This window comes from Bacillus sp. AC266, assembly GCF_979253805.1.
In genome coordinates this window covers 1-56,247 of sequence record NZ_CEEDEC010000012.1, presented here as the reverse complement: position 1 = coordinate 56,247, position 56,247 = coordinate 1, and the positions used below count along the sequence as shown (strand labels likewise).

Sequence of the window (56,247 nt, the reverse complement as noted above, 5' to 3'; positions counted from 1 at the left end):
CCATTATTCTTATATTTCTAATTAAATTGTAACAATGACAATTTCAAAAAGCTAGCCATGTTAATGTATAAATTCCTTAAAGAGATTTATATTAAAAAAAGAGAACTTTGCTGAAAGGAGCTCCAACTTATGAAACGGATGCTGCTCGTTTTGATTTCTTCTTTTCTATTTATAGCACTAGCGGCATGTGCACAAGAAAAAGAAGCAAAATCCGAACTTGATTATGATCAAACAAAAAAAATGATTGTTGATATTTTAAAAACCGATCAAGGAAAAAAAGCGATCCAAGATGTATTAACTGATGAAAAAATGAAACAAGCACTCATACTAGATGAAACAGTAGTAAAGAAAACGATTGAAGATGCACTGGTATCTGAAAAAGGGCAACAATTCTGGGAAAAGCTCTTTAAAGACCCTGAGTTCTCATCGAAATTTGCTAAAAGTATGGGAAAAGAACAAACAAACTTAATGAAAACTTTACTAAAAGATCCTGAATACCAATCAGGTGTTATAGAGATTATGAAAAATCCTGAAGTAGAGAAAATTATGTTACAAACAATGAAGAGTAAAGAATATCGTCAATATTTACAGCAAGTACTAACTGAAACTGCCGAAAGTCCTCTCTTCCAAGCTAAGATGATTGACATCATTAGTAAAGGTGTACAAAAAGCCGAAAAAGGTGGGTCTGATAAGAAAGGCGCAGGTGGTGAAGGCGGTTCTCAAGATGGGAACAAAGAACAATAATAAAAATTATAGCACTGAGTGGACAATGTATATATTGTCCACTCATTACTACTTTAGTTTTGCGCGACAGCTGTTTTATCAATAACTGTCTCAGCTATCGTACGATAAATGAGACCCGTTGTATGTGTATCTTCATATACTGATGGCGCAAAGTCCTCTTTATTCCAATCAGGTTGTTGAAGTGGAATTCGGCCAAGTATATCCGTTTGGAGTTCCGTAGCCAATTTATCTCCTCCACCTCTTCCAAACACATACTCTTTTTCACCAGTTGCTTTACTTTCAAAATACGCCATATTTTCAACAACACCAAGAATACTATGTTCTGTACGTAAAGCCATGGCTCCAGCGCGCGCTGCTACAAATGCCGCTGTTGGATGCGGCGTTGTTACAATAATCTCTTTACAAGCCGGCAACATCGAATGTACATCTAAAGCAACATCACCCGTACCTGGCGGTAGGTCCAATACTAAGTAATCTAAATCACCCCACTCTACTTCTGTGAAAAAGTGATTTAACATTTTCCCAAGCATCGGTCCTCTCCAAATAACAGGTGCGTTATCTTCTACAAAGAATCCCATTGAGATTACTTTCACGCCTAGACGCTCCACTGGTATTATCTTATCACCTCTTACGATTGGACGTTTTTCTATACCCATCATATCCGGTACACTAAAACCGTAAATATCCGCGTCAATGATACCAACCTTTTTGCCTAAACGAGCTAAAGCAATTGCAAGGTTAACAGAAACAGTTGATTTCCCTACTCCACCTTTTCCACTTGCCACTGCTAAAAATGTTGTATTTGAGTTCGGTGATAATAAGGATTCACTTTTCTCTTCCTCTTGCGGTGGTGCAAACTGAGCTAATTCCTCTTCTGTAAATTCTGCAAAACGAAGTCCAACTGTTGTTGCTCCAAGTTCTTTTACTAACTTTACAATTCCAGACTGCAACTGCATTTGTTCCGCTGTACCCGTCTTTACAATTGCAATTTTAACACTTACATGTTCCTTCTCAGGTTTGACTGTCACCTCTTTAATTGCATTTGTTTCTTTTAACGTTTTATGTATAAACGGATCTACAATCCCTTCCAATGCTTCCACTACCTGCTCTTTTGTTACCATAATTAGCCCAGCCCCCTGTATGAAAAATAACGTATTGTTAATTAAATTTATCTCTCTTTATTTTTGAAATAAATGCGTTTACATTTCCAGTATAACATATTTTCGGAAAACTTCGTTAACGAGAGAAACTCGAAAAAATCCTCCTTATTCTGGAGGATTTCCTTTTTCCGTAAAATAACGTAATATACCACGATATATTGCAGCAGCTACTTTTTGTTGGTATTTCTCCGAATTTAACATATATCTTTCATTCACATTCGATAAAAAGCCAGCCTCAATTAAAGCACCTGGTGTTTTGGCATACTTCAATAAATACACGTGAGGAATTGTTTTAGCAGAACGATTCGTATTTTCTAAGCTTGTTCTCAATTCAGCTTGTATAAATTTCGCAGCCCGTTCATTTTCAATAGAAGAACGATAGTAGAACGTTTGTGCGCCCTTAGATCCACTACTAGTTAGGGCATTTAAATGAATACTCGCAAAAAAGTCTACATCAGGCTTATTAATGATCTCAACACGCTTTTTTAAATCCTCTGCTTTACGTCTACTATATGACTTTGTATCTTTATTAGCTAAATCATAATCTCCTTCACGCGTTAAAATAACTAAAGCACCTTGTTCTTGTAAATAATCTTGTACCTTTTTTGTAATCTCAAGTGTAATATCTTTTTCTACAATATCCTTTCCACCAACAGCCCCTCCGTCTGGTCCACCATGCCCAGCATCTAGTACAATCACTTTCCCTGATAAGGGTAAATTCCAAGCTCGCCACGATTTTGTAATTTGAAATTCTTGTTTAACTAAAAAAAACAAAACAACCGCAGCGAGCGCAAAAGAGATAATTCGAATTCTCTTCATACCTTTCCTCCTCCAGCTAGTCCCTCTAATTACTTATATGGGACAAGAGGAAAGTTTATGCTTGTCTTAGTGTAGCTTTAATCGATATCTTCTTTCGCCTTTTTCATAGCCTTCCTGCCACCACAAGCCGATAAACTGCTGGCAAGATTCAAAAAGCAATTCCTCGTCTTGCAACTTAATTTCACGTATAGTCATACTCGTTAAAAATTGAAATAACGTTTCAGTTAATTGTTGTTCTTCTTCTAAAGCCCTATATTTTACATCAAAGAATGATTCGCCATGATAACCAAATTTACTGTATCTCGCTCCTAATAAATAAGATTCTATCCCTAGTTCAATGCAATAATCTTCATACTGACGATGAAGTTCTTGCATCTGAAAGGCATCACGAATATTTAAACGCAATGTTTTTAATGATAATTCTCGCAGCATCTTCCGCTCGTATTTTAACTGCTTTTCTTTTTGTTTTTCTTGTAAGCTGACAATGACATTCATAGTACTTATAAACCTCCCTAATACGTATTAGTCTAAACTTCTAAAGAAGAAGCATACGTAGGACGGTAGCACTAAAATATTCCAAGCTAAAAAAATTACAAAAGAAGAATTAAACATAAAAAAACCCCAACCAAAATGGTTGGGGTTTGTAGTTCGCAAAAATTAACGTTTTGAGAACTGAGGTGCACGACGTGCGCCTTTAAGACCGTATTTTTTACGCTCTTTCATACGTGCGTCACGAGTTAATAGACCCGCACGTTTTAATGTTAGACGGTATTCTGGATCAGCTTTTAATAAAGCGCGAGAAATACCGTGACGAATAGCACCAGCTTGACCAGTGTATCCACCACCATTTACGTTTACAAGTACATTGTAGTTACCTAAAGTTTCTGTTGCAACTAGAGGTTGTTTCACTACTTCACGTAATGCAGCAAATGGGATATAGTTTTCAAAATCACGACCGTTAATAATAACGCGTCCTTCGCCTGGAACTAGGCGTACGCGCGCTACTGAACTCTTACGACGTCCAGTGCCATAGTATTGAACCTGTGCCAAAGTAAGCCCTCCTTTAATTAATTATCCGCGAAGTTCGTAAACTTCTGGTTGTTGTGCTTGGTGTGGATGCTCTGCTCCAGCATACACGTTTAATTTCTTAGACACTTGACGTCCTAAACGTCCTTTTGGAAGCATGCCTTTAATTGCAAGCTCTAACATTTGTACAGGGTAGTTTGTACGCATTTCTAGAGCTGTTCTTTGCTTAAGTCCACCTGGGTGGTTAGTGTGACGGTAGTAAATTTTATCGTTTAATTTATTACCTGTTAAATGAATTTTCTCAGCGTTAATAATAATTACATGATCACCCGTGTCAACGTGTGGTGTAAATGTTGGTTTGTGTTTACCACGTAAAATGGATGCTACTTCAGTAGATAGGCGACCTAAAGTTTGACCTTCAGCATCAACCACATACCATTTACGCTCAACTTCGTTAGCTTTTGCCATAAAAGTCGTACGCATGTGTTTCCCTCCTCGTTATCTTTTCCATAGAAAAAATCTATTGTTTATCTTAAACACGATTTCCTTCCGGGGCTAATCGTGGTTTTAGAAACAATACCATATGTTATGATATACTTTTGAGTTTCTAATGTCAAGCAAATGTTACACCAGGATTAGTTGTTATAGTTTACCTGCCATAAGTAAAGTCCATGACCTGGAGCCATCTTTCCAGCAAACTGGCGATTTTGTTTCGCTAAAATCTCTGGAATACTATCCGGATCAAGCTTTCCTTGACCTACGCTAAGTAACGTACCAACAATAATTCTGACCATATTATATAAAAATCCATTACCTACAAAGCGAAAAATTAATTCATCGTCTTGCTCAATTAATTCGATTTCATAAATTGTTCGCACTTTATCTTTTTTGTCAGTTTTTGCCGAACAAAAAGAAGTAAAGTCATGCGTTCCAATAAAATAAGGAATCGCTTTTCTTATAGAGTTTATTTCGAGCGGATATTGATATTGATATACGTAATTTCTACGGAATACATCCGCAGTCTTTGATAATAATACACGATAGCGATATTCTTTTTTCTCGACACCGTAACGTGCATGAAATTCTTCTGTTTTCTTCTCTACCTGCCTGATAATAATATCATCCGGCAACATTGTATTTAAAGCATTACTCCATTGCCACTCTTCAAGAGACAAAGGTGTATCAAAGTGTATCACTTGTCCTTTGGCGTGAACGGTAGAATCCGTTCTGCCTGATGCCTGCACACGAACAAGTTCTCCTTTATGCAACTTCTGCAATGCTTTCTCTATTTCTTGTTGAACAGTCCGATGCTGTGGTTGAATTTGGTAACCACAAAAATGAATGCCATCATATGCAACTGTACATTTTATTCTTTCCATTTCTCTATTCTCCATTACGACCGCACCCATGCCAAAATACAAGCTAAACAAAGTAAGCTTACAATTGTTACTGTATCACTTATTTTCCAGCGTAGTTGCCTAAATTTAGTACGTCCTTCGCCACTTTTATATCCACGAGATTCCATCGCAATCGCTAAGTCCTCTGCACGCTTAAAAGCACTAATAAATAATGGAACGAGTAGTGAGATAATAGCTTTCATCCTATCTTTTATCGGTCCCCCGGCGAAATCAATGCCACGTGACGCTTGTGCTTTCATAATTTTACTCGTTTCATCCATTAATGTCGGGATAAAACGTAGTGAAATTGACATCATTAATGCGATTTCATGAACAGGAACTTTTATACGCTTGAACGGCTTTAATAACGTCTCCAACCCATCTGTAATTTCAATAGGTGTCGTCGTTAACGTTAATAATGTCGTCATTAAAATAATAACGAAGAATCGTATAGAAATGTATATCCCTTGCTCTAATCCTTTTTCATGTATCGAAAACCAACCAAGCTGGAATAGTACTTCCCCTTCTTTATTTGTAAAAATATGCAGGAAAAATGTAAAAAGAAAAATCCACAGAATTGGTTTTAAGCCCGAAAGTACATAACGAATCGGCACTTTTGCAAAAAATAAAGCAATGAGTGCATATAAAAATAAAAATCCATATGAAATCGCATTATTTGCTAAGAAAACAACAAATACATATAAAAAGACAATCAACAGCTTCGTACGAGGATCAAGTTGATGAATGAGTGACTGACCTGGAATATATCTCCCAATAATCAACTGCTGCATGATTCATGACCACCTTTTCGTAAAACCTGTACAACTTCATGAGTAAGATCCTCTAAAGATAAGGTAGCCTTCGAAATTGAAATACCAAACTTCTCTTCAATTGCACGTTTATACTTTAAAGACATTGGAAGATCCACACCGATTTGTTCTAATTCATCAGCATATGAAAATACTTCCTCTGCTCTTCCTTGCAAAAAGACCGTTCCTTTATGCATGACCACTATTTGATCTGCATACTTAGCGGCATCCTCCATATTATGGGTAACAAGAATGACTGTAAGCCCCTGTTCCTTATGCAAATTGTAAAACATCTCCATGAGCTCGTGCTGTCCTTTTGGATCAAGCCCTGCTGTAGGTTCATCTAATACAAGCACTTCGGGTTCCATCGCTAGTACGCCTGCTATTGCAACACGCCTCATTTGCCCACCGCTTAATTCAAACGGAGAACGTGCTAATAACTCTATGTCCAATCCAACAAGCTGGATTGCATCTTTCGCCTTTTGTTTTGCCTCTTCTTCAGATACACCAAAATTAGTCGGTCCAAAACAAATATCCTTTTCAACTGTTTCTTCAAATAGTTGATGTTCTGGAAACTGAAAGACAACCCCTACTTTTTTTCGTAGCGGCTTAAGCTTTTTCTCTTTCTTCCCTGGTGAAATTAAATGTTCACCAATTTGAACCGTACCATTTGTCGGCTGCAATAAACCATTTAAATGTTGAATCATCGTCGACTTACCTGAACCAGTATGACCGATAATGGCATAATAGCCCCCACTTGGAAACGACACGTCTACATCATAAAGTGCGCGTCTTTCAAATGGAGTTTTATATTGATAACGATGTTCTACTTTTTGGAATGTAATCTCCAAAGTTCGTTCACCAAGCTTTCCATTGTAAGATGCGTATTTTGCAAGTGAATTTCATTTCTTTTTAATAATTCTGCTATTTTCACCGAAAAAGGTACATCTAATCCAATCTCTTGGAGCATATGAGAGGATTTGAAAATTTGCTCTGGAGTACCTTCCTCTAATATTTCTCCCTTGTTCAAAATAATAATACGGTCTGACTGTGCCGCTTCTTCTAAATCGTGCGTAATCGATAACACCGTAATACCCTTTTGATCAACAAGTTGTCTGACCGTTTCTACTACTTCACGTCTCCCCTGAGGGTCTAACATTGAAGTTGCTTCATCTAGTATTAAAATAGATGGTTGAAGTGCTAAAACACCTGCTATTGCGACTCGCTGCTTTTGTCCACCAGATAACGAATGGGGTTCTTCATTTAAAAAATCTTCCATACGGACAAGTTGCAGAGCTTGTTCTAGTCTTTCTATCATCTGCTCCCTTGGCATTCCGATGTTCTCTAGGCCGAATACAACGTCATCTTGTACTGTCGTTCCAACAAATTGATTATCTGGATTTTGAAATACCATGCCAATTTGCTTTCGAACATCCCATACTGTTTCCTCTGATAAAATCATTGTATCATTTAAAGTAATTTTCCCTGATTCCGGTAAAAATAAGCCATTCAATAATTTTGCAAGTGTAGACTTCCCTGAACCATTTTGTCCAATAACAGATACCCATTCTCCTTCATATAAGGAAAACGAAACATCTTTTAATGCATAAGAGGCTGCCCCAGGATATTGAAATGATATATTTTCTGTCCGAAGTTTCTCTTTTTTCAATACAAGGCACCCTTTCTTTCGTCAAGTTAGCCTATTTTTATACTTAAAAAAAAAGGGCCATGACCAGTTACTTGAAAAGAACTGTCCTGCCCTTTTAATCATCATTATACTAACTCGATAATTACCATTGGTGCTGCGTCTCCGCGACGTGGACCAATTTTTGCAATACGAGTGTATCCGCCTTGGCGCTCAGCATAGCGTGGAGCTACATCAGCGAATAATTTTTGAAGTGCATCTTGACCAGTCTCAGCGTTAGCAACCTCATTACGGATGAAAGCTGCTGCTTGACGACGAGCATGAAGATCTCCGCGTTTACCTAAAGTGATCATTTTTTCCACTACAGAACGAAGTTCTTTTGCACGAGTTTCTGTCGTTTGGATGCGCTCGTTGATAATTAAATCAGTAGCTAAATCACGTAACATAGCTTTACGTTGCGCACTTGTACGGCCTAATTTTCTGTATGCCATTCGTAGTTCCCTCCTTTGTTGATGGGTTTAAATCCTCAGTCGTCTTTACGTAAACCTAAACCTAATTCCTCAAGTTTATGTTTAACTTCTTCTAAGGATTTACGTCCTAAGTTACGAACTTTCATCATATCTTCTTCTGTTTTGTTCGCAAGCTCTTGTACAGTATTAATTCCTGCACGTTTTAGGCAATTATAAGAACGAACAGAAAGATCTAGTTCTTCGATAGTCATCTCAAGAACTTTTTCTTTTTGATCTTCTTCCTTCTCGACCATAATCTCAGCATTTTGTGCTTCGTCAGTTAAACCAACAAAGATATTTAAATGCTCAGTTAAGATTTTGGCACCTAAAGAGATAGCTTCTTTTGGCCCGATGCTTCCATCCGTCCATACATCAAGCGTAAGCTTATCATAATTAGCCACTTGTCCGACACGTGTCTTTTCCACTTGGTAAGTCACACGTGATACTGGAGTATAAATAGAATCAATAGGAATTACTCCTATTGGTTGATCTTCGCTTTTATTTGCATCAGCTGGCGTATACCCACGGCCACGCTTTGCAGTTAAACGCATGCGGAAATGCGCATTTTTTGCTAACGTCGCAATGTGTAAATCTGGATTTAAGATTTCAACATCACTATCGTGAGTAATATCAGCAGCTGTGACAATACCTTCGCCCTGTACATCGATTTCCAACGTCTTCTCTTCATCAGAGTAGATTTTAAGAGCTAACTTTTTCAAGTTTAAGATCATCGTCGTAACGTCTTCTACTACGCCCTCAACTGTTGAAAATTCGTGTAAAACGCCATCGATTTGGATAGCAGTTACAGCGGCACCAGGGAGTGAGGATAAAAGAATACGACGTAAGGAGTTACCCAAAGTAGTACCATATCCACGCTCAAGCGGTTCAATCACGAATTTGCCATACTTAGCATCTTCGTTAAGTTCAACCGTTTCGATTTTCGGTTTTTCGATTTCAATCATTAACTAAACCCTCCTTCAAAACGTCGAAACCCCGGTTAAACAAAGGAAGAACCTCTGTTTAACCGAAAGTCCCCCTTAGGCAGTTCCCGATTGTGCACAACAAGCGATGTTTCTGTACGAAATTTCTCGATAATGCATCATATCCATTATAGACAAAAGGGAAAATTCTATACAGAAAAATTACACACGACGACGTTTTGGTGGACGACATCCATTATGAGGAACTGGAGTAACATCTCTAATTGCTGTTACTTCTAGACCTGCCGCTTGAAGAGCACGAATTGCAGCTTCACGACCAGCACCAGGACCTTTAACAGTAACCTCTAAAGTTTTTAAACCATGCTCCATTGCAACTTTAGAAGCAGCTTCAGCAGCCATTTGCGCAGCGAATGGAGTAGATTTACGAGATCCACGGAAACCAAGTGCACCAGCACTAGACCAAGAAAGTGCGTTACCATGAGTATCTGTAAGTGTTACGATTGTGTTGTTGAAAGTAGAACGAATATGAGCTATACCAGCTTCAATATTCTTTTTCACACGTTTTTTACGAGTGTTTGTTTTACGTGCCATTGTTAGTTCAACCTCCTTTACTTATTATTTCTTTTTATTTGCTACTGTACGACGTGGACCTTTACGTGTACGAGCATTGTTTTTAGAGTTTTGACCACGAACTGGTAAACCACGACGGTGACGAAGACCACGGTAAGAACCGATCTCCATTAGACGTTTAATGTTAAGAGATACTTCACGACGAAGGTCTCCCTCAACTTTAATACGATCGATGATATCACGGATACGTCCTAATTCATCTTCCGATAAATCACGAACTCGTGTTTCCGAAGAAATACCAGCTTCTGTAAGAATTTTTTCAGCAGTTGTGCGACCAATGCCGAATACGTAAGTTAAAGAAATAACAACGCGCTTGTCACGAGGAATATCTACACCTGCGATACGTGCCATTTTGAATGCACCTCCTTCTGATTAACCTTGTTTTTGTTTATGTTTAGGGTTTTCACAAATAACCATTACTTTTCCACGTCTACGAATAACTTTACATTTTTCGCAGATTGGTTTAACTGACGGTCTTACTTTCATGTCTCGAACCTCCTTAAAGATTACGGAGTGCTATATTATTTAAAACGGTACGTAATACGACCACGATTTAAATCGTACGGAGATAATTCTACCGTAACTTTGTCTCCTGGTAAAATACGAATGAAGTTCATACGGATTTTACCAGAAACGTGAGCCAATACGACATGCCCATTCTCTAATTCTACTTTGAACATAGCATTTGGCAACGTTTCAAGAACGGTACCTTCGACTTCAATTACATCATCTTTAGCCATTCAATAGTTCTCCCTTCTTCAAATCAGTAACATTTTACACTGCTCTGAAATCCCGGAGAGCCAGCTACTTATAAAGTGGTAAGGATTTCGTATCCTGCTTCTGTAAGAGCAATCGTGTGCTCAAAATGGGCACACCATTTACCATCTACCGTTACCACTGTCCAGTCATCAGATAGTGTTTTTACATATCGTCTTCCTTGATTCACCATCGGCTCAACACAGATGACCATTCCCGGCTTTAATCTAGGGCCTCTATTTGGTGGACCATAGTGCGGGATTTGAGGGTCCTCATGTAAGTCTTGCCCGATTCCGTGACCAACATACTCCCTAACGATCGAGAACCCATTCTCTTCAGCATGCGTTTGAACCGCATGCGAGATATTTGATAATCTTTCGCCTGGTTTTACTTGTTCTAGACCAAGATACAACGATTTTTCTGTGACATCAAGTAGCTTTTGAACAGATTCAGAAATGTTTCCAACTGGATACGTCCATGCAGAATCACCATGGTACCCATTGTATTTCGCACCAATATCGATACTGATGATATCGCCCTCTTCGAGCTTACGCTTCCCTGGAATCCCGTGTACAAGCTCTTCATTTACAGAAGCACAAATGCTCCCCGGAAATCCGTTGTATCCTTTAAAAGATGGCGTAGCACCATATTTTCGAATCGTCTTTTCCGCTATTTGATCGAGCTCTTTCGTTGTAATTCCTGGAGTAATATGTTGTTTCAACTCTTGATGAGTTAAAGCAACGATCCTGCCAGCTTCTCGCATGATTTCTATCTCGCGAGGAGTTTTGCAGATGATCATTACGCTAAGTCTCCGATGAGAACATCGATATCAGCAAATACTTTATTGATATCTTGCTCACCATTAATGCTTTGTAAGTAGCCAAGCTCCTCGTAGAAATCAAGCAAAGGTTTTGTTTGCTTAATATTTACATCTAAACGATTTGCTACAGTTTCTTCATTGTCATCAGAGCGTTGATATAATTCGCCACCACATTTATCGCACACATCAGCTTTTGCTGGCGGATTGAATTCTAAGTGGTAAGTCGCACCGCATTCTTTACAAATGCGACGGCCTGTAAGGCGTTTCAATAACAACCCTGAATCCACATTAATGTTTAAAACATAGTCGATTTTTTTGCCAAGATCTTTCATAATCTCTTCAAGAGCTGATGCTTGTGCAACAGTTCGTGGGAAACCATCTAATAAGAAGCCTTTAATACAGTCTTCTTGGCTTAAACGTTCACGAACAATTCCAATTGTAACTTCATCTGGAACAAGTGCACCTTTATCAATAAAAGATTTTGCTTGTAAACCAAGTTCAGTTTCAGCCTTCATAGCTGCACGGAACATATCTCCTGTTGAGATGTGAGGGATGTTATACTTGGCAATAATCTGTTCGGCTTGTGTACCTTTACCAGCACCAGGAAGCCCCATTAAAATCAAGTTCATCCTTGTTCCCCCTCAGTACATGAGCATGTAGGGAAGACAGTTCTTCCCACTTACTCACTGCTTGATAAACCCTTTGTAATGGCGTTTTACCAATTGGCTTTCTAGCTGCTTCATTGTTTCTAAAGCAACGCCGACAACGATTAACATACTCGTTCCACCAATCTGTGCAGATGGAGGAAGATTTCCCAATTTCGTAAAGATAACTGGTAAGATTGCAATCGCTGCTAGGAAAATTGATCCCACAAAGGTCAAACGATACAAGATTTTTGTTAGATATTGTTCTGTATTCTTACCCGGACGAATACCTGGAACATATCCACCTTGTTTGTTTAGATTCTCTGACATTTGCTCTGGATTAACCTGAACAAATGCATAGAAATATGTGAAGGCTACAATGAGCGCAACATATATGATCATTCCCACTGGGTGAGAATAGTTAAAGTTTGCAATAATCCACTGCGACACATCATGTTTCGGGAAGAACTGTGCAATAGTTGGAGGCGTAATTAAGAATGAAACAGCAAAAATGACTGGAATAACACCCGCACTATTTACCTTAAGTGGTAAATGAGTGTTTTGTGCTCCAGCATGATTCCCATTCCCTCCTGTTACACGCTTCGCGTATTGAATTGGGATCTTTCTAACAGCCTGTTGAATGAAAATAACACCAACAATAACCGCTAGCACAGCTAGTAAAATCAATGCAACTTTAACGATACTCATGAACAATTGATCTCCGATATTTTGAAACTGTTGTTGATACACTTGAGATATAACACTTGGGATCGCTGCGGCAATACCGCCAAAGATAAGAATGGAAATACCATTACCTACACCTTTAGCTGTAATCTGTTCACCTAACCACATTAAAAATGCAGTACCAGCAGTCAGTACCGTAGCAATGTATAAATAAGTGCTCCAACCTGGATTCAAAATTAATTGCCCACCTACCATACCGTTAAAACCGATTGACATACCAAACCCCTGAATAAACGCAAGAACAATTGTAAAGTAACGCGTGAATTGCGTTAGTTTACGACGGCCCATTTCGCCTTGCTTCGACCATTCCGAAAATTTAGGAACAACATCCATCTGCAATAATTGCACGATGATGGATGCTGTAATATACGGCATGATTCCCATCGCGAAGATGGAGAAGTTTTTCAAGGCGCCACCGCCAAATGTATTTAGGATACCTAAGGCATTTAATTGATCTTGTGCTTTCAGTACGTCTCCATTTGTAAATGGCACTGGGATAAACGTGCCAATCCTGAATACGACTAACATCGCTAAAGTGAATAATATTTTACGTCTTATCTCAGCAACGCGCATAAAGTTGGAGATTGTACGAAACATTAGATCACCTCAACTGATCCGCCAGCTGCTTCAATTGCTTCTTTAGCACTTGAAGAGAACTTGTGCGCTTTAACAGTTAATTTTTTCTCTACTGCTCCGCTTGCAAGAATTTTAACACCGTCGTTTAATTTGCTGATAACGCCAGTTTCCAGCAATAATTCAGGTGTTACTTCTGTACCATCTTCAAAACGATTTAACGTTGATAAGTTTACAATAGTAAACTCTTTACGGTTAATGTTTGTGAAGCCGCGTTTTGGTAAACGACGGAATAGTGGAGTTTGACCACCTTCGAAGCCAAGACGAACACCGCCGCCAGAACGTGCGTTTTGTCCTTTATGACCTCTACCAGCAGTTTTACCGTTACCAGAACCGATACCACGACCGACACGGTTACGTACTTTACGAGAACCTTCTGCAGGTTTTAATTCATGAAGTTTCATTCCCAGGCACCTCCTTATATTAATGAGTTATCCTTAAGCTTCTTTTACAGAGATAAGGTGAGAAACTTTGTTGATCATACCAAGAATAGCAGGAGTTTCTTCCTTAACTACAGTTGAATTCAACTTTTTAAGACCTAAAGCTTCTACCGTCGCACGTTGATCTTGTGGACGACCAATTACACTACGAGTGAGGGTAATTTCTAACTTTTTCGCCATTTGTTTTCCCTCCTTAACCTAGTAGCTCTTCTACAGATTTACCGCGTAATTTTGCAACATCTTCAGCGCGCTTAAGTTCGCTTAATCCGTTCACAGTAGCGCGAATCATGTTGATTGGTGTGTTAGAACCAAGAGATTTCGAAAGAATATCTTGTACACCAGCTAATTCTAGTACCGCACGAACAGGTCCACCAGCAATAACACCAGTACCCTCAGCAGCAGGTTTTAAGAATACTTCACCAGCTCCAAAATGACCGTTGATTGTGTGAGGAATTGTTGTACCAACTAATGGTACAGCGATTAGGTTTTTCTTAGCGTCTTCGATAGCTTTACGGATTGCGTCTGGTACCTCTTGTGCTTTACCAGTACCGAATCCAACATGACCGTTTTTATCGCCAACTACAACTAGTGCAGCAAAGCGGAAACGACGACCACCCTTAACAACTTTCGCGACACGATTTATCGTAACTACACGTTCTTCAAGTTCTAATTTACTTGGGTCAATGCGTTGCATCAATTTTCCCTCCTTTGACCATTAAAATTGTAATCCAGCCTCACGAGCAGCTTCAGCTAGAGCTTTAACACGGCCATGGTATAAGTAACCACCGCGATCAAATACTACTTCTTTAACGCCTTTCTCTACAGCACGCTTAGCAACTGATTCTCCAACTTTCGTAGCAGCTTCAGTATTGCTAGTACCGTTAAGAGCAAGGTCTTTATCAAGAGTAGATGCACTTACTAATGTTACACCATTTACATCATCAATAACTTGAGCGTAAATATGTTGGTTAGAACGGTACACGTTTAAACGTGGACGTTCTGCAGTACCAGTAAGTTTAGCACGTACACGTGCATGTCTTTTCTTACGAGTCGCATTTTTAGCAGCTTTAGTGATCATTCTTGTCACTCCTTTCTTTCACCTAACGGGTTTACTTAGCAGTTTTACCTTCTTTACGACGAACAACTTCGCCTTCGTAACGAATACCTTTACCTTTATATGGTTCAGGAGCACGTACAGCGCGGATGTTAGCAGCAAATTCGCCAACACGTTGCTTGTCGATACCTTTAATTACGATTTTAGTTGGTACAGGTACTTCAACTTCAAGTCCTGCTTCTGGAGTCATTTCTACTGGATGAGAATAACCTACGCTTAAAACAAGTTTATCTCCTTGTTTTTGAGCACGGTAACCAACACCGACTAATTCAAGTCCGCGTACGAAACCTGTAGTTACACCTTCAACCATGTTTCCGATTAAAGCACGAGTTGTACCGTGTAATGCACGGTGTTCCTTCTGTTCAGATGGACGCTCAACTGTTAGTGTATTTTCTTCAATTTTGATAGACATATCAGTTTTGAAAGTACGAGTTAATTCACCTTTAGGGCCTTTTACTGTTACAGTATTGTCTTCTGCAACTGTAATAGTAACACCTGCAGGGATTTCAAGAATCTTTTTACCAATACGAGACATGTGGTCACACCTCCGTTCGTTTTAAATATATATTACCAAACGTATGCTACTACTTCTCCACCAGTTTGTAATTGACGAGCGTCTTTGTCTGTCATTACTCCCTTAGATGTAGAAACAAGAGCGATACCTAATCCGTTAAGTACACGTGGTACTTCATCAGCTTTTGCGTAAACGCGTAAGCCAGGTTTACTGATACGTTTTAATCCAGTGATTACACGTTCATTGTTTGCACCATATTTCAGGAAAATACGAAGGATACCTTGTTTGTTATCCCCAATGTATTCTACATCACGAATGAAACCTTCACGTTTTAAAAGTTCAGCGATCTCTTTTTTGATTTTAGAAGCAGGAACCTCTAATTTCTCATGACGTACCATGTTCGCATTACGGATGCGAGTAAGCATGTCTGCAATTGGATCTGTCATCACCATGTGTTTTACCTCCTTCCCATTTGTGGGTTTTACCAACTAGCTTTTTTAACACCAGGAATTTGACCTTTATATGCAAGTTCACGGAAACAAATACGGCAAAGCTTAAATTTGCGGTATACAGAATGCGGACGACCGCAGCGTTCGCAACGTGTATACTCTTGTACTTTAAACTTAGGAGTACGCTTTTGTTTCGCGATCATAGATTTTTTAGCCACGTTTTCGCCTCCTCTACTTAGCGTTGGCTTCCATTATTTTTGGAATGGCATACCGAATTGTGTTAAAAGTTCACGAGCTTCTTCATCAGTTTTCGCTGTAGTAACGATTACGATGTCCATACCGCGGACTTTACTTACTTTATCATAATCAATCTCAGGGAAAATTAGTTGCTCTTTAACACCTAATGTGTAGTTCCCACGACCATCGAATGATTTCTTAGAAACACCACGGAAATCACGTACACGTGGTAAAGAAACTGATACTAATTTGTCGAAGAACTCATACATTTGTTGTCCGCGTAAAGTTACTTTCGCACCGATTGGCATACCTTCACGAAGACGGAAACCAGCGATTGATTTTTTAGCGCGAGTTACAACAGGTTTTTGACCTGCGATTTGCGTTAATTCTTCTACTGCATTGTCTAAAGCTTTTGAGTTAGATACCGCGTCACCAACACCAGTGTTGATTACGATCTTTTCGATTTTCGGTACTTCCATCACAGATTTATAGTTAAACTTGCTCATTAGAGCAGGAGTAATTTCCTTTTGGAACTTCTCTTTAAGGCGATTCAATGAAGTGACCTCCTTTCTTAAGAAAATTATTTATCTAATAATTCACCAGATTTTTTTGCAATACGAACTTTTTTACCATCTTCTACTTTGAAGCCTACGCGAGTAGGTTCGCCTGTTTTCGGATCTAATACCATAACATTAGAAACGTGAATAGGTGCTTCTTTCGTAATAATTCCACCTTGTGGATTTAATTGAGATGGCTTAGAGTGTTTTTTAACGATGTTAACACCCTCAACGATAACACGGTTTTGCTTTGGGAAAGCCACAAGGATAACGCCTTGTTTTCCTTTGTCTTTACCAGTGATTACCTGAACTTTATCACCTTTTTTTACATGCATCTTAATTCTGCACCTCCTTAGCAAGGCAATACCTTAAATTATAGAACTTCTGGAGCTAAAGAAACGATCTTCATGAAGTTGCTATCACGTAATTCACGAGCTACTGGTCCGAAGATACGAGTACCACGTGGGCTCTTATCGTCTTTGATGATAACCGCTGCGTTTTCATCAAATTTAATATAAGAACCGTCCGGACGACGAGCTCCGCTCTTCGTACGTACCACTACTGCCTTAACAACGTCACCTTTTTTAACAACGCCACCTGGTGTTGCTTGTTTTACCGTAGCAACGATAATATCACCAATATTAGCATATTTACGACCAGAGCCGCCTAATACTTTAATTGTTAAAAGTTCACGTGCACCAGAGTTGTCAGCAACTTTCAAACGAGATTCTTGTTGGATCATGTTATGAAACCTCCCTTCGGACTAAAAATTCCGATTCGTCTATTTAGATAACAACCGCTTCTTCAACGATTTCAACTAAACGGAAACGCTTAGTAGCAGAAAGCGGGCGAGTTTCCATGATTTTAACGATATCGCCAAGTTTTGCTTGGTTTTGCTCATCATGGGCTTTGTACTTTTTAGAATACTTAACACGTTTTCCGTACAAGGAATGAGTTTTGTAAGTTTCAACTAAAACTGTAATCGTTTTGTCCATTTTATCAGACACAACACGACCAGTATAAACTTTGCGTTGGTTACGTTCGCTCACTATGCAAACCTCCCCTCAATTTATCGATTAATTCCGATCTCTCTTTCACAAACTACAGTTTTCATACGAGCAATCGCTTTACGCACTTCACGGATGCGAGTTGGATTCTCTAATTGTCCTGTAGCAAGTTGGAAGCGAAGATTGAACAATTCTTCCTTTAAAGCTTTAACTTTTGTTTCGATTTCGGCAGTGGTTAATTCACGAATATCATTAGTTTTCATTAGATTCACCACCATTTTCTTCACGTTTTACGAACTTACATTTCACAGGTAGTTTGTGAGCTGCAAGACGTAATGCTTCGCGTGCTACCTCTTCAGATACACCCGCGATTTCAAACATAATTTTCCCAGGTTTTACTACTGCTACCCAGCCTTCTGGTGCCCCTTTACCGGAACCCATACGTACTTCTAGAGGTTTTGCAGTGTAAGGTTTAGAAGGGAAAATTTTAATCCATACTTTACCGCCACGTTTCATGTAACGAGTCATTGCACGACGAGCAGCTTCGATTTGACGGTTTGTAATCCATGAAGCAGCTTGTGCTTGTAAACCGAATTCACCGAAAGCAATTTCAGTTCCACCTTTTGCACGACCACGCATTTTACCACGATGCTCTCTACGATATTTTACGCGTTTTGGCATTAACATATTATTTTCCTCCTTCCTCAGAAGCTTTCTTTTTTGTAGGAAGGACTTCTCCACGGTAGATCCATACTTTTACGCCTAATTTACCGTATGTTGTATCAGCTTCAACTGCTGCATAGTCAATATCAGCGCGAAGTGTATGAAGTGGAACAGTTCCTTCACTGTAAGATTCTGCACGAGCGATATCAGCCCCGCCAAGACGACCAGAAACCTGTGTTTTAATACCTTTTGCTCCTGCACGCATAGCACGTTGAATAACTTGCTTTTGTGCACGACGGAATGATACACGGTTTTCTAATTGACGAGCGATGTTTTCGCCCACTAATTTAGCGTTAAGATCAGCTCTCTTAACTTCTAAAATGTTAATGTGTACACGCTTGCCTGTTAATTGGTTAAGAGCTTTACGAAGTGCTTCAACTTCAGTACCACCTTTACCAATTACCATACCAGGTTTTGCAGTGTGAATTGTAACATTTACACGATTTGCTGCACGTTCGATTTCTACTTTAGCAACAGCAGAATCTTTTAAGCGTACAGTAATGTACTCACGGATTTTGATGTCTTCATGTAATAACGTAGCATAATCTTTCTCAGCGAACCAACGAGATTCCCAGTCGCGGATAATACCGACACGAAGACCAATTGGATTAACCTTCTGACCCATCGATTATCCCTCCTTCTTTTCTGATACCACAACTGTGATGTGGCTTGTGCGTTTGTTAATTTGGCTTGCACGACCCATTGCACGTGGACGGAAACGTTTCAACGTTGGACCTTCGTCAACGAAGACTTTTTCAACAACTAGGTTGTTAATATCCATCTCATAATTGTGCTCTGCATTTGCGATTGCAGATTTTAAAACTTTTTCTACAACTGGAGAAGCAGTTTTTGGTGTGTGGTTAAGGATAGCAATCGCTTCACCCACTTGCTTACCTCGGATTAAGTCTACTACTAAACGAACCTTACGAGGAGCAATACGAACTGTTCTCACTACTGCTTTAGCTTGCATTGAAGTGCCTCCTCTCATTATCTTCTAGTTTTCTTATCGTCAGCAAGGTGACCTTTATACGTACGAGTTGGTGCGAATTCACCTAACTTATGGCCAACCATATCCTCAGTGATGTACACAGGTACGTGTTTACGACCATCATATACAGCAATTGTATGTCCGATGAACTGAGGGAAGATTGTTGAACGGCGAGACCAAGTTTTAACAACTTGTTTTTGCTCAGATGCAACTAATTTTTCCATTTTGTTCATTAAGTGATCATCGACAAATGGTCCTTTTTTTAAGCTACGAGCCATTTTGGTGCCTCCCTTCGTGATTGGCGTACGGTTCTTGAAATGAACCGTACTACAATCCCATTATTTTTTACGACGACGAACGATAAATTTATCAGACGCTTTGTTTTTCTTACGAGTCTTGAATCCAAGAGTTGGTTTACCCCATGGAGACATTGGAGACTTACGTCCGATTGGAGAGCGTCCTTCACCACCACCGTGTGGGTGATCAACCGGGTTCATTACAGAACCACGAACTGTTGGGCGCTTACCTAACCAGCGAGAGCGACCTGCTTTACCGATTTTGATAAGTTCGTGTTGTTCGTTACCAACTTGACCGATTGAAGCGCGACAAGCAGATAATACTAAACGTACTTCACCAGAAGTTAAACGTACAAGTACGTATTTTCCTTCTTTACCAAGTACTTGAGCAGACGTACCAGCAGAACGGACTAATTGTCCTCCACGACCAGGCTTAAGCTCGATATTATGAACAACAGTACCTACTGGAATGTTGATTAATGGTAATGCGTTACCGATTTTAATGTCAGCTTCAGGGCCAGACATAACTTCCATACCTACTTCTAAAGTTTTAGGAGCAAGAATGTAACGTTTTTCACCGTCAACGTAGTTAATTAATGCGATATTCGCAGAGCGGTTTGGATCGTATTCGATCGTAGCAACGCGTCCTGGAATTCCATCTTTGTTACGCTTAAAGTCGATGATACGGTATTGACGCTTATGTCCGCCACCTTGATGACGTACAGTAATTTTACCTTGGTTATTACGACCAGCCTTTTTGCTTAAAGGAGCAAGTAAAGACTTTTCTGGTCTGTCAGTCGTGATTTCAGCGAAATCATTCGTAGTCATGTTACGACGACCGTTAGTAGTTGGATTATACTTTTTAATTCCCATCTCAATTTCCCTCCTTCTTTAGTAAGAATTAAACGCCTTGGAAGATTTCGATTTCTTTGCTGTCAGCAGTTAGCTTAACGATTGCTTTACGACGACGGCTAGTAAAACCAGCGTGACGACCAACACGTTTTGCTTTCGGCTTGTAGTTCATGATATTTACTTTGTCTACATTAACACCAAAGATCGCTTCTATAGCGTCTTTAACCTCTGTTTTATTAGATTTAACGTCCACGTCGAACGTGTATTTTTTTTCAGCCATCATTTCCATAGAACGTTCAGTGATAACTGGGCGCTTAATGATATCACGAGGATCTCTCATTATGCAAGCACCTCCTCTACTTTTTCCACTGCCGCTTTTGTCATGATTAGCTTATCATGATGAAGCACATCTAGCACGTTTACGCCATCAGCAGTGATTACTGTTACTCCAGGGATATTGCGAGCAGATAACTCTACAGATTCGTTTGCATCAGCAGTTACGATAAGAGCTTTCTTCTCAACAGTTAACCCTTTAAGTACTGCTACCATGTCTTTTGTTTTTGGTGCATTTAACACTAGGTCCTCAAGAACTACAATGTTGTTCTCAACTACTTTAGTAGCTAATGCAGATTTGATTGCTAAACGACGAACTTTCTTAGGAAGTTTGTACGCATAGCTTCTTGGTGTAGGTCCGAATACCGTACCACCACCACGCCATTGAGGAGAGCGGATAGAACCTTGACGAGCACGTCCAGTTCCTTTTTGACGCCATGGTTTACGACCACCACCACGAACTTCAGAACGAGTTTTTACTTTGTGTGTACCTTGACGTAAAGATGCACGTTGCATCATTACAGCTTCAAATAGTACAGCTTCATTTGGTTCGATACCGAAAATAGCTTCAGCTAATTCGATTTCACCAACCTGTGAACCAGTTTGGTTATATACAGTAACTTTTGGCATTGGAATTCCTCCTTCCTATTGTGAATTATTTGCTAACCTTCACAGCGCCTTGAACAACTACAAGAGATTTCTTAGCACCTGGAACGTTACCTTTTACTAGTAATAAGTTGCGCTCAGTGTCAACTTGAACGATTTCTAAGTTTTGGATAGTAACTTGGTCTCCACCCATACGTCCAGCAAGTTTTTTGCCTTTGAATACACGGTTCGGAGCAACTGGCCCCATTGAACCTGGACGACGGTGATAGCGAGAACCATGAGACATAGGTCCGCGAGATTGTCCGTGGCGTTTAATAACACCTTGGAAACCTTTACCTTTAGAAATTCCTGTTACGTCAACGATTTCACCTGCAGCGAAAACTTCAACTTTTACCTCTTGACCAACCTCTAATCCGTCCACGTCTGCATCGCGGATTTCGCGAATGAAGCGCTTAGGAGTTGTAGATGCTTTAGCAGTGTGGCCTTGTTCAGGTTTGTTAGTTAACTTTTCACGTTTATCTTCAAATCCTAACTGAATTGCGTTGTAGCCATCAGTTTCAGTTGTTTTCTTTTGAAGAACAACGTTTGGATTAGCAGCGATTACCGTTACTGGGATTAACTCACCGTTCTCAGCAAATACTTGAGTCATACCGATCTTTCTTCCTAAGATTCCTTTGGTCATGAGTTACACCTCCTACATTTTTAAGTTATATGAATTATAGTTTGATTTCGATATCTACACCAGATGGTAAATCTAAACGCATTAATGAATCTACTGTTTGCGGAGTAGGACTCACGATGTCGATTAGACGTTTGTGTGTGCGCATTTCGAATTGTTCACGAGAATCTTTGTACTTATGAACAGCACGAAGAATTGTGTAAATAGTCTTCTCAGTTGGTAATGGGATCGGACCAGAAACTGTTGCCCCAGAACGCTTAGCTGTTTCTACAATTTTCTCAGCTGATTGATCAAGAATACGGTGATCATAAGCTTTTAAACGGATACGAATTTTTTCTTTTGCCATTATTTTCCCTCCTTCGTTCGCCTATTTCTAAAATAGACCTTCTCCATGGAAATTTCCCCACACCATGCCATGGCAAAGCGGCCGGGTGTGTCAGCAACCTTCCACTTCATCGCAGTCAAAGACCAACATTGTCTATTATACAATGTTATTCGTCTAGATGCAAGCATCTTTTTGTTCGCATCTGCTTTTCTCTACTTTTGCTATTATACATGGCACTTTAAAGAATATCAAGTTTTCATCTACTCTTATTCAACTTACAGTTTTTGGGTGTTATTTTCGTTTTATATACTATAGAAGAAACTTATCCAAAAATAGAAAATACACCTCTTTCTTCTATAGTAATAAGCAATAAAAAAACTCAAGGGAGAATCCCTTGAGTTTTTAATAATCTAATTAAAGACTACTCAGCAACGATTGTAGCAACTACACCGTAACCTACTGTACGTCCACCTTCACGAATAGAGAATTTAGTTCCCTCTTCGATAGCGATTGGAGCGATAAGTTCGATAGTCATTTCGATGTTGTCACCAGGCATTACCATTTCAGTACCTTCTGGTAATTGGATGATTCCAGTTACGTCAGTTGTACGGAAGTAGAACTGTGGACGGTAGTTAGCGAAGAATGGAGTATGACGTCCACCTTCTTCTTTAGATAATACGAAAACCTCAGCTTTGAATTTAGCGTGTGCTTTTACAGAGCCAGTTTTAGCAAGAACTTGTCCACGTTGGATGTCTTCACGAGCAACCCCACGAAGTAGAGCACCGATGTTGTCTCCAGCTTGAGCTTGGTCAAGAAGCTTACGGAACATTTCTACACCAGTTACAGTTGTAGTAGCATTCTCTTCAGCAAGACCGATGATTTCTACTACGTCACCAACTTTAACGATTCCACGCTCAACACGACCAGTTGCAACTGTACCACGACCTGTGATAGAGAATACATCCTCGATAGGCATTAAGAATGGTTTGTCAGTTTCACGTTCTGGAGTTGGGATGTAAGCATCAACTTCAGTCATTAATTCGATGATTTTTTCTTCCCACTCAGCTTCTCCTTGAAGAGCTTTAAGAGCAGAACCTTTAATTACAGGAATATCGTCGCCTGGGAATCCGTATTCAGATAATAGGTCGCGAACTTCCATTTCTACTAATTCTAATAATTCTTCGTCATCTACCATGTCGCATTTGTTTAAGAATACAACGATGTAAGGAACACCTACTTGACGAGAAAGAAGGATGTGCTCACGTGTTTGAGGCATTGGACCATCAGCAGCAGATACTACTAAGATACCGCCGTCCATTTGAGCAGCACCAGTGATCATGTTTTTAACATAGTCAGCATGACCTGGGCAGTCAACGTGTGCATAGTGACGAGTTTCAGTTTCGTACTCAACGTGTGCAGTTGAGATTGTGATTCCGCGCTCTCTTTCTTCTGGAGCAGCGTCGATTTGATCGTATCCGCGTGCTTCAGCACCACCAGCTTTTGCAAGAACTGTAGTGATCGCAGCAGTTAATGTAGTTTTACCATGGTCAACGTGGCCGATTGTACCGATGTTAACATGGGGTTTAGAACGTTCGAATTTAGCTTTAGCCATTCTAAATTCCTCCTTAGTTTATATGGGTTATTTTATATTTAGACTAGAAAGTGAAACTTACGTCTCACTTTCTAAGCTTACATAAGTAGTTATACTTGAACAATCGATAAAAATCAATTATTCACCTTTATTTTTTTTAATAATTTCTTCAGAAACAGACTTCGGTACTTCTTCATAATGATCAAATGTCATTGAGAATGTTCCGCGTCCTTGAGTGTTAGAACGTAATGCCGTTGCATAACCGAACATTTCAGAAAGTGGAACCATAGCGCGAACAACTTGAGCGTTACCGCGAGCTTCCATACCTTCTACACGTCCACGACGAGATGTTACGTCGCCCATAATGTCACCCATGTACTCTTCAGGAATTACAACTTCAACTTTCATCATTGGCTCAAGAATTACTGGGCTACATTTAGAAACCGCAGCTTTAAGCGCCATAGATGCAGCGATTTTGAACGCCATCTCAGATGAATCGACATCATGGTAAGATCCGTCAACTAACGCAGCTTTGATGTCAACTAGTGGGTAACCAGCTAGTACACCATTTTTAAGTGAGTCTTCAAGACCCGCTCCAACAGCTGGGATGTATTCACGTGGAACTACACCGCCGACGATTTTGTTTTGGAATTCAAAACCTTTACCTTCTTCATTAGGTTCAAACTCAATCCAAACGTGACCGAATTGTCCACGACCACCAGATTGACGAGCGAACTTACCTTCAACTTTCGCAGCAGCGCGGAAAGTCTCACGGTATGCTACCTGAGGAGCACCAACGTTTGCTTCCACTTTGAATTCACGGCGCATACGGTCAACGATGATATCAAGGTGAAGTTCACCCATACCAGCGATGATTGTTTGGCCAGTTTCTTGGTCAGTGTGAGCACGGAATGTTGGATCTTCTTCAGAAAGCTTAGATAATGCTGTACCCATTTTATCTTGGTCAGCTTTAGATTTTGGTTCGATAGCTACAGAGATAACTGGTTCTGGGAATTCCATAGACTCAAGGATAACAAGGCTCTTCTCGTCACAAAGAGTATCACCAGTAGTAGTATCTTTTAAACCTACAGCAGCAGCGATATCACCAGCGTAAACTGTTGAAATCTCTTCACGGCTGTTAGCGTGCATTTGTAGGATACGACCTACACGCTCACGCTTACCTTTAGTTGAGTTTTTCACGTATGATCCAGAGTTTAACACACCAGAGTACACACGGAAGAACGTTAACTTACCAACATAAGGATCAGTCATGATTTTGAATGCTAAAGCTGCGAATGGTTCTTCATCGCTAGACTTACGCTCGATAGCTTCATCTGTATCCGGAAGAGTACCTTTAATAGCAGGTACATCTAATGGAGATGGTAGGTAGTCGATAACTGCGTCTAACAGAATTTGAACACCTTTATTTTTGAATGCAGAACCACAGATTACTGGGAAGAATTCTACAGAAGTTGTAGCCTTACGGATACCAGCTTTAAGCTCTTCTACAGTGATTTCTTCACCTTCTAGGTACTTCATCATCATTTCTTCATCAAGCTCAGCTACCGCTTCAATAAGTTTTCCACGGTATTCTTCAGCTAATTCTTTATGCTCTTCAGGAATTTCGACACGCTCGATGTCTGTTCCTAAATCGTTAGCGTACATGTAAGCACACTCTTCAACAAGGTCAATGATACCATTGAACTCATCTTCAGCACCGATTGGTAACTGAATTGGATGTGCGTTTGCTTGTAAACGATCGTGGATTGTTCCTACAGAGTATAAGAAATCTGCACCAATCTTATCCATTTTGTTAACGAATACGATACGAGGTACACCATAAGTAGTAGCCTGACGCCAAACAGTTTCTGTTTGTGGTTCTACACCAGATTGTGCATCAAGTACTGCTACTGCGCCATCAAGTACGCGTAAAGAACGTTCTACTTCTACTGTGAAATCTACGTGTCCTGGAGTGTCAATGATATTTACACGGTGACCTTTCCATTGTGCTGTAGTTGCAGCAGAAGTAATTGTGATACCACGTTCTTGCTCTTGCTCCATCCAGTCCATCTGAGATGCACCTTCATGAGTTTCACCGATTTTATGAATACGTCCTGTGTAATACAGAATACGCTCAGTTGCTGTTGTTTTACCAGCATCGATGTGAGCCATGATACCAATATTACGAGTGTTTTCTAAAGAGAACTCTCTAGTCATTTGGTGTCTTGCTCCTTCCATATATGGATTGGATTATTTTATTTTAAGTAGCAAAAAAGCCACTTTATATTGTTACATATGCCAGTGTCCAGTACCCTCATTATGTAAAACGAGCGCCCAACGAAAGGGAGAGGCATTCTCCCTCTCCACACTTCCATAAGCGACAAATAAAGCGGTTTATGCTTACATTTATTTTACGTTGAATCCTACCAACGGTAATGAGCAAATGCTTTGTTAGCTTCTGCCATTTTATGAGTGTCTTCACGTTTCTTAACAGATGCACCAGCGTTGTTAGCTGCATCTAAGATTTCGTAAGCTAGACGCTCTTCCATAGTTTTTTCACCACGAAGACGAGCATAGTTTACTAACCAGCGAAGACCTAAAGTTGTACGGCGTTCTGGACGAACCTCAACTGGAACTTGGTAGTTAGCACCACCAACACGACGAGCGCGTACTTCAAGAACAGGCATGATGTTCTTAAGAGCTTGCTCGAATACTTCCATTGGTTCTTTATCTGAACGTTCACGAACGATATCGAAAGCGTTATAAAGAATTGTTTGAGATTTACCTTTTTTACCGTCAACCATCATTTTGTTGATTAGGCGTGTTACAAGTTTAGAATTGTACATTGGATCTGGTAACACGTCACGTTTCGCAACAGGTCCTTTACGAGGCATATTGAGTTCCTCCTTTCATTATAAGTTTATTATTTTTTAGCAGGTTTTGGTCGCTTAGTACCATATTTAGAACGTCCTTGCATACGTTTGTCAACACCAGCTGTATCAAGCGCACCACGAACGATGTGGTAACGTACCCCTGGTAAATCCTTTACTCGACCACCGCGAATTAATACTACGCTATGCTCTTGTAGGTTATGACCGATACCTGGGATGTAAGCTGTAACTTCAATACCGTTTGTTAAACGTACACGAGCGTATTTACGTAACGCTGAGTTCGGTTTCTTCGGAGTCATTGTACCAACACGAGTACACACACCACGTTTTTGAGGTGCAGAGATATCAGTTGATTTTTTCTTTAAAGAATTAAAACCTTTGTTTAACGCAGGTGATTTAGACTTCCATACTTTATCAGTACGACCATTTCTCACTAATTGGTTAATAGTAGGCATTTGATTATCCTCCCTTCGCATGTTTGTATGACCACATATCCAGGTGGTTCATTATTAGTTGAAAACAAAGTTTTTGCAAGGAAGAGCAAATGCTCTCTCCTCACAAAAACAGTTTTAACTTATTATTCCTATTGCTGAAGCTCCCACTTGAATCCCCGAAACTTTTCCAAGCTTACGAACTGATTCAACTTTGGTTATGGGTATGTTATGTTGCAAGGCAGTACGAATGATAACATGGGTTAACCGCACATCAGCATCTTCCGCAATAACAACTTCTTTAACTATACCATTTTTGATTGCTTCCAATGTTCGTTTATGACCAACGACTACATTTTCAGCATTTGACACTTTTTGATAAGACATTTAAATATCCTCCAAAGCATCATTCAGGAGCAACCTTGATTATAGTAACATTTTGTCTCATACAATGTCAACTAGGATCAGCTGTTTTTATACAAAATTTACGACGGAAAATTTTACTGTTCCACATAAACTTCATCGTTTTCTACATTCATGTTATCTTGTGTTGTTTTTACAAGATCCACTTTGCGATAACGATTCATACCTGTTCCAGCAGGAACAAGCTTACCGATAATAACATTCTCTTTCAATCCTAGAAGCTCATCGCGTTTACCCTTAATTGCTGCATCTGTTAGAACACGAGTTGTTTCTTGGAATGACGCCGCAGATAAGAACGAATCTGTCTCAAGTGAAGCTTTTGTAATACCAAGTAGAACTGGTCTAGCCGTTGCTGGTTGTTTACCTTTCAGTAACACCTTCGCATTCGCATCAGTAAACTGATGGATATCTAGTAATGTTCCTGGTAATACATCTGTTTCACCCGCATCACTTACACGAACTTTACGTAGCATTTGACGTACCATTACTTCTACGTGTTTGTCACCAATTTCTACCCCTTGCATACGGTATACTTTTTGAACTTCACGTAATAAGTATTCTTGAACTGCTGTAATGTCCGTTACTTTTAGTAATTCCTTCGGATCAATAGAACCTTCTGTTAACTCTTTACCGTGGCTAATTGGCTGTCCTAGAGTTACTTTCAGACGAGCACCGTAAGGAATAGCATACGTACGAGCTTCAACTTCACCCTGTACAACTACTTCTTGGCGATCTTTAACATCGTTGATCGCTGCGATAACACCGTCAATTTCACTGATAACTGCCTGACCCTTCGGATTACGAGCTTCGAAGATCTCTTGGATACGAGGTAAACCTTGTGTGATATCATCCCCGGCAACCCCACCTGTATGGAACGTACGCATCGTTAACTGTGTACCTGGCTCACCGATAGATTGAGCTGCGATAATACCTACCGCTTCTCCTACTTCTACGTCTGTACCAGTTGCTAAGTTACGACCGTAACACTTCTTACATACACCATGGCGAGTATTACACGTAAACGCTGAACGAATGTTTACAGTTTCAACACCCGACTTTTCAACGATATGAGCAATATCTTCAGTAATTAATTGATTTTCAACAACTAATACTTCACCTGTTTCAGGATGTTTTACAGTTTTTCTTGCAAAACGTCCAACAAGACGATCATATAGTGACTCAATAACTTCATTACCCTCTTTAATCGCACCAATTAGTAAACCGCGATCTGTTCCACAATCATCTTGACGAACAATTACATCTTGTGCAACGTCTACAAGACGACGTGTTAAGTAACCAGAATCGGCAGTTTTAAGTGCTGTATCGGCAAGACCTTTACGCGCACCATGCGTAGAGATGAAGTACTCAAGTACTGTTAAACCTTCACGGAAACTCGATTTGATCGGAAGCTCAATGATACGACCAGATGGATTGGCCATCAGACCACGCATACCAGCAAGCTGAGTAAAGTTCGATGCGTTACCACGGGCACCGGAATCACTCATCATGAAGATTGGGTTGCGTTTATTCAAGGATTTCATCAGCTTTCCTTGGATAACATCTTTTGCATTACTCCAAATAGAGATAACGCGATCGTAACGTTCTTCTTCCGTGATTAAACCGCGACGGAATTGTTTAATTACATTATCTACTTTTGCTTGTGCTTCATGGAGAATTTCATCTTTTTCACCTAATACAAGAATATCTGATACCCCAACTGTAATACCAGCTTTTGTAGAGTATTTAAATCCTAAGTTTTTCATACGGTCAAGCATGCGAGACGTTTCTGTAATTTGGAAACGTTTGAATACTTCCGCAATAATATTACCAAGGATTTTCTTGCTAAATGGTGCCACTTCTTCGCGACTAGCAATAATTTCTTTAATGTTCGCACCTTTTTCAACGAAATATTCCGCTGGTGTTTCTTTTTCAAGGTTTGAGTTTGTTGGTTCATTAATATAAGGGAACGACTCTGGTAAGATTTCGTTAAATATTAATTTACCAACTGTTGTTAATAGAAGCTTACTCTTTTGCTCTTCAGTAAACGTTACATTATTTACCGAACTCGCAGCAACTGCAACACGTGTGTGCAGATGTACATATCCATTTTGGTATGCAAGTATTGCTTCGTTTGCATCTTTGAAGACCATACCCTCACCGATTGCACCTTCGCGCTCAAGTGTTAAGTAATAGTTACCTAATACCATATCCTGAGATGGAGTAACAACTGGTTTTCCGTCTTTTGGATTCAAGATGTTTTGTGCCGCTAACATAAGGATACGAGCTTCTGCTTGTGCCTCTGATGATAACGGAACGTGAACCGCCATTTGGTCACCGTCAAAGTCCGCGTTGTATGCAGTACATACAAGTGGGTGAAGACGGATTGCACGACCTTCTACTAGTGTAGGTTCAAACGCCTGGATACCAAGACGATGAAGTGTTGGCGCGCGGTTTAGAAGTACTGGATGCTCTTTGATCACAGATTCTAAAACGTCCCAAACTTCAGGGTGTACACGCTCGATTTTACGTTTAGCACTCTTAATGTTGTGTGCTAATCCTTTTCCAACTAACTCTTTCATAACGAAAGGTTTAAACAATTCAAGTGCCATTTCTTTCGGCAATCCACATTGGTACATCTTTAAGTTCGGTCCTACAACGATTACAGAACGGCCAGAGTAGTCAACACGTTTACCTAATAAGTTTTGACGGAAACGTCCTTGTTTACCTTTAAGCATGTGAGATAGTGATTTTAATGGACGGTTACCTGGTCCAGTAACTGGACGGCCACGGCGACCATTATCGATTAATGCGTCTACAGCTTCTTGTAACATACGTTTTTCGTTTTGAACGATAATGCTTGGTGCACCTAAGTCCAATAGACGTTTTAAACGGTTGTTACGGTTAATTACACGACGATATAAGTCGTTTAAGTCAGAAGTAGCAAAACGTCCACCATCTAACTGTACCATCGGGCGTAGTTCTGGTGGGATAACTGGAAGAACCTCTAAGATCATCCAAGATGGGTGATTTCCAGAGTTACGGAATGCTTCTAATACTTCTAGACGTTTAATAGCACGAGTACGGCGTTGTCCTTGTGCTGTTTTTAATTCTTCTTTTAAGAAGTCTACTTCTTTATCTAAATCGATGTCTTGCAGTAATTTTTTAATCGCTTCTGCACCCATAGCAGCATGGAATGTACTTCCATATCGATCACGATATGCACGGTATTCTTTTTCAGAAAGTAATTGCTTCTTATCAAGTGGTGTATCTCCACTCTCTGTTACAACATAAGAAGCGAAATAAATTACTTCTTCAAGCGCGCGAGGGGACATGTCTAAGACAAGTCCCATGCGGCTCGGGATACCTTTGAAATACCAAATATGAGATACAGGAGCAGCTAATTCGATATGACCCATACGTTCACGACGAACTTTTGCACGCGTTACTTCAACGCCACATCGATCACAAACTACACCTTTATAACGTACACGTTTATATTTCCCGCAATGACATTCCCAGTCCTTTTGTGGTCCGAAAATACGCTCACAGAACAAGCCATCTTTTTCAGGCTTTAACGTACGATAGTTAATTGTTTCTGGTTTCTTAACTTCACCGTATGACCAAGAACGAATCTTGTCAGGTGAAGCAAGTCCAATCTTCATATATTCAAAGTTATTTACATCTATCAAGGGGCCTACCTCCCTTTTAGTCTACAGGTTATCCCAATTATTCCTTAGTTGTCTCAACTTCAACATTCAATTTATCTGCTGATTGATGATCATCGTCATCTTCCGTATCACGCATTTCAATTTCTGTATCGTTGATAGACATCATTTTAACGTCCATACCTAAACTTTGCAGTTCTTTAATCAATACTTTGAATGATTCAGGAACGCCTGGTTCTGGAACATTTTCACCTTTAACAATTGCTTCATACGTCTTAACACGTCCAATAACATCATCAGACTTCACTGTTAAGATTTCTTGAAGAGTATAAGCAGCACCATAAGCTTCAAGTGCCCAAACCTCCATCTCACCGAAACGCTGTCCACCGAACTGAGCTTTACCTCCAAGAGGTTGCTGCGTTACAAGTGAGTATGGTCCAGTAGAACGAGCATGAAGTTTATCGTCAACCATGTGCGCAAGTTTGATCATATACATGACACCAACAGATACACGGTTATCGAATGGCTCACCAGTACGTCCGTCATACAGGATTGTTTTCGCGTCATTTGCCATACCAGCTTCTTCAATTGTGCCCCATACATCTTCCTCACGAGCACCATCGAATACCGGTGTTGCAATGTGAATACCAAGGTATCTTGCTGCCATACCAAGATGAAGCTCTAATACCTGACCGATATTCATACGAGATGGTACCCCTAATGGGTTTAACATGATATCGATTGGCGTACCATCTGGTAAGTAAGGCATATCTTCTTCCGGTAAAATACGGGAGATAACACCTTTGTTACCATGACGACCGGCCATTTTGTCACCTTCAGAAATTTTACGCTTTTGAACGATATATGCACGTACAAGTTGATTCACGCCTGGTGGCAATTCATCGCCATCTTCACGGTTAAACACTTTTACGTCTAAGATAATACCGCCACCACCGTGTGGTACACGTAGTGATGTATCACGTACTTCACGTGCTTTTTCACCGAAGATTGCATGTAATAGACGTTCTTCTGCCGTTAATTCTGTTACACCTTTTGGCGTTACTTTACCAACAAGTAGATCTCCATCTTTTACTTCAGCACCGACGCGAATAATACCGCGCTCGTCAAGATTACGAAGTGCATCTTCCCCAACATTCGGGATATCACGTGTAATTTCTTCTGGTCCAAGCTTCGTATCACGAGCTTCTGATTCATATTCTTCAATATGGATAGAAGTGTACACATCATCTTTTACAAGGCGCTCACTCATGATGATCGCATCCTCATAGTTATAACCGTCCCATGTCATAAAGCCAACAAGCACGTTACGTCCAAGCGCCAGTTCACCTAGTTCCATAGAAGGACCATCCGCAAGGATTTCACCTTTTACAACTTGGTCTCCAACACTTACGATTGGACGTTGGTTGTAGCAAGTTCCTTGGTTAGAACGAATGAATTTTTGCATTTTGTAGCGATCTAAGTCGCCTTTTACTGTTTGACCGTCAACGTCTACATAGCGACGTACCCAAACTTCACGTGCTTCTACGCGCTCAACAACACCAGGCTGTTTACAGATTACTGCAGCACCTGAGTCTTTTGCTGATACGTACTCCATACCTGTACCTACAATCGGAGATTCCGGATTTATTAACGGAACCGCCTGACGTTGCATGTTCGCTCCCATAAGTGCGCGGTTAGAGTCATCGTTTTCTAAGAACGGAATACAAGCTGTCGCTGCCGACACTACTTGTTTTGGAGATACATCCATGTAGTCGATGCGTTCTTTATTTGTGACAATGTTTTCACCACGGAAACGAGCTACGATATCTTCATCAAGGAATTCCCCTACTTCAGATAATTTCATATTCGCTTGGGCTACAACATAGTTATCTTCTTCATCTGCTGTTAAATAATCAACCTGCCCTGTTACAAGACCAGTTTCTGGGTCAACACGACGGTATGGCGTTTCAATGAAACCAAACTCATTTACTTTCGCAAACGAAGATAATGAGTTAATCAAACCGATGTTTGGTCCCTCTGGCGTTTCAATTGGACACATACGACCATAGTGAGAGTAGTGAACGTCACGTACTTCAAAGCCTGCGCGCTCACGCGTTAAACCACCGGGTCCTAATGCAGATAGTCTTCGTTTGTGAGTTAACTCTGCTAATGGGTTTGTTTGATCCATGAACTGAGATAACTGAGAACTTCCGAAGAACTCTTTAATAGATGCAATAACCGGGCGAATGTTAATTAACGCTTGTGGTGTAATTGCATTTGTATCTTGAATCGACATTCTCTCACGAACAACACGTTCCATACGAGAAAGACCGATACGGAATTGGTTTTGTAGTAACTCTCCTACAGAACGCAGACGACGATTTCCTAAGTGGTCAATATCATCTGTATCCCCTACTTTATATAGCAAGTTAAAGAAGTAGCTAATAGAAGCAAGAATATCACCTGGTGTGATGTGTTTTATATCACGAGTAATATTTGCATTCCCAATTACGTTTATAGATCGTTCGCCTTCTGATTCTGGAGCATAAATCTTAATAGATTGCAGCTCAACATCGCCTGCTACCACTCCACCCATTGGTTTCGCTGTTTTGAATCCAATGTTTTTCTCTAAGTAAGGTAGAATGCGATCCAGTGTACGACGATCTAAGACTGTTCCTTCTGCCGCTAAAATTTCACCAGTTTCTGGATCCACCAGTGTTTCAGCTAAACGTTGGTTAAACAATCTGTTTTTAATGTGTAGCTTTTTGTTGATCTTATAGCGACCTACATTTGCTAAATCATAGCGCTTCGGATCAAAGAAACGAGACACAAGTAAGCTCTTTGCATTTTCTACTGTTGGTGGTTCACCAGGGCGTAGACGCTCATAAATTTCAAGCAATGCTTTCTCTGTGCTATCTGTGTTGTCTTTTTCTAACGTATTGCTTAAGTATTCGTTATCACCTAAAAGCTCGGTGATTTCTTGATCAGAGCCAAACCCTAATGCGCGTAACAAAACAGTTACAGGAAGTTTACGCGTACGGTCAATACGCACATATACAACATCCTTAGCATCTGTTTCATACTCTAACCAAGCTCCGCGGTTTGGAATTACAGTAGCAGTAAAACCACGTTTTCCGTTTTTATCCACTTTGCCACTATAGTATACGCTTGGAGAGCGAACTAACTGGGAAACGATAACACGTTCTGCACCGTTAATTACGAATGTTCCAGTCTCTGTCATGAGTGGGAAATCTCCCATGAACACATCTTGTTCTTTTACTTCACCAGTTTCCTTGTTGATTAGACGCACTTTTACACGAAGTGGTGCTGCATACGTCACATCACGCTCTTTGCATTCTTCTACAGAGTATTTAGGTTCACCCAAGCTGTAGTCGATAAATTCAAGCGATAGATTTCCCGTAAAGTCTTCGATCGGAGAAATGTCTTGGAACATTTCTCGCAAACCCTCATCAAGAAACCACTGATAAGAAGAGGTTTGAATTTCGATAAGATTTGGTAACTCTAATACTTCACTAATACGGGCATAACTTCTTCGTTGGCGGTGGCGTCCGTATTGAACTAGTTGACCTGTCAACTGCTTCACCCCTCAAATCATGAGTATTATAAATGCACAAAAAAATTTGTGCAAAATCACAAATAAATACAACTACTGCTATTAGCGTAGTTTTTTTCTCTTAAAGATAGATACGTTGAGTCTTTCTACCTGCTCAAAAAAGAAAAATGGCTTCTATAAGAAAACCATCATTCTGTTTCATAATCTGCTGATTTTACTATCTTTTCCAAGAGAAGCAAAAATATACATCTTTCTCAACGCAGAAAATCATATATTGGCATTGTATAATGTTAACATAGCCAAAAATAACCGTCAACGCTTTTTTGATCTTATGATATAATATCCTTTTTTCTTTTCTACAACTTCAACTTCAGAAAATACTTCTTCTAGTTTTTTCATCGCAGATGGCGCACCTTGTTTCTTTTGAATAACAATCCACAATTCTCCACCTGAAACTAAATACTCCACAGCCTTTTCTAAAATCTCATGCACGATATCTTTACCAGCACGAATTGGAGGATTAGATAGAATAACAGCATACTTGCCATCTACATTTTCATAGACACTACTTTGCAAAATACGTATATTTTCAATTCTGTTATTAGCGGCATTTTCTTTTGCAAGTCCCAAGGCCCTTTCATTCACATCCACCATGTGAATTTCACGATTTTGAAACTCTTTCGCTAACGACAAACCGATTGGACCGTACCCACATCCTACGTCTAACACATTACCTTTAACCTCTGGCATTTGAAACGCTTCAATTAAAAGACGAGAACCAAAGTCCACTTCGTTTTTCGAGAACACCCCATGGTCAGATAAAAAAGTAAATCGAGATTCACGAAGTGTAACTTCCCATCGTTTACGATCACTTTTACTAGAAGGGTCGTTAGAAAAATAATGGTCTGCCATATGGCCACCTCTTTTCTTTACAGTTAAAAAAAAAGCTCGCATAAGAGCGAGCTTTTTTTAAAGCACCAAAAGTTAATTACTTAACTTCTACAGCAGCGCCAACTTCTTCAAGTTTAGCTTTCATTTCTTCAGCTTCCTCTTTAGTAACGCCTTCTTTGATTGCTTTTGGAGTGTTGTCAACTAATTCTTTAGCTTCTTTTAAGCCAAGACCAGTGATTTCACGTACAGCTTTGATAACTTTGATTTTTTGAGCGCCAGCACTTGCAAGTACTACGTCAAATTCAGTTTGCTCAGCAGCAGCTTCACCAGCGCCACCAGCTACAGCTACAGGAGCAGCAGCAGTTACGCCGAATTCTTCCTCGATAGCTTTTACTAAGTCGTTAAGTTCTAATACAGTCATAGATTTAACTGCTTCAATGATTTGTTCTTTAGTCATTGTAAATATCCTCCCTTAAATAGGTTTGTATTGTTTTATAGATAACAAGTAATTATCTTTTAAAAAATTAAGCGCCTTGCTCTTCCTTTTGATCTGCAACTGCTTTAGTAGCAAGTGCAAGGTTACGGATTGGAGCTTGAAGAACGCTAAGAAGCATAGAAAGTAAGCCTTCACGTGATGGAAGAGTAGCGATAGCTTTAACCTCATCAAGTGTTACAAGTTTACCTTCGATTACGCCCGCTTTAATTTCTAAAGCTTCATGATTTTTAGCGAAGTCGTTTAATACTTTCGCAGGAGCAACTACATCCTCGTTACTGAACGCGATTGCGTTTGGTCCTGTTAAGAATTCGTTTAACTCAGCCATTTCAGCAGACTCTGCAGCACGACGAGTTAAAGAGTTTTTGTAAACTTTGAACTCAACGCCAGCTTCACGTAAGTTTTTACGTAATTCTGTTGCTTCAGAAACTGTTAAACCACGGTAGTCAACAACAATTGTAGATTTACTCGCGCGAAGTTTTTCAGCGATTTCAGTTACAACTTGTTGTTTAGTTTCGATTACTTTGCTCATGTTATTACACCTCCTGTAGATTATATAGAAGATGTACCGAAAGTGCACTAAAAACCTCCATGCCCAACTTGTAGACATGGAGGCATATAGTCACAGAAAAAAGATTCCGCTTCGTATATTAACACCTAGGTAGGAAATTAAGTCGAATCGACTCCTACTGTCTACGGTACACTATTAAAATTCACAACATAAATGATTATATTAAAACTTCTTTATGAAGTCAACTTCCAATTTTTACGCAAGTGTAGAAACGTCTACGCGTACGCCAGGTCCCATTGTAGAAGCAACAGTTGCGTTCTTCATGTAAGTACCTTTTGCAGCAGCTGGCTTAGCTTTTTGTAGCGTGTCAGCAATTGTTTTGAAGTTTTCTACTAATTTAGCATCTTCGAAAGATACTTTACCGATTGGAACGTGGATGTTACCAGCTTTATCAACGCGGTATTCAACTTTACCAGCTTTGATTTCGTTAACAGCTTTAGTTACATCGAAAGTAACTGTTCCAGTTTTAGGGTTTGGCATTAAACCTTTAGGTCCTAATACACGACCAAGTTTACCAACTTCACCCATCATGTCAGGAGTTGCTACTACTACATCGAAATCAAACCAACCTTTTTGGATTTTACCGATGTAATCAGCATCGCCTACGAATTCAGCGCCAGCAGCTTCAGCTTCTTTTGCTTTTTCGCCTTTAGCGAATACTAATACACGTTGTACTTTACCAGTACCGTGTGGAAGAACAACTGCACCACGAATTTGTTGGTCAGCTTTCTTAGGGTCAACACCTAAACGGAATGCAGCTTCTACAGTTGCATCAAATTTAGCTGTGTTTGTTTTCTTTACTAATTCTACTGCTTCTGTTGCAGAGTAAGCAGATGCACGATCAACAAGCTTCGCAGCTTCAACGTACTTTTTACCTCTTTTAGCCATGTTTGTTTCCTCCTTGAATGTGGTTTTAGCGGAATAACCTCCCACGTTTACGCCTTCATTCCGGGAACCCCCGAGGATGTGCGCCCATCCATTTATTTAAAAATGATGATCATTTACGATAATAAAGGTTGCGAATTGGAATTCCAGACCCGCAACCTTTTTTACAAAAAACAAATCGAATTAGTCTTCGATAACGATGCCCATACTGCGCGCAGTACCTTCAACCATACGCATTGCAGCTTCTACGCTAGCAGCGTTTAGGTCAGGCATTTTAGTTTCAGCGATTTCGCGTACTTTATCACGCTTAACAGTTGCCACTTTATTACGATTTGGTTCACCAGAACCAGACTCAATACCAGCTACTTTCTTAAGAAGAACAGCAGCAGGAGGAGTTTTAGTAATGAAAGTGAATGAACGGTCCTCAAATACCGTAATTTCAACAGGGATGATAAGACCAGCTTGATCAGCTGTACGAGCGTTAAACTCTTTACAGAAGCCCATGATGTTAACACCTGCTTGTCCTAATGCTGGACCAACCGGCGGAGCTGGATTAGCTTTACCTGCAGGAATCTGAAGTTTTACCATTTTAATTACCTTTTTAGCCACGAGACACACCTCCTTAAGTCCGTGATGTGGTCAATTGGGCAGTGATTTGCCCTCCCACTTCATATTTTATCATAATGATAAAATCTTTTTCAAAAAACGTCTCCGTTACCGAAGACGTACTGACTTAAAAGATATTATCACTTTTTACAATTCATTTCAAGTTTCATTTTATAATTTTTCAATTTGATGGAAATCAAGTTCAACCGGAGTCTCGCGACCGAACATGTCTACAAGCACGCTAACTTTTTTCTTTTCCACATCAATTTCTTCAATCGCACCTGTATAATCCGCGAATGGCCCCTCATTTACACGCACTGTTTCATGAAGTTCAAATTCGAAATCAACCACTTCATTGTCCATTCCCATATGCTTCATGATGGTAACAACTTCCTCTTCTAATAGAGGCGATGGTTTAGATCCTGAACCAGAAGAACCGACAAAGCCTGTTACACCTGGCGTATTACGAACAACATACCAAGAATCATCAGTCATGATTAGTTCTACTAATACGTAACCTGGGAACACTTTTCTTTTCGTTATTTTTTCTTTACCATTTTTCATTTCTACTTCTACTTCTTCCGGGACAACAACACGGAAAATTTTATCTTGCATACCCATTGATTCTACACGTTTCTCTAGGTTTGCTTTTACTTTATTTTCATATCCAGAATAAGTATGGACAACATACCAACTTTTTTCCATTCATTTAGGACGAGCGTCCTTCCCTCCCTGACGTACATTTTTTTGCGCAAATGAAAAAACCCGTTCACCGGGCTTTTACACAGTTCTTATAAATAACATTATATCATGGATAAGTGCTTCTTATTCAAGAATTAACCAAGAATTAACCGAATTAAAGAAGAAATGCCCATATCAACCACTGCGAAGAAAATCGCAAAGAACACAACTGTCGCGATAACAGTCGTTGTTGATCGGAGTAATTCATCTTTTTTAGGCCAACTTACTTTTTTCATTTCGCGACCTACATCGCCGAAAAAGTTCGTTAAACGCATCTACGGGACCTCCAGTTTATTATTTCAATTATTTATTTTGTTTCTTTGTGAACTGTATGCTTATTGCATGTTTTACAAAACTTCTTTATCTCAAGTCGCTCTACTGAGCTCGTATCTTTCATCGTAGAGTAGTTTCGATTTTTACACTCTTCACATGAGAGTACAACTTTTTTCCTCATTAGTTACACCAACCTTGTAACATTGTCCCTAAAAATGTATCATACAACAAAAGACAATGTCAATGTCATGACTTTCACTCTCTTAACAAAAAGAAAACAGGTGAATTATTTTACACCTGCGGCACTTGCTATGAATTTAAAGTTGTGCTCTCTCTCATCTCCATATATCTTTCTAATTTCCTTTTTACACGCTGCAATGCGTTATCAATAGATTTCACGTGCCTGTTTAACTGTTCTGAAATTTCTTGATAGGAACGACCATCTAAGTATAAAGAGAGCACTTTTCTTTCTAAATCGCTTAATAATTCAGATATTTTAGATTCTATGTCTGTATATTCTTCCTGACTTATAATCATCTCTTCTGGATCAGTTACTTTCGATTCCGAAATAACATCTAATAATGTTCGATCAGATTCCTCATCGTAAATTGGCTTATCTAAAGACACATACGAATTTAACGGAATATGTTTTTGCCTTGTTGCTGTTTTAATAGCGGTAATAATTTGTCGAGTGATACACAGTTCAGCAAATGCTTTGAACGAAGACAGCTTGTCCCCTTTATAATCACGAATAGCTTTAAACAATCCAATCATGCCTTCTTGAACAATATCTTCTCGATCGGCACCCACCAAGAAATAAGATCTTGATTTCGCGCGAACAAAGTTCTTATATTTGTGAATTAAATATTCTAGAGCGTCAGTATTACCTTTTCGAACTAACTCAACGATTGCCTCATCCTCTAAATCACGAAATGTAACGTCGCCTACACTTACGAAGCCTGCTTCCACCCTGATCCCTCCGACCGCTATATATTTAGCAATATTATACAGTAAAAAGATAAAGAGCGTCAATGCTTCAACGCTCTCCTCTTCTTAATTTTTCTAATTTTTCTGTAATATCTTCACTAAATATCTTTCGCATGGCGGGTTGCTTTTCTTTCGTGTCTTTTGTACACCTTCTTACTTGTTGTTCCATCGCTTGCACTTCTAACTCTAATTCACGCGCAGATTTTCGAAGTGCACCTTGCGCAAATATAATCCATTGCTCCGTATAATCCGAAGTTGCAACGTATATTTGTGTATTTATATTTCTAAGCTCAATCGCAAGTTGTTCTATCTTTTCATCTGCAGTTTGATTTTTTCTCGTGAATATTACTTCCACCCGTGATTGTTTCATCTTTTTTTCAATACCATAGACTGTATAGGCATCAAAGACAATCATTACCTTTGTGCCTGTATACCCTTGATAATCCGCCATCTTATCAATAAGTGCGTCTCTTGATGACTGTAAATCTACATCCCGCAGTTTCTTCAAGTCTCCCCAAGCCCCGATAATGTTGTAACCGTCAACGATTAAAATATCGTTCATTTTTTATTTACCAATTTCGTGACGTTTACGATATACCTCATACATTAACAAACTTGCGGCTACTGAAGCATTTAAGGATGTAACTTTACCGACCATCGGTAAAGTAATTAGGAAATCACACTTTTCACCAATAATACGACTCATACCTTTTCCTTCACTACCAATTACTAGTCCGATTGGCATATTACCATCTAAATTACGGTAATCTGTTTTCCCTTTGGCATCTGTACCAGCAATCCAAAGTCCACGTTCTTTTAATTCATCAATTGTACGCGATAAATTTGTTACACGTGCAACAGGAATATATTCAATTGCCCCAGTCGACGCTTTCGCAACTGACGCTGTAAGCCCCACAGCTCTTCTTTTTGGAATAATAACCCCATGAGCCCCTGTTGCATCCGCAGTACGCATAATAGAGCCTAAGTTATGCGGGTCTTCAATTTCATCTAAAATCAAGAAGAACGGATCTTCATTGCGTTTTTCTGCTAATTTAAACAAATCCTCTAACTCAGCATATTGATATGCAGCTACTTGAGCAATTACACCTTGATGATTACCCTCAACCAATTGATCTAATTTCTTCTTTGGTGCGTGTTGCAAAATAACCTTATTCTCTTTTGCTAATGCTAGTACAATTTGCACTTGTCCTTTGGCAGCACCTTCCGCTACCAAAATTTTATTAATATCTCTCCCCGCTCTTAAAGCTTCAATTACAGGGTTACGTCCGATAATATATTCACTACTCATGATGATGTGCTCCCTTCCTTTTCTTCCAAAACGTCAATCGCCTTATATACAATCTCGTCCAATCTTTCACGATTATTCAACAAGTGATGATAACCGATTAGTGCTTCAAAGGCTGTACTGTGTCGATATGTTTGTACATCTGTATTTTTTGGAACAGTACCCGAATTCGCATTACGCCCTCTTCTTAATACCGCCTCTTCCTCTTCTGTCAAAAATGCCGTTTCTAATAAATGATAAACAACTTTCGCCTGTGCTTTTGCCGAAACAAAGCCCGTCCCTAAGCGATGTAATTGATTAGGGCGAACTGTCCCCTTTTGAAGGAGGTGATAGCGGATATATTGCTCATATACCGCATCACCCATATATGCTAAAGCTAAGCTGTTCAATTGCTTTGCATCAATCATTCTTATCCTCTTTTCCATCTTGTACCTTGAGCGGTATCTTCTAAAATAATATTACGTCCTTTTAAATCATCGCGAATTTGATCAGATAGTGCGAAGTCACGATTTTGACGAGCTTCGATACGCTTTTGGATTAGTGCTTCAATTTCTTCATCAAGCAACTCTTCTTGTGCTAATTCTAATCCTAAAATACTAAATAATGTTTCAAGTTGTTTTACATACGCTTCAATTACAACTTTAGAAGTATGTTCTTCTAACAAATATTGATTTGCGTGATTTGCTACGTTATATAATTCAGTAATCGCATTAGCCGTATTGAAATCATCATCCATCGCTTCTTCGAATGCAACCTGGAACTTTTCCATTTCAGCTAACCATTTTTCATTATGGTCCGTTAAATCCGTACTACTTTCCATACGATGCTTTAAGTTACCGTAAGCTGTTTTAATTCTTTCTAGTCCATTATTAGTACTTTGCAATAAATCCTCGCTAAAGTTAATTGGGTGACGGTAATGTACCGATAGCATAAAGAACCTGATTAACTGTGGATCATATTGTTTAATGATATCGTGAACTAAAATGAAGTTTCCAAGCGACTTAGACATCTTCTCGTTATTAATATTAATATATCCGTTATGCATCCAATAACGTGCAAATGTTTTTCCTGTCAACGCCTCAGACTGCGCAATTTCATTTTCATGATGAGGAAATGCTAAATCTTGACCACCAGCATGAATATCAATTGTATCCCCTAAATATTTACGCGCCATTGCTGAGCATTCAATATGCCACCCTGGGCGTCCTTTCCCCCAAGGGCTTTCCCAGAAGATTTCTCCTTCTTTCGCAGCTTTCCATAAAGCAAAATCAAGAGGGTCTTGTTTCTTTTCTCCTACTTCAATACGTGCACCGTGACGTAAGTCTGCAATCGGTTGATGTGATAATTTACCGTAACCTTCGAATTCTTTCGTTTTAAAGTACACATCACCTTCTGATTCATATGCATACCCTTTATTCACAAGTTCTTGAATAAATTCAATAATGATATCCATATTTTCCGTTACACGTGGATGAACCGTTGCATGTTTGCAACCTAGTGCCGTTACATCTTCAAAGTAAGCTTCAACAAAACGATCTGCAATTGTTGGCACATCTTCACCTAATTCGTTTGCCGCCTTAATTAATTTATCATCCACGTCAGTAAAGTTAGATACATACTGCACATCATATCCTTTATATTCTAAGTAACGACGTACTGTATCAAACACCATAGGTGGTCTTGCATTCCCAATGTGAATGTAGTTATACACTGTAGGTCCACACACATACATCTTTACCTTATTTTCTTCTAATGGCATAAACTCTTCTTTTTGACGCGTTAACGTATTATAAATGTGAATAGTCATTTTTATCCTTCCTTCCTACCTTTACTTCAAGTTGCTTTCTCAATTTATCAAGTTCTACTTCCATAACCTTTAATTTATCAAAAATCGGATCCGGAAGATCAGAATGATTTAATTCTTGACCAATTTTTACTCCATTTTGAATAACGACTCGGCCAGGTATACCTACAACTGTAGAATGCGCAGGAACTTCCTTTAACACGACAGATCCTGCTCCAATTTTAGAATTCTCTCCAATAGTAATAGAACCTAGTACTTTAGCACCTGTTGCAATTAATACATTATCCTGAATTGTAGGGTGCCTCTTTCCTTTTTCTTTACCTGTACCACCTAATGTGACACCTTGATAAATTGTTACGTTTTCGCCAATTTCACACGTTTCTCCAATTACAACCCCCATTCCATGATCAATGAAAAAACGACGACCAATAGTTGCTCCTGGATGAATCTCAATGCCAGTAAAAAAACGGCTAACTTGCGAAATCCAACGTGCCATAAAGAAAAAATTCCTTTTATAAAAAGCATGTGCAATTCGATGGGCCCAAACTGCATGTAATCCAGAGTAAGTTAAAATGACTTCGAAATAACTTCTTGCCGCTGGATCCTGTTCAAAAACGACTTCAATATCTTCCCGAAGCCTCTTAAACATCGATGTTCCCTCCCCTTTATGGGCTGCTTTTTTCGAGTGAACTAACTCCCCACTTCCCCCTAAATCTTTATACAAGGGGATAAAACTTATACTCACACCATTTACATGGTATAAAAAAAAGACGCCTCTGTCATATAGACAGAGACGCCTTATAAGCGCGGTTCCACTCTGTTTAGGCTAAAGAAGCCTCAAACTCATCCATGATAACGGTTTACACCGCTTCTGTTTACTTTGCGCCCTAAGACGTTCCGCGAAATACTTCGCTGTTCAACAGAAGACTCGAAGGGGCATTTCAAAAATCCGCTTATAAACCACTTCCAGCCTAAGGGTGGTTCTCTCTGTAAAAAGCCTGATTTTCTACTTCTCCTTCTCGTCGCTTTTCCTTATTAGATTTTAGATATACTTATTATATTGCTAAACCTAGAAAATGTTAACCAATTACTTTTTGAATACGATTTAAAACTTTTTCTTTTCCAAGAAGAGCAATAGCGTTAGGAAGCTCTGGACCATGTGTTTGTCCAGTAGTAGCAACACGGATTGGCATAAATAGGTTTTTACCTTTATGTCCTGTTTCTTTTTGAACTGCTTTAATAGCCGCCTTAACTGCCGCTGGCTCCATTGCTTCTAAAGCTTCTAATTGATCGGCAAATGCACGAAGTACTTCAGGTACTTGTTCACCTTTCAATACTTCTTGTCCCTCTTCTTCATGATCAACATGATCTTTAAAGAACATTTCAGAAAGCTCTACAATTTCAGCTCCAAAGCTCATTTGGTCATGATATAAAGCAATTACATCACGAACCCACGCTTGTTCTTGTTCGCTTAAGTTTTCACCTACGCGACCCGCTTTCACTAAATGCGGTAAGCTTAGTTCAACAACCGTATCTAAATCTTGTTTTTTCATATATTGGTTGTTCATCCATTTTAGTTTTTGGGAATCAAATAATGCAGGTGATTTTGATAAACGAGCTGCATCAAACATTTTGATGAACTCATCTTGAGAGAAGACTTCTTCTTCACCTACTGGTGACCAACCTAGTAATGCAATAAAGTTAAAGATTGCTTCTGGAAGATATCCAAGCTCTTTATATTGCTCAATAAATTGAATAATAGATTCGTCACGCTTACTTAGCTTTTTACGGCTTTCGTTTACAATTAAAGTCATATGACCGAACTTCGGGATATCCCAACCGAAAGCTTCGTAAATCATCATTTGTTTTGGCGTGTTTGAAATATGATCATCACCACGAAGTACGTGTGTAATCTCCATTAAGTGATCATCTACCGCTACCGCAAAGTTATAAGTTGGAATTCCATCTTTTTTCACGATAACGAAATCACCAAAATCATTTGAATGGAATGCAACTTCATCTTTTACGAGATCTTTAAACGTGTAGTCGCTATCAGCCGGCACACGGAAGCGAATACTTGGAATACGGCCTTCAGCCTCAAATCCTTTAATTTGCTCCTCAGTTAAATCACGGTGGTTTCCTGCATAACGCGGTGTTTCACCACGAGCGATTTGACCTTCACGCTCTGCTTCTAGCTCTTCTTCTGTCATATAACATTTGTAAGCTAAATCACGCTCTAATAAATCTTTATATAATTTTTTATAAATATCTAAACGCTCTGTTTGACGATATGGTCCAAATTCACCACCAACATCAACACCTTCATCCCAGTCCATACCGAGCCATTTCAAGTATTTTAATTGGCTTTCTTCTCCACCAGCAACATTACGTTTCACATCAGTATCTTCAATACGAATAATAAACTTACCATCTTGATGACGAGCAAATAAATAATTAAATAATGCCGTACGCGCATTTCCGATATGTAAGTGTCCTGTTGGACTTGGCGCATAGCGCACTCTCACTTGCTTTTCCATAGTTGGTACACCTTCCAATCTTAATGTCAACACATTCTATAATTGTACACCAAAAAAACGTGATTATCCATCTTACGAATTAAAAACCACTATTTTTTCTGTAATAAAACAACCGCTTGAGAAGCAATCCCTTCTTCTCTACCTGTAAATCCTAATTTTTCTGTTGTTGTTGCCTTTACATTAATATTATCAATAGACGTTTCTAATAGTTCACTAATGCGTTTACGCATGCTTTCAATATGCGGTGCCATTTTTGGCTTTTGGGCAATAATTGTACAATCTAGGTTCCCTAGCTCATAACCTTGTTCACGCACAAATTCCCAAACCTTTTGTAACAATACAGCTGAATCCGCATCTTTGAAGGCAGGATCTGTATCGGGAAAATGTTTTCCAATATCTCCTGCTGCAATTGCTCCTAGACATGCGTCAGCAATCGTATGTAACAATACATCTGCATCCGAGTGACCGATTAATCCTTTTTCATGAGGAATTGTAATTCCACCGATAATTAACGGTCTACCTTCCGCAAATTCATGTACATCAAAACCTTGTCCAATTCGAAACATTCTTTACATCCTCCTCAATCTAAACTACTTTATGAATTCTATATTATATTGCTATCTCTATAAAGAAAAGCCCGGCAACTGCCGAGCTTTTCTTTACTATAATACCATCACTTCTATTTCTTCTGAACATGAAGGAAACTTTCAGCAATTAGTAAGTCCTCTGGAGTCGTCACTTTAATATTATAGTAACTCCCCTCTACTACGCCTACTTTCTTCCCTACACGTTCTACGAGACTTGCGTCATCTGTACCAAGAAAACAACTTTGCTTTGCACTTCTATGAGCTTCTAATAAAAGAGGAACAGAAAATCCTTGCGGCGTTTGAACCGCTTTAAGCTGAGAACGTTCTACCGTTTCAACAACAACACCCTGTTCTACTTTCTTAATGGTATCCTTCACTGGCACCGCACAAATGGAAGCACCATATTTCTCTGCTGCAGTTAATACATCTTGCATCATCTTATTCGTTACGAACGGGCGCGCACCATCGTGTACGAGAACATATTCAACACCACTCACATACTGAAGCGCATTATACACACTATCTTGTCTTTCGGCCCCGCCTTGAATAAATTGCACCTGCTTTTCAACCGGGTACTTCTGCATTAACTCCTCAAAATAAGGGCGTTCCTCTTCGTTAATTGCCATGATAATACGTTTACATGCTTTATCTTTTTCAAAAGCACGTAATGTATGCACAATGATAGGTACTCCATTTATAAGTAAGAACAACTTGTTTTTGCCAGCACCCATCCGTTTCCCTTGACCCGCTGCTGGAATAATTAACGTATACATATTAATAATCCTCTACTTATAATGCTTTTTCTAATAATTTACGTTTTGCGAAAATCATACGACCAGCCGATGTTTGCAACACACTTGTAACTAGTACATTAAGTTGCGAACCGACATATTCTCTACCGTCTTCTACTACAATCATCGTGCCATCATCTAAATATGCCACACCTTGATTTTGTTCTTTACCATCTTTCACAACATAAACACTTAATTCTTCGCCAGGGAGTACGACTGGTTTAATTGCATTTGCTAAATCGTTAATGTTTAATACTGTTACTCCTTGTAATTCAGAAACTTTGTTTAAGTTGAAATCATTTGTTACAACAGTTCCACCAGTGATTTTAGCTAACTTTACAAGCTTGCTATCCACCTCTTGGATATCCTCAAAATCGCCTTCATAAATTTCCACCGGAATTGGTAGCTCTTTTTGAATACGATTTAAAATGTCTAATCCTCTGCGACCACGATTACGCTTTAAAGCATCAGAAGAATCGGCAATATGCTGAAGCTCTTCTAATACGAATTGTGGAATCACAATTGTTCCTTCTAAAAACTTCGTTTGGCAAATATCCGCAATACGTCCATCAATAATTACGCTTGTATCGAGAATTTTCCAATGAGTTGTAGATTTTTCTACCTCTACCTCTTCGTTCTCGCTATTGTTTTTCTTCTTACCTCCACGCTGGGGTAATGTAAATAATCCTAGCAATTCATTTCTCTTTTTAAATCCTACTTGGAATCCTAAATAACCAAGTAAAAGAGTAAAGAACACTTGTAATACTGTACTAATGACTGGAATCGTGAATTCACGAATTGGTATCAAAATTAAATATGCAACAATAAGACCAGAGATCAACCCTAATGTACCAAATAAAACATCCGCTACCGGTGCCTTTACAAGGGCTTCTTCGATATGTTTAATAAGTTGAACAATATAATCCACAAGCCAAAATGTTGTTAAAAATAAAATAATTGCACCAATAATTGCACGAACGTACGATCCCTCAAGCAAAGGAACAGCACCAACGTCCAATACATTAATAACTTTTGGGATTAGAAAAATCCCTAACGCTCCCCCGATCACTAAAAAGAAGAGCTGTACGATCCTTTTTAACATCCAACCACCTCCTACTCATTATTAACCATTGTTTTGCTAATCAAAACGCCGAATGCAAAAGCGGACGTGTTTTTTTGTAAATAGTTTTATTTACCAATATACCATATCATATAACAAAAATGTTCTAGTGTCGTTATATTATGGAATCAATGTAATATTCTTAATTGTGTCTACTCATATAGAGATGCTCTTGAATTCTTTTTAGGCCCTCTCGTATTTTCTTCGCCCTAACTTCCCCAATTCCTTCCACATCATCCAATTCATTAATAGTTGCACGACAAACACCTTGCAATGTTTTAAATCGATTAATTAAATTTTCAATGATAAGTGGTGGAACACGAGAAATTTTGCTTGCGATTCGGTATCCCCTCGGTGTCACGCTTTCTTCTAAGCTCATTTGCCCTGGATAGCCGAGCAATTTAACTAAATCGCTATCCTCTAAAAGCTGTGTATTTGCAAGATCTTGTAACTTTTTCAAAATTTGATGGTGATCCTGCGTTTTTTCTTGATAATAATCCTTAATTAATAACGCTGCCTCTGCTTCTAAGTCGGCTAGTAATTCTGTAAGTTGTAAACGAATTAACCTTCCTTCCGTTCCTAACTCATGAATGTAGCTCACTATTTCATTTTTAATACGCAGTACCATTTCAACACTATGTAAAACGTGAACTACCTCGGACATTGTAACGACCTCTTCAAATTCTAGAATGCCCAAATTCGTAATCCCATCATTCCATACAGCTTTATATTTTTCTAACGTTTGAATAGCTTGGTTTGCCTTTGTTAAAATTACACCTATATCTTTTAGTGTATAACGTAAGTTCCCTTGATATAGTGTAATTACGTTACGTCTTTGTGAAATAGCCACAACAAGGCTAGCCGTCTGCTTTGCTACACGCTCTGCCGTTCGGTGACGCATACCTGTTTCAATAGAATCAATGGATGGATCTGGAACTAATTGTGCATTTGCAATTAAAATTTTGCTCCCAGTTTCATTTAAAATAAGTGCCCCATCCATTTTTGCTAATTCATATAAACTAGCCGGTGAGAATGCACAATTAATGTGAAATCCTCCATCAACAATACTTTTAATCTGCTCATTATACCCAAGAACAATTAGCCCTCCAGTTTGCGCACGAAGTACGTTATCTATCCCTTCGCGTAGTGGTGTTCCTGGGGCAACAAGCTGTAGAATATTAATCATACTTTTGACACGTTGCTTGTTTTCCTCCATAGCCTAGCCTCCTAATGTCAAACGAAGCGCTTCTCCTAAATTAGAAACACCTACTACCTCAATCCCATCTGGAATTGTCCATCCTCCCAAATTTTTTCTAGGAATAATAGCACGTTGAAATCCTAATTTCGCTGCTTCTTGTACACGTTGTTCAATTCTTGATACTCTTCTTATTTCTCCAGTTAGGCCTACTTCTCCTATTACCGCATCGGCTGGTGCAGTAGCTTTATCTCTGAAACTTGAAGCAATACTTAAGGCGACAGCTAGATCGATTGCTGGTTCATCTAATTTCAAGCCACCCGCAACTTTTAAATATGCGTCTTGATTTTGCAACAATAAACCTGTTCTTTTTTCTAGCACTGCCATAATAAGTGAAACGCGGTTATGATCAATTCCCGTCGCCATTCTTCGAGGATTTCCAAAACTAGTAGGGGAGATTAATGCTTGTATTTCTACTAAAACCGGTCTTGTTCCTTCCATTGAAGCAACCACTGTGGATCCTGCAACTCCAACTGGACGTTCCTCAAGGAAAATTTCAGAAGGATTTAGTACTTCTGCAAGACCTAGTTCCTTCATTTCAAAGATACCCATTTCATTTGTGGAACCAAAACGGTTCTTCACAGCTCGCAAAATACGATATGTATGGTGACGATCTCCTTCAAAGTAAAGAACTGCATCAACCATATGTTCTAGCATACGTGGTCCTGCAATTGCCCCTTCTTTTGTCACATGTCCGACGATAAAAATAGGAATCCCTTTCGTCTTTGCAAGTTTCATTAATTCCGCTGTACATTCACGTACTTGCGTTACACTCCCTGGGGCTGACGTCACTTCAGGTAAATGTATCGTCTGAATGGAGTCAATAACAACAAAAGCTGGATTCATCTCTTCAATGTGCGCTGCAATTCTCTGTAAATCAGTCTCTGCTACAACAAATAGATTACTACCCTTTACATGCAAACGATCTGCACGAAGTTTGATCTGCTTTGCTGACTCCTCACCTGATATGTATAGTACATCATATGAAGAATCTGCTAATTGCGATGAAATTTGTAATAACAATGTTGATTTCCCAATCCCAGGGTCTCCACCAATAAGTACTAAAGATCCATCTACAATCCCGCCACCAAGTACACGGTTAAACTCTTGAAATTTCGTTTCAATACGCGCCTCAGACTTTGTTTCTACCTCTGTTAAGCGTCTTGGTTTTGTTACTTCTGATTGAATTGCATTGGCATAATTAAGGCGTCTTGATGATACAACTGGTTCCATCTCTTCAACAAGCGTATTCCATTGACCACATCCAGGACATTTCCCCATATATTTTGGCGACTGATAACCACATTCTTGACATGTAAATTTTGTTTTCTTTTTAGCCATATCTTTTATAGTTCACTTCACTTTCATCTACAAACGTTTATCCTTCTCGTACAAGAAAGAGGGCTATCGCGTAGCCCTCTTTGTTTGTCTATACTTATTTTACCTTTTCCGCACTATGAATGACAAATGATTCTCCTTCTATATCAAAGATAACTTTTTGTCCTTTCTCAATAGCACCTTTTAACAGTTCTTCTGATAGTCTATCTTCTACATGTTTTTGAATTGCTCTACGAAGCGGACGAGCACCGTACTCTCGATCAAATCCTTTATCAGCAATTGCTGAAATTGCTCCTTCTGTTAAGTGCAATTCAATCTCTTGTTCTTTTAAGCGTTTCACTAACTGATTCACCATAAGAGTTACAATTTCTTGAATATGTTTTTTCTCAAGCATATGGAACACGATAATTTCATCAATACGGTTTAAGAATTCTGGACGAAATGCTTTTTTCAATTCATCCATTACTTTACCTTTCATATCTGAATAATCACGGCTCTCATCTTGTACGTTAAATCCAAGATGTTTATTACGTTTTAATGCGTCTGCACCAACATTAGACGTCATAATAACAATTGTATTACGGAAATCAACTGTACGTCCTTTAGAATCTGTTAAACGGCCATCTTCTAATACTTGTAGTAAAATATTAAACACATCAGGATGAGCTTTCTCTACTTCATCTAATAAGACAACTGAATATGGCTTACGACGAACTTTCTCTGTTAATTGTCCACCTTCTTCATATCCAACATATCCTGGAGGAGATCCAACTAAACGAGAAGTAGAATGCTTTTCCATGTACTCAGACATATCGATGCGGATCATTGCATCCTCATCACCGAACATAGATTCTGCTAATGCCCTTGCTAGTTCTGTTTTACCTACACCAGTAGGTCCTAGGAAAATAAATGAGCCAATTGGACGTTTCGGATCTTTTAATCCCGCTCTCGCACGACGAACAGCTTTTGCCACAGCTACAACTGCTTCATCCTGCCCAATTAAACGATCATGTAAAATTGATTCCAAGTTTAATAATTTATCTGTCTCTGTTTGTGCAAGTTTAGAAACTGGAATACGTGTCCATGTGGAAACGACATTTGCAATATCTTCTACTGTTACTTCTGAGTTTTCTTGTCCTTGTTTCTCTTTCCACTGACGCTTTGTATCTTCTAACTTTTCACGTAAACGTTGTTCCATATCACGTAAGGAAGCAGCTTTTTCAAATTCTTGGCTTTGTACAGCTGCATCTTTTTCTTTTCTAATTTCCTCAAGCTTCACTTCAAGCTCTTTTAAGTTTGGCGGTGTTGTATAAGAACGTAAGCGCACTTTTGATGCAGCCTCATCAATTAAATCGATTGCTTTATCAGGTAAAAAACGGTCTGTAATGTAACGATCTGAAAGTTTTACAGCCGCATCGATTGCATCATCTGTAATAGATACGCGGTGATGCGCCTCATAACGGTCACGTAAACCTTTTAAAATTTGAACTGATTCTTCTAAGTTTGGTTCATCAACATGAATTGGTTGGAAACGTCTTTCTAATGCCGCATCCTTTTCAATATATTTACGATATTCGTCTAAAGTTGTTGCACCAATACATTGTAATTCACCACGTGCTAAAGATGGTTTTAAAATATTCGATGCATCAATTGCACCTTCCGCCCCGCCTGCACCAATTAACGTATGAAGCTCATCAATAAATAGAATGATGTTACCAGCTTGGCGAATCTCATCCATCACTTTCTTTAAACGATCCTCAAATTCACCACGATATTTTGTTCCAGCAACAACTGTACCCATATCTAATGTCATAACACGCTTATCTCTTAAAGTTTCAGGAACTTCATTATTTACAATTTGCTGTGCTAATCCTTCCGCAATTGCTGTCTTACCTACACCAGGTTCTCCAATTAATACTGGATTGTTTTTTGTTCTACGGCTTAACACTTCAATTACACGTTGAATTTCTTTACTACGTCCAATAACAGGATCTAAACGATTTTCACGTGCAACAACTGTTAAATCACGTGCTAGACTGTCAAGTGTAGGTGTATTCGCATTTGTTGATGAACCACCCTGGTGACCTGAACTAGCTTCATTACTTCCAAGGAGTTGTAACACTTGTTGTCTTGCTTTATTTAGGCTTACACCTAAATTATTTAAAACGCGTGCTGCTACACCTTCACCTTCACGGATTAAACCAAGTAAAATATGTTCTGTTCCAACGTAGGAATGGCCTAGCTTACGAGCTTCGTCCATAGACAACTCAATAACTTTTTTAGCACGAGGTGTGTAATGTACTGTTTGAGAAGCTTCCGTTCCACGTCCAATTAATGCTTCTACCTCTTTTTGAACTTTCTCTGGACTTAATCCAAGAGCAATTAACGCTTTTGCTGCAATTCCTTCACCTTCGCGTACAAGCCCAAGTAAAATATGTTCTGTTCCAATATTATTATGCCCAATGCGAATTGCTTCCTCTTGAGATAAAGCTAATACTTTCTGTGCTCGTTCTGTAAATCTTCCAAACATCATAGAAATCGCCTCCTACTTGCGCTTAATTTTGTTCAATTCGTAATCGCTCACGGATTAAGGTTGCTCTTCGATAATCTCTTTCTTCTGGTCCTAAAGGTCCTCCTGCATATTGTTGCAAAATGCCTGGCTGAGTAAGAACCATTAACTCAGTTAAAATATTTCTCGATATACCTTGTATATATCCTAAGTCAATACCAAGCCGTACATCTGATAAGCAAGTGGCTGCTTCTGCAGATTGAATTAAACGACTGTTAGCTAGTATTCCGTAAGAACGATATACTTTATCTTCAAGCTCAATGCTTGAATTTTGTACAATTAATTCTCTAGCCGTTTTTTCTTGATGGATGATTTGTTGAATGACACTCTTTAAATCTGCAATAATATCTTCTTCTGATTTCCCTAGTGTCATTTGATTTGACACTTGAAATATATTACCTAACGCTTCGCTACCTTCACCGTATATTCCTCTTACTACTAACCCTAATTTTTGAATTACTTGTATAATACGGTTAATTCTTTTCGTTAAAACCAGTCCCGGCAAATGAATCATTACCGAAGCCCTTAATCCTGTACCGACGTTAGTGGGGCAACTCGTAATATATCCAAGCGATTCATCAAAAGCATATTCAACCTGCTCCTCGATCCAATTATCTATTTGATTGGCACTTTGAATCGCCTCTGATAACTGTAAACCTGAAAATAGGCACTGAATCCTAACATGATCCTCTTCATTAAGCATGATACTTATATGTTCACTTTCTGATAGTAGGCATGCTCCGTATTCTGTTCCTGCAAGATTTGGACTAATTAAATGCTTCTCAACTAAAACTCTCCTTTGAAGAGGATTTAATTCATTCATTTTTAATAGTTCAAACTCCCCAAAAGGTTCTACAGGTTTTTTTATAAACTTCTTCTTAAATAACTCATGAATCTGCTTAGCTTCTTCCTCGTTTTGCATAGTAGAGAATTGATATTTTTTAAAATTACGAGCCAAACGAATTCGACTACTTAAAACAATATCAGAATCAGGGCCATCTCCCTTCATCCATGGACTAATCGCTTCATTCATGATTCTGTCCAGTGACATAGAACTATTCCCCCTCTCTATGCTCACTAAGCTGATTTACAAGACCTCGAATTTTATCTCGTACTTCAGCCGCTTTCTCAAATTCCTCTTTCTGTACATATTGTTTCAGATTGAGTTTTAGTTCATCTAATTCTTTCTTTAAGTAGATATTTCCTTCTATACGTTCAGGAATTTTTCCACAATGATCCGTATGCCCACCGTGAAGACGTTTTAACAACGGTTTTAAATGCCCCTTAAATGTATCGTAACAAGAAGCACATCCAAAGCGTCCCACTTTTGTAAATTGTTCATATGTCATCTTACAATTCGGACATCTTGATATATTTGTATTTGAAAATGCATCTTGCCCTTCTTCAAACATTGCCGGTTCACTATGCAATAATCCGGCTAATAGGTCATGGAATGAAAAATTAGACTGCGGTGATTGAAAGAAAGACGTATAGCCACTTTGTTCTGCACATTGCTCGCAAAGATGAACTTCCGCCTTTTTTCCGTTGATTACTTTTGTATAATGTAAAGTTGCTGGTCTTATATTACAGTTTTGACAAGTCATCGCTATCCCCCACCTTTACAACAGGAACGATCTATCTCATGATACTTTTCATACATTACTAGATTGTTCTCTTTCCTTAATCCATTTAGTAAAAGCACATGTCATCTTTCAAAATCCCTACAATATTAAACTGCATTATCTTAGCTATCATTCTTAACAAAAGTTATATTTATTTATATTTCAGTGTTCTTAACATTGCGCATAATATTCGAGCCCTAAGTTCATCTCGAGAAGGAACATCCATTAATAATACAGAACGATCTAGTACGCTTAACATAAGTTTAGCTTCACGATTTGTTATAATACCCTCTTCTATTAAACGTATAATCATGCTTTCTGCATTTCCTTGTGCAACGCTATGATCAATCATATGAAGCATTTGATCAATAATGTCTATATCATCATGCAGTTTGACTTTTATAATGCGAATGTAACCTCCTCCACCTCGTTTACTTTCTACTACGAATCCTCTTTCTAACGTAAAACGGGTATTGATTACATAGTTGATTTGAGACGGCACACAATCGAATCGATCAGCGACCTCATTCCTCTTGATTTCAATCGCATTATTATTGCTTAAGTCAATAACTTGCTTTAGATATTTCTCAATGATATCAGATATATTTCTCATTTATCCGCCACCTTTATTGACTTTGACTATCTTTGACTTTAATTATATACGTATTAAAAAAATTTGCAACTCTTTTGCTTATTCACTATCCTAGCCACATTTCCCTGTCTTTAATCAAAAGGACGATTCTTTAAGTAAAGATTTTTTAAATTACTATGAATTGTAAAAAGAAACACGAAAAAACACAAGTCAAAAGACTTGTGTTTTTATTTTGCTTGGCGACGTCCTACTCTCACAGGGACAAGGTCCCAACTACCATCGGCGCTAGAGAGCTTAACTTCCGTGT

71 protein-coding genes and 2 other annotated features are annotated in these 56,247 nt (G+C 39.1%); of the genes, 1 reads left to right on the top strand and 70 read right to left on the bottom strand.

Annotation, left to right across the window (positions count from 1 at the left end; translation table 11 throughout):
* Positions 1-129: 129 nt before the first annotated feature.
* Positions 130-744 (top strand): spore germination lipoprotein GerD, encoded by a 615-nt coding sequence (gerD, locus tag AC0IXC_RS28165; protein ID WP_002009716.1) that lies wholly within the window; start codon positions 130-132, stop codon positions 742-744.
* Between the two features lie 53 nt (positions 745-797).
* On the opposite strand, the gene AC0IXC_RS28160 is transcribed toward gerD, so the two are convergent.
* The 70 genes from AC0IXC_RS28160 to ctsR all read right to left on the bottom strand — a co-directional run bounded on the left by AC0IXC_RS28160 (position 798) and on the right by ctsR (position 55,961).
* On the bottom strand, positions 798-1,865 hold the full coding sequence (locus AC0IXC_RS28160) for an Mrp/NBP35 family ATP-binding protein (protein WP_002029334.1): 1,068 nt from the start codon (positions 1,863-1,865) through the stop codon (positions 798-800).
* A gap of 144 nt (positions 1,866-2,009) precedes the next feature.
* Complete coding sequence (cwlD, locus tag AC0IXC_RS28155) at positions 2,010-2,723, bottom strand: N-acetylmuramoyl-L-alanine amidase CwlD (protein WP_002009721.1); 714 nt, start codon at positions 2,721-2,723, stop codon at positions 2,010-2,012.
* Positions 2,724-2,789: 66 nt separating this feature from the next.
* Complete coding sequence (locus AC0IXC_RS28150) at positions 2,790-3,218, bottom strand: DUF2521 family protein (RefSeq protein WP_002029335.1); 429 nt, start codon at positions 3,216-3,218, stop codon at positions 2,790-2,792.
* Between the two features lie 162 nt (positions 3,219-3,380).
* Complete coding sequence (gene rpsI, locus AC0IXC_RS28145; protein WP_002009728.1) at positions 3,381-3,773, bottom strand: 30S ribosomal protein S9; 393 nt, start codon at positions 3,771-3,773, stop codon at positions 3,381-3,383.
* 21 nt (positions 3,774-3,794) lie between these two features.
* Positions 3,795-4,232, bottom strand: coding sequence for a 50S ribosomal protein L13 (gene rplM, locus AC0IXC_RS28140; protein WP_002029337.1), 438 nt, complete (start codon positions 4,230-4,232; stop codon positions 3,795-3,797).
* 152 nt (positions 4,233-4,384) lie between these two features.
* Positions 4,385-5,128: a tRNA pseudouridine(38-40) synthase TruA gene (truA, locus tag AC0IXC_RS28135; RefSeq protein WP_078174996.1), complete on the bottom strand. Its 744-nt coding sequence runs from the start codon at positions 5,126-5,128 to the stop codon at positions 4,385-4,387.
* 14 nt (positions 5,129-5,142) lie between these two features.
* Positions 5,143-5,937 (bottom strand): energy-coupling factor transporter transmembrane component T family protein, encoded by a 795-nt coding sequence (locus AC0IXC_RS28130; protein WP_002124692.1) that lies wholly within the window; start codon positions 5,935-5,937, stop codon positions 5,143-5,145.
* On the bottom strand, positions 5,925-6,806 hold the full coding sequence (locus AC0IXC_RS28125; RefSeq protein ID WP_471653652.1) for an energy-coupling factor ABC transporter ATP-binding protein: 882 nt from the start codon (positions 6,804-6,806) through the stop codon (positions 5,925-5,927). The genes AC0IXC_RS28130 and AC0IXC_RS28125 overlap by 13 nt, the downstream gene beginning before the upstream one ends.
* Positions 6,782-7,624: an energy-coupling factor ABC transporter ATP-binding protein gene (locus AC0IXC_RS28120; protein ID WP_002009740.1), complete on the bottom strand. Its 843-nt coding sequence runs from the start codon at positions 7,622-7,624 to the stop codon at positions 6,782-6,784. The genes AC0IXC_RS28125 and AC0IXC_RS28120 overlap by 25 nt, the downstream gene beginning before the upstream one ends.
* A gap of 104 nt (positions 7,625-7,728) precedes the next feature.
* Complete coding sequence (gene rplQ / locus AC0IXC_RS28115) at positions 7,729-8,091, bottom strand: 50S ribosomal protein L17 (RefSeq protein ID WP_000331490.1); 363 nt, start codon at positions 8,089-8,091, stop codon at positions 7,729-7,731.
* Between the two features lie 35 nt (positions 8,092-8,126).
* Positions 8,127-9,071, bottom strand: a complete 945-nt coding sequence (locus AC0IXC_RS28110; protein ID WP_002029340.1) for a DNA-directed RNA polymerase subunit alpha — start codon at positions 9,069-9,071, stop codon at positions 8,127-8,129.
* 180 nt (positions 9,072-9,251) lie between these two features.
* Positions 9,252-9,641: a 30S ribosomal protein S11 gene (gene rpsK, locus AC0IXC_RS28105; RefSeq protein WP_002009745.1), complete on the bottom strand. Its 390-nt coding sequence runs from the start codon at positions 9,639-9,641 to the stop codon at positions 9,252-9,254.
* Positions 9,642-9,665: 24 nt separating this feature from the next.
* Positions 9,666-10,031 (bottom strand): 30S ribosomal protein S13, encoded by a 366-nt coding sequence (rpsM, locus tag AC0IXC_RS28100; RefSeq protein ID WP_002009746.1) that lies wholly within the window; start codon positions 10,029-10,031, stop codon positions 9,666-9,668.
* A 21-nt stretch (positions 10,032-10,052) separates the two neighbouring features.
* Positions 10,053-10,166 carry a 50S ribosomal protein L36 gene (gene rpmJ, locus AC0IXC_RS28095; RefSeq protein ID WP_000868344.1) on the bottom strand — a complete coding sequence of 38 codons (114 nt, stop codon included), beginning with the start codon at positions 10,164-10,166 and terminating at the stop codon, positions 10,053-10,055.
* A 35-nt stretch (positions 10,167-10,201) separates the two neighbouring features.
* Positions 10,202-10,420, bottom strand: coding sequence for a translation initiation factor IF-1 (gene infA / locus AC0IXC_RS28090; protein ID WP_001029884.1), 219 nt, complete (start codon positions 10,418-10,420; stop codon positions 10,202-10,204).
* Between the two features lie 68 nt (positions 10,421-10,488).
* Entirely contained in the window at positions 10,489-11,235 is a 747-nt protein-coding gene (gene map, locus AC0IXC_RS28085; protein ID WP_000582542.1) for a type I methionyl aminopeptidase, read from the bottom strand.
* Positions 11,235-11,885 carry an adenylate kinase gene (locus AC0IXC_RS28080; RefSeq protein WP_002009751.1) on the bottom strand — a complete coding sequence of 217 codons (651 nt, stop codon included), beginning with the start codon at positions 11,883-11,885 and terminating at the stop codon, positions 11,235-11,237. Before AC0IXC_RS28080 ends, map begins: the two co-directional genes overlap by 1 nt.
* A gap of 54 nt (positions 11,886-11,939) precedes the next feature.
* Positions 11,940-13,241 (bottom strand): preprotein translocase subunit SecY, encoded by a 1,302-nt coding sequence (gene secY, locus AC0IXC_RS28075; RefSeq protein ID WP_002124688.1) that lies wholly within the window; start codon positions 13,239-13,241, stop codon positions 11,940-11,942.
* Entirely contained in the window at positions 13,241-13,681 is a 441-nt protein-coding gene (rplO, locus tag AC0IXC_RS28070) for a 50S ribosomal protein L15 (RefSeq protein ID WP_002009754.1), read from the bottom strand. The genes secY and rplO overlap by 1 nt, the downstream gene beginning before the upstream one ends.
* Positions 13,682-13,714: 33 nt before the next feature.
* The gene (gene rpmD, locus AC0IXC_RS28065) at positions 13,715-13,897 is read right to left on the bottom strand and encodes a 50S ribosomal protein L30 (protein ID WP_002009757.1); all 183 of its coding nucleotides are present in this window, start codon (positions 13,895-13,897) and stop codon (positions 13,715-13,717) included.
* A 13-nt stretch (positions 13,898-13,910) separates the two neighbouring features.
* Positions 13,911-14,411, bottom strand: coding sequence for a 30S ribosomal protein S5 (gene rpsE / locus AC0IXC_RS28060; protein ID WP_002009759.1), 501 nt, complete (start codon positions 14,409-14,411; stop codon positions 13,911-13,913).
* 21 nt (positions 14,412-14,432) lie between these two features.
* The gene (gene rplR / locus AC0IXC_RS28055; RefSeq protein WP_002009761.1) at positions 14,433-14,795 is read right to left on the bottom strand and encodes a 50S ribosomal protein L18; all 363 of its coding nucleotides are present in this window, start codon (positions 14,793-14,795) and stop codon (positions 14,433-14,435) included.
* 31 nt (positions 14,796-14,826) lie between these two features.
* Positions 14,827-15,366, bottom strand: coding sequence for a 50S ribosomal protein L6 (rplF, locus tag AC0IXC_RS28050; protein ID WP_002009762.1), 540 nt, complete (start codon positions 15,364-15,366; stop codon positions 14,827-14,829).
* A gap of 32 nt (positions 15,367-15,398) precedes the next feature.
* The gene (rpsH, locus tag AC0IXC_RS28045) at positions 15,399-15,797 is read right to left on the bottom strand and encodes a 30S ribosomal protein S8 (RefSeq protein WP_002009764.1); all 399 of its coding nucleotides are present in this window, start codon (positions 15,795-15,797) and stop codon (positions 15,399-15,401) included.
* Between the two features lie 29 nt (positions 15,798-15,826).
* Entirely contained in the window at positions 15,827-16,012 is a 186-nt protein-coding gene (rpsN, locus tag AC0IXC_RS28040; protein WP_001085700.1) for a 30S ribosomal protein S14, read from the bottom strand.
* A 33-nt stretch (positions 16,013-16,045) separates the two neighbouring features.
* Complete coding sequence (gene rplE / locus AC0IXC_RS28035) at positions 16,046-16,585, bottom strand: 50S ribosomal protein L5 (protein WP_002091528.1); 540 nt, start codon at positions 16,583-16,585, stop codon at positions 16,046-16,048.
* Between the two features lie 26 nt (positions 16,586-16,611).
* A complete protein-coding gene (gene rplX / locus AC0IXC_RS28030; protein ID WP_000558201.1) occupies positions 16,612-16,923 on the bottom strand; it encodes a 50S ribosomal protein L24 in 312 nt (103 codons plus the stop codon).
* Between the two features lie 38 nt (positions 16,924-16,961).
* Positions 16,962-17,330, bottom strand: coding sequence for a 50S ribosomal protein L14 (rplN, locus tag AC0IXC_RS28025; RefSeq protein ID WP_000615912.1), 369 nt, complete (start codon positions 17,328-17,330; stop codon positions 16,962-16,964).
* Between the two features lie 43 nt (positions 17,331-17,373).
* Positions 17,374-17,637 (bottom strand): 30S ribosomal protein S17, encoded by a 264-nt coding sequence (gene rpsQ / locus AC0IXC_RS28020; protein ID WP_002091526.1) that lies wholly within the window; start codon positions 17,635-17,637, stop codon positions 17,374-17,376.
* A 20-nt stretch (positions 17,638-17,657) separates the two neighbouring features.
* Complete coding sequence (gene rpmC / locus AC0IXC_RS28015) at positions 17,658-17,858, bottom strand: 50S ribosomal protein L29 (protein WP_002091523.1); 201 nt, start codon at positions 17,856-17,858, stop codon at positions 17,658-17,660.
* Positions 17,848-18,282, bottom strand: coding sequence for a 50S ribosomal protein L16 (gene rplP, locus AC0IXC_RS28010; protein ID WP_000928969.1), 435 nt, complete (start codon positions 18,280-18,282; stop codon positions 17,848-17,850). Before rplP ends, rpmC begins: the two co-directional genes overlap by 11 nt.
* 1 nt (position 18,283) lies before the next feature.
* Positions 18,284-18,943, bottom strand: a complete 660-nt coding sequence (rpsC, locus tag AC0IXC_RS28005; protein ID WP_002009771.1) for a 30S ribosomal protein S3 — start codon at positions 18,941-18,943, stop codon at positions 18,284-18,286.
* A gap of 3 nt (positions 18,944-18,946) precedes the next feature.
* A complete protein-coding gene (gene rplV / locus AC0IXC_RS28000; protein WP_002009773.1) occupies positions 18,947-19,288 on the bottom strand; it encodes a 50S ribosomal protein L22 in 342 nt (113 codons plus the stop codon).
* Between the two features lie 17 nt (positions 19,289-19,305).
* A complete protein-coding gene (gene rpsS / locus AC0IXC_RS27995; protein ID WP_000124452.1) occupies positions 19,306-19,584 on the bottom strand; it encodes a 30S ribosomal protein S19 in 279 nt (92 codons plus the stop codon).
* 60 nt (positions 19,585-19,644) lie between these two features.
* Entirely contained in the window at positions 19,645-20,475 is an 831-nt protein-coding gene (gene rplB / locus AC0IXC_RS27990; RefSeq protein WP_000511584.1) for a 50S ribosomal protein L2, read from the bottom strand.
* A 28-nt stretch (positions 20,476-20,503) separates the two neighbouring features.
* A complete protein-coding gene (rplW, locus tag AC0IXC_RS27985; RefSeq protein WP_001205557.1) occupies positions 20,504-20,794 on the bottom strand; it encodes a 50S ribosomal protein L23 in 291 nt (96 codons plus the stop codon).
* Positions 20,794-21,417 (bottom strand): 50S ribosomal protein L4, encoded by a 624-nt coding sequence (rplD, locus tag AC0IXC_RS27980; protein WP_001127261.1) that lies wholly within the window; start codon positions 21,415-21,417, stop codon positions 20,794-20,796. The genes rplW and rplD overlap by 1 nt, the downstream gene beginning before the upstream one ends.
* A 25-nt stretch (positions 21,418-21,442) precedes the next feature.
* Entirely contained in the window at positions 21,443-22,075 is a 633-nt protein-coding gene (gene rplC / locus AC0IXC_RS27975; RefSeq protein WP_000160209.1) for a 50S ribosomal protein L3, read from the bottom strand.
* A 34-nt stretch (positions 22,076-22,109) separates the two neighbouring features.
* Positions 22,110-22,418, bottom strand: coding sequence for a 30S ribosomal protein S10 (rpsJ, locus tag AC0IXC_RS27970; RefSeq protein WP_001040595.1), 309 nt, complete (start codon positions 22,416-22,418; stop codon positions 22,110-22,112).
* A 400-nt stretch (positions 22,419-22,818) separates the two neighbouring features.
* Entirely contained in the window at positions 22,819-24,009 is a 1,191-nt protein-coding gene (tuf, locus tag AC0IXC_RS27965; RefSeq protein ID WP_002009778.1) for an elongation factor Tu, read from the bottom strand.
* Between the two features lie 117 nt (positions 24,010-24,126).
* A complete protein-coding gene (fusA, locus tag AC0IXC_RS27960) occupies positions 24,127-26,205 on the bottom strand; it encodes an elongation factor G (RefSeq protein ID WP_002113318.1) in 2,079 nt (692 codons plus the stop codon).
* A 206-nt stretch (positions 26,206-26,411) separates the two neighbouring features.
* On the bottom strand, positions 26,412-26,882 hold the full coding sequence (rpsG, locus tag AC0IXC_RS27955; RefSeq protein ID WP_001137492.1) for a 30S ribosomal protein S7: 471 nt from the start codon (positions 26,880-26,882) through the stop codon (positions 26,412-26,414).
* Positions 26,883-26,911: 29 nt separating this feature from the next.
* Complete coding sequence (gene rpsL, locus AC0IXC_RS27950; protein ID WP_001142341.1) at positions 26,912-27,334, bottom strand: 30S ribosomal protein S12; 423 nt, start codon at positions 27,332-27,334, stop codon at positions 26,912-26,914.
* A gap of 114 nt (positions 27,335-27,448) precedes the next feature.
* Positions 27,449-27,697 (bottom strand): 50S ribosomal protein L7ae-like protein, encoded by a 249-nt coding sequence (locus AC0IXC_RS27945; protein ID WP_000121833.1) that lies wholly within the window; start codon positions 27,695-27,697, stop codon positions 27,449-27,451.
* A 113-nt stretch (positions 27,698-27,810) separates the two neighbouring features.
* Complete coding sequence (rpoC, locus tag AC0IXC_RS27940; RefSeq protein ID WP_002009783.1) at positions 27,811-31,422, bottom strand: DNA-directed RNA polymerase subunit beta'; 3,612 nt, start codon at positions 31,420-31,422, stop codon at positions 27,811-27,813.
* A 37-nt stretch (positions 31,423-31,459) separates the two neighbouring features.
* On the bottom strand, positions 31,460-34,993 hold the full coding sequence (gene rpoB, locus AC0IXC_RS27935; RefSeq protein ID WP_002113316.1) for a DNA-directed RNA polymerase subunit beta: 3,534 nt from the start codon (positions 34,991-34,993) through the stop codon (positions 31,460-31,462).
* Positions 34,994-35,284: 291 nt separating this feature from the next.
* On the bottom strand, positions 35,285-35,884 hold the full coding sequence (locus AC0IXC_RS27930; protein WP_471653651.1) for a class I SAM-dependent methyltransferase: 600 nt from the start codon (positions 35,882-35,884) through the stop codon (positions 35,285-35,287).
* 76 nt (positions 35,885-35,960) lie between these two features.
* Positions 35,961-36,320 carry a 50S ribosomal protein L7/L12 gene (rplL, locus tag AC0IXC_RS27925; RefSeq protein WP_002009788.1) on the bottom strand — a complete coding sequence of 120 codons (360 nt, stop codon included), beginning with the start codon at positions 36,318-36,320 and terminating at the stop codon, positions 35,961-35,963.
* Positions 36,321-36,387: 67 nt separating this feature from the next.
* The gene (gene rplJ / locus AC0IXC_RS27920; RefSeq protein WP_002009790.1) at positions 36,388-36,888 is read right to left on the bottom strand and encodes a 50S ribosomal protein L10; all 501 of its coding nucleotides are present in this window, start codon (positions 36,886-36,888) and stop codon (positions 36,388-36,390) included.
* A 39-nt stretch (positions 36,889-36,927) separates the two neighbouring features.
* Positions 36,928-37,073: a sequence feature (ribosomal protein L10 leader region), on the bottom strand.
* 49 nt (positions 37,074-37,122) lie between these two features.
* A complete protein-coding gene (gene rplA, locus AC0IXC_RS27915) occupies positions 37,123-37,815 on the bottom strand; it encodes a 50S ribosomal protein L1 (RefSeq protein WP_002009792.1) in 693 nt (230 codons plus the stop codon).
* Between the two features lie 180 nt (positions 37,816-37,995).
* Positions 37,996-38,421 carry a 50S ribosomal protein L11 gene (rplK, locus tag AC0IXC_RS27910; RefSeq protein ID WP_001085872.1) on the bottom strand — a complete coding sequence of 142 codons (426 nt, stop codon included), beginning with the start codon at positions 38,419-38,421 and terminating at the stop codon, positions 37,996-37,998.
* Between the two features lie 168 nt (positions 38,422-38,589).
* The gene (nusG, locus tag AC0IXC_RS27905; RefSeq protein ID WP_002009795.1) at positions 38,590-39,123 is read right to left on the bottom strand and encodes a transcription termination/antitermination protein NusG; all 534 of its coding nucleotides are present in this window, start codon (positions 39,121-39,123) and stop codon (positions 38,590-38,592) included.
* A 131-nt stretch (positions 39,124-39,254) separates the two neighbouring features.
* Positions 39,255-39,434, bottom strand: a complete 180-nt coding sequence (gene secE, locus AC0IXC_RS27900) for a preprotein translocase subunit SecE (protein ID WP_002009797.1) — start codon at positions 39,432-39,434, stop codon at positions 39,255-39,257.
* 32 nt (positions 39,435-39,466) lie between these two features.
* A complete protein-coding gene (gene rpmG, locus AC0IXC_RS27895; RefSeq protein ID WP_012260172.1) occupies positions 39,467-39,613 on the bottom strand; it encodes a 50S ribosomal protein L33 in 147 nt (48 codons plus the stop codon).
* A gap of 128 nt (positions 39,614-39,741) precedes the next feature.
* Positions 39,742-40,401 (bottom strand): RNA polymerase factor sigma-70, encoded by a 660-nt coding sequence (locus AC0IXC_RS27890; protein ID WP_002009799.1) that lies wholly within the window; start codon positions 40,399-40,401, stop codon positions 39,742-39,744.
* A gap of 67 nt (positions 40,402-40,468) precedes the next feature.
* Positions 40,469-40,981, bottom strand: a complete 513-nt coding sequence (locus AC0IXC_RS27885) for an NYN domain-containing protein (protein WP_002009801.1) — start codon at positions 40,979-40,981, stop codon at positions 40,469-40,471.
* A gap of 3 nt (positions 40,982-40,984) precedes the next feature.
* A complete protein-coding gene (rlmB, locus tag AC0IXC_RS27880; RefSeq protein ID WP_002091503.1) occupies positions 40,985-41,728 on the bottom strand; it encodes a 23S rRNA (guanosine(2251)-2'-O)-methyltransferase RlmB in 744 nt (247 codons plus the stop codon).
* Positions 41,725-42,132, bottom strand: a complete 408-nt coding sequence (locus tag AC0IXC_RS27875; protein ID WP_002009804.1) for a Mini-ribonuclease 3 — start codon at positions 42,130-42,132, stop codon at positions 41,725-41,727. Before AC0IXC_RS27875 ends, rlmB begins: the two co-directional genes overlap by 4 nt.
* Positions 42,133-42,134: 2 nt before the next feature.
* Positions 42,135-43,532: a cysteine--tRNA ligase gene (gene cysS, locus AC0IXC_RS27870; RefSeq protein WP_002091500.1), complete on the bottom strand. Its 1,398-nt coding sequence runs from the start codon at positions 43,530-43,532 to the stop codon at positions 42,135-42,137.
* The gene (gene cysE / locus AC0IXC_RS27865; RefSeq protein WP_002091498.1) at positions 43,513-44,178 is read right to left on the bottom strand and encodes a serine O-acetyltransferase; all 666 of its coding nucleotides are present in this window, start codon (positions 44,176-44,178) and stop codon (positions 43,513-43,515) included. Before cysE ends, cysS begins: the two co-directional genes overlap by 20 nt.
* Positions 44,179-44,315: 137 nt before the next feature.
* Positions 44,316-44,561: a binding site (T-box leader), on the bottom strand.
* Between the two features lie 47 nt (positions 44,562-44,608).
* A complete protein-coding gene (gltX, locus tag AC0IXC_RS27860; RefSeq protein WP_002091496.1) occupies positions 44,609-46,066 on the bottom strand; it encodes a glutamate--tRNA ligase in 1,458 nt (485 codons plus the stop codon).
* 89 nt (positions 46,067-46,155) lie between these two features.
* Complete coding sequence (gene ispF, locus AC0IXC_RS27855; protein ID WP_000488386.1) at positions 46,156-46,632, bottom strand: 2-C-methyl-D-erythritol 2,4-cyclodiphosphate synthase; 477 nt, start codon at positions 46,630-46,632, stop codon at positions 46,156-46,158.
* 113 nt (positions 46,633-46,745) lie between these two features.
* A complete protein-coding gene (gene ispD / locus AC0IXC_RS27850; protein ID WP_002009811.1) occupies positions 46,746-47,426 on the bottom strand; it encodes a 2-C-methyl-D-erythritol 4-phosphate cytidylyltransferase in 681 nt (226 codons plus the stop codon).
* Positions 47,427-47,442: 16 nt separating this feature from the next.
* Positions 47,443-48,546, bottom strand: a complete 1,104-nt coding sequence (locus tag AC0IXC_RS27845; RefSeq protein WP_002063406.1) for a PIN/TRAM domain-containing protein — start codon at positions 48,544-48,546, stop codon at positions 47,443-47,445.
* Positions 48,547-48,706: 160 nt separating this feature from the next.
* Entirely contained in the window at positions 48,707-49,780 is a 1,074-nt protein-coding gene (disA, locus tag AC0IXC_RS27840) for a DNA integrity scanning diadenylate cyclase DisA (RefSeq protein ID WP_000392162.1), read from the bottom strand.
* Positions 49,781-49,783: 3 nt separating this feature from the next.
* Positions 49,784-51,160: a DNA repair protein RadA gene (radA, locus tag AC0IXC_RS27835; RefSeq protein WP_002009817.1), complete on the bottom strand. Its 1,377-nt coding sequence runs from the start codon at positions 51,158-51,160 to the stop codon at positions 49,784-49,786.
* A 94-nt stretch (positions 51,161-51,254) separates the two neighbouring features.
* Positions 51,255-53,690, bottom strand: coding sequence for an ATP-dependent protease ATP-binding subunit ClpC (gene clpC / locus AC0IXC_RS27830; protein ID WP_002009819.1), 2,436 nt, complete (start codon positions 53,688-53,690; stop codon positions 51,255-51,257).
* Between the two features lie 22 nt (positions 53,691-53,712).
* A complete protein-coding gene (locus AC0IXC_RS27825) occupies positions 53,713-54,777 on the bottom strand; it encodes a protein arginine kinase (RefSeq protein WP_002124680.1) in 1,065 nt (354 codons plus the stop codon).
* A gap of 4 nt (positions 54,778-54,781) precedes the next feature.
* A complete protein-coding gene (locus AC0IXC_RS27820; protein ID WP_002009823.1) occupies positions 54,782-55,330 on the bottom strand; it encodes a UvrB/UvrC motif-containing protein in 549 nt (182 codons plus the stop codon).
* 169 nt (positions 55,331-55,499) lie between these two features.
* Entirely contained in the window at positions 55,500-55,961 is a 462-nt protein-coding gene (gene ctsR / locus AC0IXC_RS27815; protein WP_002029353.1) for a transcriptional regulator CtsR, read from the bottom strand.
* Positions 55,962-56,247: the final 286 nt, after the last annotated feature.

Bases quoted from the DNA above. Each gene is read 5' to 3' on its own strand.
- rplJ (WP_002009790.1), bottom strand. From the start codon at position 36,888: ATGAGCAAAGTAATCGAAACTAAACAACAAGTTGTAACTGAAATCGCT.
- rpmJ (WP_000868344.1), bottom strand. From the start codon at position 10,166: ATGAAAGTAAGACCGTCAGTTAAACCAATCTGCGAAAAATGTAAAGTT.
- rpsL (WP_001142341.1), bottom strand. From the start codon at position 27,334: ATGCCTACTATTAACCAATTAGTGAGAAATGGTCGTACTGATAAAGTA.
- rplW (WP_001205557.1), bottom strand. From the start codon at position 20,794: ATGAGAGATCCTCGTGATATCATTAAGCGCCCAGTTATCACTGAACGT.
- AC0IXC_RS27875 (WP_002009804.1), bottom strand. From the start codon at position 42,132: ATGATTGATGCAAAGCAATTGAACAGCTTAGCTTTAGCATATATGGGT.
- AC0IXC_RS28110 (WP_002029340.1), bottom strand. From the start codon at position 9,071: ATGATTGAAATCGAAAAACCGAAAATCGAAACGGTTGAACTTAACGAA.
- rpsG (WP_001137492.1), bottom strand. From the start codon at position 26,882: ATGCCTCGTAAAGGACCTGTTGCGAAACGTGACGTGTTACCAGATCCA.
- rplV (WP_002009773.1), bottom strand. From the start codon at position 19,288: ATGCAAGCTAAAGCAGTAGTGAGAACAGTTCGTATTGCTCCTCGTAAG.
- ctsR (WP_002029353.1), bottom strand. From the start codon at position 55,961: ATGAGAAATATATCTGATATCATTGAGAAATATCTAAAGCAAGTTATT.
- rpsK (WP_002009745.1), bottom strand. From the start codon at position 9,641: ATGGCACGTAAAACAAACACTCGTAAAAAACGTGTGAAAAAGAATATT.
- nusG (WP_002009795.1), bottom strand. From the start codon at position 39,123: ATGGAAAAAAGTTGGTATGTTGTCCATACTTATTCTGGATATGAAAAT.
- rpsH (WP_002009764.1), bottom strand. From the start codon at position 15,797: ATGGTGATGACAGATCCAATTGCAGACATGCTTACTCGCATCCGTAAT.
- rplP (WP_000928969.1), bottom strand. From the start codon at position 18,282: ATGTTAATGCCAAAACGCGTAAAATATCGTAGAGAGCATCGTGGTAAA.
- infA (WP_001029884.1), bottom strand. From the start codon at position 10,420: ATGGCTAAAGATGATGTAATTGAAGTCGAAGGTACCGTTCTTGAAACG.
- rplB (WP_000511584.1), bottom strand. From the start codon at position 20,475: ATGGGAATTAAAAAGTATAATCCAACTACTAACGGTCGTCGTAACATG.
- rplQ (WP_000331490.1), bottom strand. From the start codon at position 8,091: ATGGCATACAGAAAATTAGGCCGTACAAGTGCGCAACGTAAAGCTATG.
- rpsS (WP_000124452.1), bottom strand. From the start codon at position 19,584: ATGGCTCGTAGCTTAAAAAAAGGACCATTTGTCGATGATCACTTAATG.
- rplX (WP_000558201.1), bottom strand. From the start codon at position 16,923: ATGCATGTAAAAAAAGGTGATAAAGTTCAGGTAATCACTGGTAAAGAC.
- ispF (WP_000488386.1), bottom strand. From the start codon at position 46,632: ATGTTTCGAATTGGACAAGGTTTTGATGTACATGAATTTGCGGAAGGT.
- rpmC (WP_002091523.1), bottom strand. From the start codon at position 17,858: ATGAAAACTAATGATATTCGTGAATTAACCACTGCCGAAATCGAAACA.
- rplC (WP_000160209.1), bottom strand. From the start codon at position 22,075: ATGACCAAAGGAATCTTAGGAAGAAAGATCGGTATGACTCAAGTATTT.
- rpmG (WP_012260172.1), bottom strand. From the start codon at position 39,613: ATGAGGAAAAAAGTTGTACTCTCATGTGAAGAGTGTAAAAATCGAAAC.
- tuf (WP_002009778.1), bottom strand. From the start codon at position 24,009: ATGGCTAAAGCTAAATTCGAACGTTCTAAACCCCATGTTAACATCGGT.
- rplD (WP_001127261.1), bottom strand. From the start codon at position 21,417: ATGCCAAAAGTTACTGTATATAACCAAACTGGTTCACAGGTTGGTGAA.
- ispD (WP_002009811.1), bottom strand. From the start codon at position 47,426: ATGTATACGTTAATTATTCCAGCAGCGGGTCAAGGGAAACGGATGGGT.
- rplM (WP_002029337.1), bottom strand. From the start codon at position 4,232: ATGCGTACGACTTTTATGGCAAAAGCTAACGAAGTTGAGCGTAAATGG.
- rlmB (WP_002091503.1), bottom strand. From the start codon at position 41,728: ATGAGTAGTGAATATATTATCGGACGTAACCCTGTAATTGAAGCTTTA.
- rplN (WP_000615912.1), bottom strand. From the start codon at position 17,330: ATGATCCAACAAGAATCTCGTTTGAAAGTTGCTGACAACTCTGGTGCA.
- rplL (WP_002009788.1), bottom strand. From the start codon at position 36,320: ATGACTAAAGAACAAATCATTGAAGCAGTTAAATCTATGACTGTATTA.
- rplA (WP_002009792.1), bottom strand. From the start codon at position 37,815: ATGGCTAAAAGAGGTAAAAAGTACGTTGAAGCTGCGAAGCTTGTTGAT.
- fusA (WP_002113318.1), bottom strand. From the start codon at position 26,205: ATGACTAGAGAGTTCTCTTTAGAAAACACTCGTAATATTGGTATCATG.
- secY (WP_002124688.1), bottom strand. From the start codon at position 13,241: ATGTTTCGTACAATCTCCAACTTTATGCGCGTTGCTGAGATAAGACGT.
- rpsE (WP_002009759.1), bottom strand. From the start codon at position 14,411: ATGCAACGCATTGACCCAAGTAAATTAGAACTTGAAGAACGTGTAGTT.
- AC0IXC_RS28130 (WP_002124692.1), bottom strand. From the start codon at position 5,937: ATGCAGCAGTTGATTATTGGGAGATATATTCCAGGTCAGTCACTCATT.
- AC0IXC_RS27885 (WP_002009801.1), bottom strand. From the start codon at position 40,981: ATGAACGATATTTTAATCGTTGACGGTTACAACATTATCGGGGCTTGG.
- cysS (WP_002091500.1), bottom strand. From the start codon at position 43,532: ATGACTATTCACATTTATAATACGTTAACGCGTCAAAAAGAAGAGTTT.
- AC0IXC_RS27930 (WP_471653651.1), bottom strand. From the start codon at position 35,884: ATGGCAGACCATTATTTTTCTAACGACCCTTCTAGTAAAAGTGATCGT.
- rplF (WP_002009762.1), bottom strand. From the start codon at position 15,366: ATGTCTCGTATTGGTAAAAAGATTCTTGAAATCCCTGCAGGTGTTACT.
- cysE (WP_002091498.1), bottom strand. From the start codon at position 44,178: ATGTTTAAGAGGCTTCGGGAAGATATTGAAGTCGTTTTTGAACAGGAT.
- AC0IXC_RS27825 (WP_002124680.1), bottom strand. From the start codon at position 54,777: ATGTCACTGGACAGAATCATGAATGAAGCGATTAGTCCATGGATGAAG.
- clpC (WP_002009819.1), bottom strand. From the start codon at position 53,690: ATGATGTTTGGAAGATTTACAGAACGAGCACAGAAAGTATTAGCTTTA.
- rplR (WP_002009761.1), bottom strand. From the start codon at position 14,795: ATGATCACTAAAGCTGCTAAAAATGCGACTCGTAAGAAAAGACATGCA.
- map (WP_000582542.1), bottom strand. From the start codon at position 11,235: ATGATCATCTGCAAAACTCCTCGCGAGATAGAAATCATGCGAGAAGCT.
- AC0IXC_RS28160 (WP_002029334.1), bottom strand. From the start codon at position 1,865: ATGGTAACAAAAGAGCAGGTAGTGGAAGCATTGGAAGGGATTGTAGAT.
- disA (WP_000392162.1), bottom strand. From the start codon at position 49,780: ATGGAGGAAAACAAGCAACGTGTCAAAAGTATGATTAATATTCTACAG.
- AC0IXC_RS27820 (WP_002009823.1), bottom strand. From the start codon at position 55,330: ATGACTTGTCAAAACTGTAATATAAGACCAGCAACTTTACATTATACA.
- gerD (WP_002009716.1), top strand. From the start codon at position 130: ATGAAACGGATGCTGCTCGTTTTGATTTCTTCTTTTCTATTTATAGCA.
- rpsC (WP_002009771.1), bottom strand. From the start codon at position 18,943: ATGGGTCAGAAGGTTAATCCAATTGGTCTTCGTGTCGGTATTATCCGC.
- rpsJ (WP_001040595.1), bottom strand. From the start codon at position 22,418: ATGGCAAAAGAAAAAATTCGTATCCGTTTAAAAGCTTATGATCACCGT.
- AC0IXC_RS28150 (WP_002029335.1), bottom strand. From the start codon at position 3,218: ATGAATGTCATTGTCAGCTTACAAGAAAAACAAAAAGAAAAGCAGTTA.
- AC0IXC_RS28080 (WP_002009751.1), bottom strand. From the start codon at position 11,885: ATGAACTTGATTTTAATGGGGCTTCCTGGTGCTGGTAAAGGTACACAA.
- rpmD (WP_002009757.1), bottom strand. From the start codon at position 13,897: ATGGCGAAAAAGTTAGAAATTACCCTCACTCGTAGTGTAATTGGTCGT.
- rplO (WP_002009754.1), bottom strand. From the start codon at position 13,681: ATGAAACTTCATGAATTAAAACCTGCAGAAGGTTCTCGTAAAGTACGT.
- truA (WP_078174996.1), bottom strand. From the start codon at position 5,128: ATGGAAAGAATAAAATGTACAGTTGCATATGATGGCATTCATTTTTGT.
- rpsM (WP_002009746.1), bottom strand. From the start codon at position 10,031: ATGGCACGTATCGCAGGTGTAGATATTCCTCGTGACAAGCGCGTTGTT.
- AC0IXC_RS27845 (WP_002063406.1), bottom strand. From the start codon at position 48,546: ATGTTAAAAAGGATCGTACAGCTCTTCTTTTTAGTGATCGGGGGAGCG.
- AC0IXC_RS27945 (WP_000121833.1), bottom strand. From the start codon at position 27,697: ATGTCTTATCAAAAAGTGTCAAATGCTGAAAATGTAGTCGTTGGTCAT.
- radA (WP_002009817.1), bottom strand. From the start codon at position 51,160: ATGGCTAAAAAGAAAACAAAATTTACATGTCAAGAATGTGGTTATCAG.
- gltX (WP_002091496.1), bottom strand. From the start codon at position 46,066: ATGGAAAAGCAAGTGAGAGTGCGCTATGCGCCAAGTCCAACAGGACAC.
- cwlD (WP_002009721.1), bottom strand. From the start codon at position 2,723: ATGAAGAGAATTCGAATTATCTCTTTTGCGCTCGCTGCGGTTGTTTTG.
- secE (WP_002009797.1), bottom strand. From the start codon at position 39,434: ATGCGTTTAACGAACTTTTTCGGCGATGTAGGTCGCGAAATGAAAAAA.